At 35.6% G+C, this 56,335-nt stretch carries 40 protein-coding genes, 1 tRNA gene and 2 pseudogenes; 27 read left to right on the top strand and 16 right to left on the bottom strand.

Going from position 1 to position 56,335, the window contains the following annotated elements; all coding sequences use genetic code 11:
- Positions 1-301 precede the first annotated feature (301 nt).
- Positions 302-481, bottom strand: a complete 180-nt coding sequence (locus VKJ25_RS11190; protein WP_324236715.1) for a hypothetical protein — start codon at positions 479-481, stop codon at positions 302-304.
- A gap of 963 nt (positions 482-1,444) precedes the next feature.
- Between VKJ25_RS11190 and VKJ25_RS11195 the strand changes: the two genes are divergently transcribed.
- From VKJ25_RS11195 to VKJ25_RS11225, 7 genes are all read left to right on the top strand, one after another.
- A complete protein-coding gene (locus VKJ25_RS11195) occupies positions 1,445-4,741 on the top strand; it encodes a tetratricopeptide repeat protein (protein WP_324236716.1) in 3,297 nt (1,098 codons plus the stop codon).
- A 59-nt stretch (positions 4,742-4,800) separates the two neighbouring features.
- Positions 4,801-5,565: a sulfotransferase family 2 domain-containing protein gene (locus tag VKJ25_RS11200; RefSeq protein ID WP_324236717.1), complete on the top strand. Its 765-nt coding sequence runs from the start codon at positions 4,801-4,803 to the stop codon at positions 5,563-5,565.
- Between the two features lie 23 nt (positions 5,566-5,588).
- A complete protein-coding gene (locus VKJ25_RS11205) occupies positions 5,589-7,463 on the top strand; it encodes a tetratricopeptide repeat-containing sulfotransferase family protein (RefSeq protein WP_324236718.1) in 1,875 nt (624 codons plus the stop codon).
- A 57-nt stretch (positions 7,464-7,520) separates the two neighbouring features.
- Entirely contained in the window at positions 7,521-8,306 is a 786-nt protein-coding gene (locus VKJ25_RS11210) for a class I SAM-dependent methyltransferase (RefSeq protein WP_324236719.1), read from the top strand.
- A 162-nt stretch (positions 8,307-8,468) separates the two neighbouring features.
- Positions 8,469-10,850: a tetratricopeptide repeat protein gene (locus VKJ25_RS11215; RefSeq protein ID WP_324236720.1), complete on the top strand. Its 2,382-nt coding sequence runs from the start codon at positions 8,469-8,471 to the stop codon at positions 10,848-10,850.
- A 179-nt stretch (positions 10,851-11,029) separates the two neighbouring features.
- On the top strand, positions 11,030-12,166 hold the full coding sequence (rffA, locus tag VKJ25_RS11220) for a dTDP-4-amino-4,6-dideoxygalactose transaminase (protein ID WP_324236721.1): 1,137 nt from the start codon (positions 11,030-11,032) through the stop codon (positions 12,164-12,166).
- Positions 12,167-12,217: 51 nt separating this feature from the next.
- The gene (locus tag VKJ25_RS11225; RefSeq protein WP_324236722.1) at positions 12,218-12,787 is read left to right on the top strand and encodes an acyltransferase; all 570 of its coding nucleotides are present in this window, start codon (positions 12,218-12,220) and stop codon (positions 12,785-12,787) included.
- Between the two features lie 42 nt (positions 12,788-12,829).
- On the opposite strand, the gene VKJ25_RS11230 is transcribed toward VKJ25_RS11225, so the two are convergent.
- The 7 genes from VKJ25_RS11230 to ebsA all read right to left on the bottom strand — a co-directional run bounded on the left by VKJ25_RS11230 (position 12,830) and on the right by ebsA (position 21,223).
- Entirely contained in the window at positions 12,830-14,614 is a 1,785-nt protein-coding gene (locus VKJ25_RS11230) for a tetratricopeptide repeat protein (protein ID WP_324236723.1), read from the bottom strand.
- A gap of 645 nt (positions 14,615-15,259) precedes the next feature.
- Complete coding sequence (locus VKJ25_RS11235) at positions 15,260-15,751, bottom strand: YajQ family cyclic di-GMP-binding protein (RefSeq protein ID WP_324236724.1); 492 nt, start codon at positions 15,749-15,751, stop codon at positions 15,260-15,262.
- Positions 15,752-15,972: 221 nt separating this feature from the next.
- The gene (locus VKJ25_RS11240) at positions 15,973-17,496 is read right to left on the bottom strand and encodes an RNA-guided endonuclease InsQ/TnpB family protein (RefSeq protein WP_324236725.1); all 1,524 of its coding nucleotides are present in this window, start codon (positions 17,494-17,496) and stop codon (positions 15,973-15,975) included.
- Positions 17,497-17,904: 408 nt separating this feature from the next.
- Positions 17,905-18,321, bottom strand: coding sequence for an MAPEG family protein (locus VKJ25_RS11245; protein ID WP_324236726.1), 417 nt, complete (start codon positions 18,319-18,321; stop codon positions 17,905-17,907).
- Positions 18,322-18,477: 156 nt separating this feature from the next.
- Complete coding sequence (locus tag VKJ25_RS11250; protein ID WP_324236727.1) at positions 18,478-18,981, bottom strand: DNA recombination-mediator protein A; 504 nt, start codon at positions 18,979-18,981, stop codon at positions 18,478-18,480.
- A gap of 427 nt (positions 18,982-19,408) precedes the next feature.
- Complete coding sequence (locus tag VKJ25_RS11255; RefSeq protein ID WP_324236728.1) at positions 19,409-20,476, bottom strand: phosphotransacetylase family protein; 1,068 nt, start codon at positions 20,474-20,476, stop codon at positions 19,409-19,411.
- A gap of 357 nt (positions 20,477-20,833) precedes the next feature.
- On the bottom strand, positions 20,834-21,223 hold the full coding sequence (ebsA, locus tag VKJ25_RS11260; protein WP_324236729.1) for a type IV pilus biogenesis protein EbsA: 390 nt from the start codon (positions 21,221-21,223) through the stop codon (positions 20,834-20,836).
- A 768-nt stretch (positions 21,224-21,991) separates the two neighbouring features.
- Between ebsA and VKJ25_RS11265 the strand changes: the two genes are divergently transcribed.
- The 3 genes from VKJ25_RS11265 to VKJ25_RS11275 all read left to right on the top strand — a co-directional run bounded on the left by VKJ25_RS11265 (position 21,992) and on the right by VKJ25_RS11275 (position 27,091).
- On the top strand, positions 21,992-23,512 hold the full coding sequence (locus VKJ25_RS11265; RefSeq protein WP_324236730.1) for a glycosyltransferase family 2 protein: 1,521 nt from the start codon (positions 21,992-21,994) through the stop codon (positions 23,510-23,512).
- Between the two features lie 917 nt (positions 23,513-24,429).
- Positions 24,430-25,683, top strand: coding sequence for a succinate--CoA ligase subunit beta (locus VKJ25_RS11270; protein ID WP_324236731.1), 1,254 nt, complete (start codon positions 24,430-24,432; stop codon positions 25,681-25,683).
- Positions 25,684-26,209: 526 nt separating this feature from the next.
- On the top strand, positions 26,210-27,091 hold the full coding sequence (locus VKJ25_RS11275; protein WP_324236732.1) for a succinate--CoA ligase subunit alpha: 882 nt from the start codon (positions 26,210-26,212) through the stop codon (positions 27,089-27,091).
- Positions 27,092-27,495: 404 nt separating this feature from the next.
- Here VKJ25_RS11275 and VKJ25_RS11280 read toward each other — a convergent pair whose 3' ends face one another.
- From VKJ25_RS11280 to VKJ25_RS11295, 4 genes are all read right to left on the bottom strand, one after another.
- On the bottom strand, positions 27,496-28,908 hold the full coding sequence (locus VKJ25_RS11280; RefSeq protein WP_375340325.1) for a cation:proton antiporter: 1,413 nt from the start codon (positions 28,906-28,908) through the stop codon (positions 27,496-27,498).
- Between the two features lie 177 nt (positions 28,909-29,085).
- On the bottom strand, positions 29,086-29,901 hold the full coding sequence (locus VKJ25_RS11285; RefSeq protein WP_324236733.1) for a carbon-nitrogen hydrolase family protein: 816 nt from the start codon (positions 29,899-29,901) through the stop codon (positions 29,086-29,088).
- Between the two features lie 298 nt (positions 29,902-30,199).
- On the bottom strand, positions 30,200-30,325 hold the full coding sequence (psaJ, locus tag VKJ25_RS11290; protein WP_324236734.1) for a photosystem I reaction center subunit IX: 126 nt from the start codon (positions 30,323-30,325) through the stop codon (positions 30,200-30,202).
- 323 nt (positions 30,326-30,648) lie between these two features.
- A complete protein-coding gene (locus VKJ25_RS11295) occupies positions 30,649-31,140 on the bottom strand; it encodes a Photosystem I reaction center subunit III (RefSeq protein ID WP_324236735.1) in 492 nt (163 codons plus the stop codon).
- Positions 31,141-31,487: 347 nt separating this feature from the next.
- On the opposite strand from VKJ25_RS11295, the pseudogene VKJ25_RS11300 reads away from it, so the two are divergent.
- The 3 genes and pseudogenes from VKJ25_RS11300 to VKJ25_RS11310 all read left to right on the top strand — a co-directional run.
- Positions 31,488-32,075, top strand: a pseudogene (locus tag VKJ25_RS11300) (tRNA (adenosine(37)-N6)-threonylcarbamoyltransferase complex transferase subunit TsaD); the annotation flags it as partial.
- Positions 32,076-32,991: 916 nt separating this feature from the next.
- A pseudogene (locus VKJ25_RS11305) lies at positions 32,992-33,486 on the top strand (Kae1-like domain-containing protein); the annotation flags it as partial.
- Positions 33,487-34,388: 902 nt separating this feature from the next.
- Entirely contained in the window at positions 34,389-34,883 is a 495-nt protein-coding gene (locus tag VKJ25_RS11310) for a GNAT family N-acetyltransferase (RefSeq protein WP_324236736.1), read from the top strand.
- A gap of 224 nt (positions 34,884-35,107) precedes the next feature.
- Here VKJ25_RS11310 and VKJ25_RS11315 read toward each other — a convergent pair whose 3' ends face one another.
- Together VKJ25_RS11315 and VKJ25_RS11320 are read right to left on the bottom strand one after the other, a co-directional pair.
- On the bottom strand, positions 35,108-35,953 hold the full coding sequence (locus tag VKJ25_RS11315; RefSeq protein WP_324236737.1) for an alpha/beta fold hydrolase: 846 nt from the start codon (positions 35,951-35,953) through the stop codon (positions 35,108-35,110).
- Between the two features lie 243 nt (positions 35,954-36,196).
- A complete protein-coding gene (locus VKJ25_RS11320; RefSeq protein WP_324236738.1) occupies positions 36,197-36,922 on the bottom strand; it encodes an ACT domain-containing protein in 726 nt (241 codons plus the stop codon).
- A 73-nt stretch (positions 36,923-36,995) separates the two neighbouring features.
- Between VKJ25_RS11320 and VKJ25_RS11325 the strand changes: the two genes are divergently transcribed.
- The 6 genes from VKJ25_RS11325 to VKJ25_RS11350 all read left to right on the top strand — a co-directional run bounded on the left by VKJ25_RS11325 (position 36,996) and on the right by VKJ25_RS11350 (position 42,995).
- Entirely contained in the window at positions 36,996-37,547 is a 552-nt protein-coding gene (locus VKJ25_RS11325; protein ID WP_324236739.1) for a GNAT family N-acetyltransferase, read from the top strand.
- Between the two features lie 507 nt (positions 37,548-38,054).
- Positions 38,055-38,128 (top strand) — tRNA-Pro (locus VKJ25_RS11330).
- A 455-nt stretch (positions 38,129-38,583) separates the two neighbouring features.
- Positions 38,584-39,357, top strand: coding sequence for a Tic22 family protein (locus VKJ25_RS11335; RefSeq protein WP_324236740.1), 774 nt, complete (start codon positions 38,584-38,586; stop codon positions 39,355-39,357).
- A 25-nt stretch (positions 39,358-39,382) separates the two neighbouring features.
- On the top strand, positions 39,383-40,288 hold the full coding sequence (gene prmC, locus VKJ25_RS11340; protein ID WP_324236741.1) for a peptide chain release factor N(5)-glutamine methyltransferase: 906 nt from the start codon (positions 39,383-39,385) through the stop codon (positions 40,286-40,288).
- Between the two features lie 1,148 nt (positions 40,289-41,436).
- Positions 41,437-42,030 carry an L-threonylcarbamoyladenylate synthase gene (locus VKJ25_RS11345; protein ID WP_324236754.1) on the top strand — a complete coding sequence of 198 codons (594 nt, stop codon included), beginning with the start codon at positions 41,437-41,439 and terminating at the stop codon, positions 42,028-42,030.
- A gap of 32 nt (positions 42,031-42,062) precedes the next feature.
- Positions 42,063-42,995, top strand: coding sequence for a sensor histidine kinase (locus VKJ25_RS11350; RefSeq protein ID WP_324236742.1), 933 nt, complete (start codon positions 42,063-42,065; stop codon positions 42,993-42,995).
- Positions 42,996-43,170: 175 nt separating this feature from the next.
- Here the strand turns inward: VKJ25_RS11350 and VKJ25_RS11355 are convergent, their stop codons facing one another.
- Positions 43,171-43,656, bottom strand: coding sequence for a GNAT family N-acetyltransferase (locus tag VKJ25_RS11355; protein ID WP_324236743.1), 486 nt, complete (start codon positions 43,654-43,656; stop codon positions 43,171-43,173).
- 1,075 nt (positions 43,657-44,731) lie between these two features.
- On the opposite strand from VKJ25_RS11355, the gene VKJ25_RS11360 reads away from it, so the two are divergent.
- Both VKJ25_RS11360 and ribD read left to right on the top strand, forming a co-directional pair.
- A complete protein-coding gene (locus VKJ25_RS11360; protein ID WP_324236744.1) occupies positions 44,732-45,790 on the top strand; it encodes a threonine aldolase family protein in 1,059 nt (352 codons plus the stop codon).
- A 285-nt stretch (positions 45,791-46,075) separates the two neighbouring features.
- A complete protein-coding gene (ribD, locus tag VKJ25_RS11365) occupies positions 46,076-47,185 on the top strand; it encodes a bifunctional diaminohydroxyphosphoribosylaminopyrimidine deaminase/5-amino-6-(5-phosphoribosylamino)uracil reductase RibD (RefSeq protein ID WP_324236745.1) in 1,110 nt (369 codons plus the stop codon).
- Between the two features lie 399 nt (positions 47,186-47,584).
- Here the strand turns inward: ribD and VKJ25_RS11370 are convergent, their stop codons facing one another.
- Positions 47,585-49,105 carry an ArnT family glycosyltransferase gene (locus VKJ25_RS11370; RefSeq protein WP_324236746.1) on the bottom strand — a complete coding sequence of 507 codons (1,521 nt, stop codon included), beginning with the start codon at positions 49,103-49,105 and terminating at the stop codon, positions 47,585-47,587.
- A gap of 154 nt (positions 49,106-49,259) precedes the next feature.
- Here VKJ25_RS11370 and VKJ25_RS11375 point away from each other — a divergent pair, with 154 nt between their 5' ends.
- From VKJ25_RS11375 to VKJ25_RS11400, 6 genes are all read left to right on the top strand, one after another.
- On the top strand, positions 49,260-49,409 hold the full coding sequence (locus VKJ25_RS11375; protein WP_324236747.1) for a hypothetical protein: 150 nt from the start codon (positions 49,260-49,262) through the stop codon (positions 49,407-49,409).
- An 853-nt stretch (positions 49,410-50,262) separates the two neighbouring features.
- Positions 50,263-51,042 carry a hypothetical protein gene (locus VKJ25_RS11380; RefSeq protein ID WP_324236748.1) on the top strand — a complete coding sequence of 260 codons (780 nt, stop codon included), beginning with the start codon at positions 50,263-50,265 and terminating at the stop codon, positions 51,040-51,042.
- 717 nt (positions 51,043-51,759) lie between these two features.
- Positions 51,760-51,990 carry a hypothetical protein gene (locus VKJ25_RS11385; protein WP_324236749.1) on the top strand — a complete coding sequence of 77 codons (231 nt, stop codon included), beginning with the start codon at positions 51,760-51,762 and terminating at the stop codon, positions 51,988-51,990.
- 451 nt (positions 51,991-52,441) lie between these two features.
- Positions 52,442-54,232, top strand: a complete 1,791-nt coding sequence (locus VKJ25_RS11390) for a S8 family serine peptidase (protein ID WP_324236750.1) — start codon at positions 52,442-52,444, stop codon at positions 54,230-54,232.
- Between the two features lie 353 nt (positions 54,233-54,585).
- Positions 54,586-55,209: a 7-carboxy-7-deazaguanine synthase QueE gene (locus tag VKJ25_RS11395; protein ID WP_324236751.1), complete on the top strand. Its 624-nt coding sequence runs from the start codon at positions 54,586-54,588 to the stop codon at positions 55,207-55,209.
- 624 nt (positions 55,210-55,833) lie between these two features.
- Positions 55,834-56,031 (top strand): hypothetical protein, encoded by a 198-nt coding sequence (locus tag VKJ25_RS11400; RefSeq protein WP_324236752.1) that lies wholly within the window; start codon positions 55,834-55,836, stop codon positions 56,029-56,031.
- Positions 56,032-56,335: the final 304 nt, after the last annotated feature.

Consider the following 56,335-nt stretch of genomic DNA (forward strand, 5'->3'; position numbering starts at 1 on the left):
CTACCGTTACAACTAATGGTAACTTATTAATAGTATCAATAGATAAAACCAAAACTGGTCTAGCACCAGATTATTTTTTACCCAAAATTTTGGGTCTAAAGCCTCCTCTTTGAAGAGGATAAAAAAAAGAAAACTCCATATTTCAAGCCTCTCTCTCAAGCAAGAAGTGCTGATAACTGATAACTGAAATGACCTTTTACCCGATTAAGATTTACAAAATAAATTTCTCCTCTCTGAATGGTCATAATTAATCAATTCCATCCATTTCAGTAATTCTAAATTCTTGGTCAATTAAAGCTATTTATCTTTGAATATCTGGAGCGCTTGCCATTAGTTCAATCTGATTTTCTATGTTAGATTCTGCAAGTATTTGATTTGACTTTTGCTTGACTTTTTCAGTTAAACGGTTAAGTAACCATTTTTGTTCATCTAAAGATAAAGAATTAATTACTTGTTCAATTTCCAATAGTTTATTAGACATAAATTTCTGCTGCGGATTAATTATCAATTATTATATTAATTATCAATAGCTATCTGCCCATTCTCTCACCCGATAGTGATTGACAAAAGTACCTTCATGAGAATAAGTTTCGAGAGCTAATTTACTTTGTAAAATCATTTCTTATTCTGTTAGAGAGCAAAAGTTTAATTCAGAGTCTATCTCGCCGTAATCTAATAATTATTCAGTTTTTTTACTTGATTTACTTTTCAGTAATTCCTCAAAATCTTCTAAATTACCAGATGAATTTAATAGCCATTTTTAAGAGCAAATTTTTTACTTTTTCGCCTGGTAATGGTTCTAAAAGACTAAACAATTTGACGATAATATTCTATTTTATCCATTGTAAAATTATCTCCTGAATCTGGTCATAAATAATTAGTTTAATCTGATATCTTATTCCACAGTGGTTCCTGAGCTATATCATTATCATCCAATACTATAACATCAAGAATATAAGCAGACTTATCCGAATCTATAGCTTTAATTAGTCCTTGTCGAGGGATAAAAAAAAGGCAAATTTAGACGTTGACAGCGCTTTGCTTTTCACTCTTGATGAACCATATCGTCGTAACCAAAATATTGTAAGGACGTTGCATGCAACTTCCCTACTGTGGTTTACTGAAATAAATAATCTTTATCTAATAGATTAATTCATCTGGAAGATAACTGAATTAATCAGCAATTACGCCAAACATAAAATTATACATTATCAAAAATGCTTTTGTATTATACTTATCGTCCGTAATGTGGGTTACTAAAAATTGGCAACTAATCCCTGATAACTGAATTGCATAAGTCCTATTAATATTTTACTAAAAACTGGCAACTAACCGCTGATAACTGATAACTGAAAAAGGGAACTTTCTCTAACTAATTTGTTACTTTTTAGTTTATAGTTATTAAGACTATTGTCGTATAAATAACTGATAACTAATAACTGGTATGGGTGTCACCACTTTTGCGAGAGGAAATCAACTTCTTCAAGAAGGAAAATTAGAAGAGGCCATTGCTGCTTATCAAAAGTCCATAGAAGAAAATCCCCAGTTTATTCACTCTTACCAAAATTTGGCCAAAGTGCTGGAACAGGTGGGACGCATAGATGAGGCGATCGCTGCCTTACGTCAAGCAGTGGCCATAAATCTTCAAACTCCCTTACTTTTATATAACTTGGGGAGACTGTTCAAGAGACAAGGCCAGTTTCAGGAAGCCGTAGATTATTTCCGGCAAGCGATCGCTCTCAAACAAGATGTACCGGATTTTTATTTGGGTTTGGCCAGTGTTTTAGTGAAATTGGGACAATGGTCTGAGGTAGAGGACTGTCTTAATCAGATGACTGTAGGGAAGTTGGATGCAACATCCCTACCCCCTACTCCCTACTCCCTACTCCCTACTCCCCATTTACCAGATATTTATTTTTATTTGGCAGAAGCTAAGTCTGGACAACAGCAATGGTCTGAGGCAGTGGAGTATTATCAGCGGAGTTGGGATATTGATTCCGGTAGGGTAGATTGTGGTATTGGTTTGGCCAAAGCTTTGGGTAAGTTGGGGCGATGGTCAGAAGCGGTAGAATTATATCGTGAGATAGTGTATTTGTCAAATAGTTCTGGTGAAGTATTGTGTAGTTTGGGTCAGGCATTGGCACAGTTGGGTAGATGGTCAGAGGCAGTTGGTGAATATCGAAAAGCTATTGATTTGGGTTGTGCGGGAGCTGAGGTGAGGCATCATTTGGGGTATGCTCATACGCAGTTGGGTAGATGGGAAGAGGCGGTGGTTGAGTATCGGTTGGTGCGGGAAGTTAATCCCAAGTCTGCGGTGGTGAGGCATCAGTTGGGGTATGCTTTGATGCGATTAGAACGTTGGCGGGAAGCGGAGATTGAGTTGCGGATATCGGCAGAGTTGTATCCTGGGTCTGCTGTGGTTTGGCAGCAGTTGGGAGACGTTTTGAGGGAGTTGGGGGAGAAGGAAAAGGCAGTTGAGGCTTATCAGCAGGCGATCGCCTGTAACCATGATTTTTATCAAGCTCACCACAATTTGGGAGAGAACTTGGAAGAGTTGGAACGTTGGGAAGAGGCGATCGCTGCTTATCAGCGCTCAGTGGAGTTGAAGCCGCAAGCAGCATCTCACCAGAAATTAAGTCGAGTCTTGCGAAAAGTTGGACGGGTTGAGGAGGCGGAAAATTCAGAAAATCAGGCTGTAACAATTGAGTCGAAATTGGCTGAGCTTACACAAAATGGGCATGGCATAAATGAGAACGTTTCAACGACGACTAATCAAACTACTCATAGTTCTCTTACACTCGATCCATCAGGTTCTCTAAAGCTTAATACATCAGAGTCTGAAAATATTTTAGTATCAATCATTATTCCAGTATATGAGCATCATTTATTCACTATTAATACCATTTTGAGTATTGTCGATCACACTGATTTAACTAATGTAGAATTAATCATTGCTGATGATGCTTCCCCTACTCCAGTAGAGAAAGTTTTGGCGGATCTTGATGGTTTAAAAATATTAAGGAATAAAAATAACTTGGGATTTCTTAAAAATAGCAATGAGGGGATGAAAGCAGCAAAAGGAGATTATTTAGTTATCCTCAATAATGATATTAAGGTAACTGCTGGATGGTTGCCAGCTTTATTAGATGTTTTTTTATCTCACAATGATGCAGGTTTAGTAGGTGCAAAGTTAGTTTATCCAGATGGAACACTACAAGAAGCAGGTAGTATAGTTTGGCGCGATGGCTCTGCTTGGAACTGGGGAAGAGGAAAAGATGCGCTCATACCTCATTTTAATTATGTGAGAAAAGTCGATTATTGTTCAGGAGCGTGTTTGATGATCCGCCGGCAAGATTGGTTGTTCCTGAATGGATTTGATGATGCTTTTAGCCCTGGTTACTATGAGGATACTGATTTAGCTTTTCGAGTTAGAAGTATGGGAAAACACGTTTACTATCAACCTCACTCTGTAATAGTTCATTATGAAGGTATTTCTCATGGTAAGGATGTAAACGCTGGCATCAAAAAACATCAAATTATCAACAAAAAGCGTTTTTATTCTCGATGGCAGGAAACCTTAAAAACGCACCAAGCAAATGGTATTGAACCTTTTAGAGAAGTAGATCGTTATGTTAGTGCCAGAGTTTTATTTATTGAAGCAGAAATGATTACCCCCGATAAAGACTCTGGGTCATTTCGCACTGAGAAAATGTTGAACATACTTGTTAATCTGAATTGTAAAGTTGTATTCGTACCAGATAACCTTTTAGGTAATCAACCTTACTTGTCAAAACTTCAGGCTGGTGGTATAGAAGTTTTACACACACCTTTTGTTACTAGCATTGAAGAATATATCAAATTAAATGGGGATTTGTTTGATGTTGTATTTTTATGTAGGCATTATATAGCAATCAAATATATAGATCATATACGAAAGTATGCTCCCAAGGCAAAAATAATTTTCGATACAGTTGACTTGCACTATTTGAGGGAAGAGCGTCATGCAAAATTAGAGAAATCAAACGATCTTATGAAAAAGGCAAGAATTACTCGAGACCAAGAGTTGAAAGTAATCCAAGGAGCAGACATGACATTAGTGGTGAGTCCGGTTGAAAAAAATGAGTTGAAAAAAATGATTCCAGATGCTAGGGTAGATATTTTATCAAATATCCATGACGTTTGTGGTGAAAATCCCCCAGACTTCTATGCAATGCGAGATATCTTATTTGTGGGTGGGTTTAGTCATCCACCAAATGTTGATGGGATTACTTGGTTTATTCAAGAAATTTTTCCATCGTTGCAAGCTCAAATTCCAGATATTAATTTGGATGTAGTGGGAAGTAATATGCCAGAAAAACTAAAAAAGATTAGTCAACCTGGGATAAATATGCATGGTTTTGTTGAAGATTTAAAACCTTTTTTCAACCAAGCTAAGATTGTAATTGCTCCCTTGAGATATGGTGCAGGTGTCAAGGGTAAGGTTAATCAAGCTCAGAGTTGGGGAATTCCAGTTGTGGGAACTTCCGTAGCTATTGAAGGTATGTATCTTAGTGATGAAGTCGATGTACTAATAGCTGATGAACCAGAAACTTTTGTTCGACAAATAGTTAGATTATATAACAATTCAGAACTGTGGAAATTAATTTCTGAAGGAGGACGAAAGAACGTTCAACAGCATTTCTCCCGTGCTAAAGCACAGGAAACATTGAAAGAAATTATTTTTGATAAAATAGACAAATAAATGTTATCCAAATTTATTAAAAATATATCAATTAAAATCTATAAATTCTTTGGCAAAGTATGGAAAGGAAAATTTTGATTCACCATCATATATTTAAAAATGCTGGTACATCCTTGCAATATGCACTCAAAAAGTTTTTTGGAGAATCTTATTACGAATGTGAACTACCACAAAGTCAAATGGTTACAAAAGATGATTTAGAAAAATTCATCTTAAATAATCCTAGTGCTTTGGCTATATCTGGTCATCATATATGTCTGCCTACCCCTCAAGGTCAACAATATCAAACTTTTTCTATTATATTATTAAGGAATCCTTTAGCAAGGGTGGAATCAATTTATAAGTTTGAGAAAAGACAAAAAGCTCAAACTCAAGGTGCAATTAAAGCTAAAGAACTAAATTTTCAGGAGTATGTAAAATGGAGATTAAATCAGACTCCGACAATGTTTTGTAATTATCAAACTTATTATTGTTCAAGACAGAATAAAAGTGAAGGGAGTAAAATTCCTAAAGATAGGGATTTAAAACTAGCAATTGAAAATCTTCAGTCTAGTGCTGTAGTAGGAATAGTTGAGAGGTACAAAGAAACTTTGGAACTGGCTAACCAAGTATTAAGTGAAAATTTCCCTGGTATACATTTAGAATATACTTATTTGAATGCAACATCTGCTCAAAATAGCATAAAAGAAGAAACTCAAATAAAAAACAAGCTCGAAGCAGATTTGGGTAGTGAAATTGTCAAGCAATTGGAAGAGGGAAATGCACTTGATAAAAAATTATGGAAAGTAGCCGATAAAATGATAACCGATAAATTGAAAAAATAATTAGAAGCATTACCGTCAAGCAAATGAAAGCACAAAATCAAAATGCAATTGAAACGACTTCTCATACAGCAAAGTATCACTATGAACAAGGTGAAAGTTTGGCTAAGATTGGACAGTTTAGAGAAGCAGAAATCCATTACCAAAAAGCGATTGAGTTGAATAGCAAGTGGTTTAAACCTTATTACAGCTTGGGTGTTGTTCTAGACAAACAAGGAAAAATAGAAGAATCCTGCACTTTTTACGAACGCTCTCTTGAAATTAATCCTAATTTTGCTTGGTCTTACTTTCATTTGGGAAACCTATATCGTCAGAAAAGACTCCTTGAAAAAGCTTCTGAGTCCTTTAAAAAGGCGATTGAAGTTCACCCGCCAGAAAAAAGCTATTGGTTTCATCTCGCATTGGGCGATCTTCTAATTGAACAAGGTGAGTATAATTTAGCGATTCAAAGTTATACTCAGGGAACTAAAATCGATCCTAAAAAAACACAAGGACAGTTCAAATTGGCCTTGGCACTAACCAAACAACAGGATTGGCAGGGTGCGATAGCGCTATTTCGTCAAGTGATTCATACTCAACCAAATTTTCACCAGGCTTATGTGGAACTGGGAGATGCTTTATGTCAGATTGACAAAGAGGAGCTAGCGATTCCTATATATCAAAAAGCTATGGAACTGAAACCAAATGATGCCAAGTCTTATCAGAGATTACAACAGTGTTTGGTGCGACGTTCGGGAGTAGAATATCCAGAACTACAAAATTGTTATTCAATCTTACAACAGGAAACGAACAAAGTTGACGTTTATTTTGAGGTTGCCAAAGTATTTGTCAAACGAGGTTTAATTGAAGAGGCTGTTAAAGTTTACTTGAAAATTTTGGCCATTCAGCCTACTTTCACTTCTGTATATGAAAATCTAAAGCACGCAACCCTTTATCTCAAAAATTTGGATGGTTTAGTTACGGCTTATCGGAAAGTTATTCAAGAGCATCCCAATTTGTTACCAGCTTGTATTGGTATGGGAAATGTATTGACAGAACAAGGCCGGACTCAGGAGGCTTCAGATTTCTATCAAAAAGCAGTTTATCAAAAGTGTCTTGCCAAAGCACCTGAATTTGTTCATAAATATTGGGATGATAAGCAACAACGTCGCCCTCACTTTATTATTATTGGTGCTGAAAAGTGTGGGACAACTTCCTTACATAATTACATTATTCAGCATCCATGGGTTTTGGAGCCAGTGGAAAAGGAGATTCATTTTTTCACTCAAAAGTTTGATAAGGGTTTTGCTTGGTATGAGGCTCACTTTCCGCCTATTTCTCAAGAGTCTGACTATATTACTGGAGAAGCAAGTACATCTTATATTGGTTGCCATAATAATGCACCGGAGCGACTATTTAATTTGTACCCTAATGTCAAATTGATAGCTGTGTTGAGATATCCAGTAGATCGGGCAATTTCTCATTACAATCAGTTGGTTAAGTTGGGGCGGGAAGGTCGTTCTTTGGAGGAGGTAGTAACGGCAGAGATAGAAGTGCTAGAAGGGGTTGAAGATATTTGGTCAGTGCGTCAGCAGTATTGGAGTGTAGGGAAAGGGTGTATTTGGCATGGTTTGTATGTTTATTTTCTTAAGCGATGGATGAGCGTGTTTCCCAAAGAGCAGCTTTTGATTCTCAAGAGTGAGGATTTGTTTGAGCAACCTGGGGAGATTATGAAGCAGGTGTTTGAGTTTTTGGAACTGCCAGATTATCAGCTTTCTAGTTATCCACAATACAATTCAGGAGGAACTTATAAACGTCCAGAAAAGTTAATAATTTACAAGAAAATGGCAGCTTTTTTTCACATCTTTAATCAGAAATTAGAAAATGTCTTGAGAGTTAAGGTGTGTTCAAACCAAGATTAATTTGAATAAAACTAACTTAATTTTAACAGTTTCAAATAACTAAAAAGGAGAATAAAAATGACATCCGATAAATCAACGAAACTTAAAGCAGAAGTAGACAGTACCACTATACCTAGTCAATACCCACACGCTTTAAATCTTACTACAAATTATACTAAAGCCGTTTTAACAGAACTACTAAAACAATATGAGCCATGGGGCCATAGAATAGAATTTTCAAATGGTCTGACTACAGCAGATTTTAAGCGTAGAGTACCTTTTTCTGATAATCCTATGAGTAAAATTATGTTGATCGATCAGAAAATTTGTTTAGATAGGATAAAAGGTGGTAAAGTTCTGGATGTTGGCTGTAATTCAGGATACAATTCAATATATTGTGCCACGAAATATTCTATGCGGGTAGTTGGTATTGATGTTAACCCAAGACATATCGAAGTATCTAAACTCTTAAGCGAGATTGCAAATATTGATGCTGAGTATTTATTAGGGAGTGCAGAAACATTCTGTCGCTCTGAAGAATTTGACCTTATATTACATTTAGGAACCCTATATCATCTTCCAAATCCATTACTGTCTCTTCAGACTAGCTATACCAATCTTAAGCCTGGTGGTTATTTAGCCTTAGAAACACAATGTTATGACGATCCTTCTGATGAAAATCACTGCTATTTCATGCACATGCATAATAACGATCCAACTAACTTTTGGGCTTTAAGCAGTAAAGTTTTACAAGATTATATCAGAATTCTAGGTTTTGTTGATTGTGAGTTAATTAAGAGGGTTGTTCCCAAAACCCTTGAAAATCAGTATATGAGTCGGGTTGTTTTAGTTGCAAAAAAATAATGTCTAGCTATTTCAGTATAAAGTCAAAATCAAAGAACTTGTGTTATTTTTATTTTAAAAATTTAGGTTTTGATAAAAACTTTTAAGGGTAGTAATATATTGTCATCTTTTACTCATATTGATATTTTCTATACAAAGCTCCTAAAATAGGAAGCAAACATAATGCAGATAAACGAAGAATCTCAAAAAACGAATGCTGAAGAGTATTTGCAGGCTGCTAATCAATTAAAGCAAGAAGGTAAGTTAGACAGAGCAATTAATGTTTATTGTCTAGCTGGAGATGCTTTTATTCAGGCAAATCAAATATCATATGCAATTAGTGCTTATAAAAGAGTTCTTGTAATTAACCCTAATTATGCTCGAATTTACATGAAAGTTGCCTATAGTTACTATTTAAAAAAACAAGTAAACCTAGCAATTAAAAACTATATAGCAGCTCTTCATCTCGACCCAGGTTTAGTTCCTGCTTTAAACCAGCTAGCGAATATTTATAGAAGTAATAAAAGAGTCAAACAAGGTGTTTTTAAGTTTCAAAGGCTAGTCGAACAACAACCTAATAATGGTGCTTTTCAGGCAATTCTAGGTACTTTTATGAAAGAGGTAGGGAACGATAAAGAAGCAATATTAGCATATCAGCAAGCAATTAGTAATCAACCAAATTTACCAGTTTACAATTCTTTGACAAGTATTCTTAAACAGAGTAATCAAATGAATGAAGCTACTGTAGCTTATCAAAAATTAGTTGAAACTCAACCAAAAAATGGCCTAGCCTATGTGGAGTTAGCAGAGTGCTTTAATCAACAGGGTAATATAAAGAGTGCAGTTAATATTTGTCAGCAATTTATTGACTCAAACTTTTTTGATAATAATAAGCAAAAAATAAATGTTGAACTATCGAATTTGAATCAACTAGAAAAGCTTATAATAACAATAGCAACAACCAAGATTGAAAACCTTTTATTCATAAATATAATGCGATTTGTGTTATCTTTGAAGGAAAATAAAGCTTTTTCCTGGGATTTAAGGTTGTTTATTGCTGAAGAAATTGTGCAAGACGATGGAATACTTTTTGACAAAAAGTTTTGTTTGCTAGCTGTGCTTTCTTGTTTTAATTCGGTTCTGGAAAATGCTTTTAAGTGTTGGTTGCAAGATTTTAGTAAGCATTCTTCTATAGATCAAAATATTGTTGTATTTGCAGCATTAAATCCATCGAATTTTTTGTCAGTTCGTCGCCTAGAATTTAAAAATATTCTCTCGCCAAAAATTCGCCAGTTTTTAGTAGAAAATATAAACAATGATATTACTAAAAAGCTAACATATATATTTAATAATGACCTAAATACTGAAAGCTATAAAATTTTGAATAGTCAAAACAGTGAGTTTAATAACTTTCTTTTTGTTTTTTCTTTTTTAGACTTTTATAAAACTTCATCTCATTTGAAAACAGTTATAGATTATGCTTATTTTTTAACGAAAGAAATGCCTTTTTCCAAAGTTAACATTTTGGTTACTGATGAATTTTCATTTAGTAATTGCATGATTGACTCACCTAAGCGTATCTTGAAAGACAAAGACCGCACTCAGTTTTATGAAATTTTACACAGCTTTTATCAAGATGCTTCTAAAGATAGAATTAAATTTATTATTCCAGAAGTAGCTTTATCACCTAGTAGTTTAGGTTCAGATTATACACTTCATATTCTCAGGAAGCTAATTTCTTGTATGCCAGACATAGTTATTTTTTTTGGAGGAGTTTTTGGCTCTCTAATTTTACCAGAGGTTGTTTACAAATACTATCCAACAATTTATGCACAGTTTAATACAGGAAATAATACAAAACATAGTTTTGATATATATATATCATGTAATCCTAGAGAGGTCAGTAATCAATTTGCCAATAGAATTAATTCGGATCGGTGGAGGTTTCACGAATACATTTATGCACCTTTTCCTTCTGAAGATAAGCATAGTATGGAAATGGTAAAGTCATCACCTGAATCTATTACAGTTGTTACAGTTGGTTTCAATTTGAATGGCAGAATAAGCGATCCTGAATACTTGGATTGTTTAGTTAATCTTTTGGAACTTTATCCTCAACTAGAATGGTATTTGATTGGGGTAAACAACGAAGAAGAGTTTTTGTCTAGAAATGTTAAGCTTCCATCTCTTTATACTCTTGGCAGACTGAAGTTAGTAAAATTCGAGGAAGATTTGTTATCATTTTATAGGTTCTGTGACATTTATACTTATCCAGCACATAGTGGAGGAGGGCGAGGGACTTTCCTTGCTGCTACCCAAGGACTACCAATTCTTTGCTTTAAAAATAATGATGCAGAAGGTTTTTTACCTACAGAATGTATCTTTAATAATAATGATGATTATTTTTCCTTTCTTGAGAAGTTAATTAGTAATCCATCTTTAAGAATTTCTCTGGGCAAAAAAAACCAGGAAAGGGTATCTGAAAATAGAACTCAAAAGTCACTAAAGGAGTTTCTTGGTTTTTGCCAAGAAGCTAGATTAAACTTTATGAAAAGGATAGGTTGATGTATCTGTTGAGGAAATAAAATTTCAGCAAAATTAACGTTAAATGTTAACCTCAAAAAATTCTTGAAATAACAGTTTCAATAATAGAGATATAAAAATAGTTTTGATCCCATTGTTCAGATAATTAAGCAAGTTATTATATTACCAAAATTGAAAATTTTTTTCATAAGTAGTTACAAATGTCTAACTTAATTCCCTATAATAAACCTTATATGACTGGCAAAGAGCTATGGTATGTCAGCCAAGCTCATCATTCAGGACAACTTGCAGGTGATGGTAAGTTTACTGAACGCTGTCGTTTGTGGCTAGAACAAACCATTGGTTGTAAGAAAGCTTTAATGACACATTCTTGTACTGCTGCTCTGGAAATGGCGGCCATTCTGCTTAATGCTCAACCTGGTGATGAAGTCATTATGCCATCTTATACCTTTGTTTCTACTGCAAATGCTTTTGTATTACAAGATTTAGTACCAGTTTTTGTGGATATTAGAGAAGACACCCTCAACCTAGATGAATCTCTAGTCGAAAAAGCCATCACTGACAAAACTCGCGCTATTGTCCCTGTACACTATGCTGGTATTGGCTGCGAAATGGATGCTTTAGTTAAAATTGCCAGCGCTCATAATCTAATGTTGATAGAAGATGCTGCTCAAGGAATTTTTTCTTCTTACCAAGGGAAGCCTCTAGGTAGTTTTGGTGGATTGGCAACCCTCAGTTTTCATGAGACAAAAAATGTTATTTCTGGTGAAGGTGGGGCTTTACTGATTAATGATGAAAGATTAATTGAACGTGCTGAAATTATTAGGGAAAAAGGAACAAATCGCAGTAAGTTCTTTCGAGGTCAAGTCGATAAATACACTTGGGTAGATGTTGGCTCTTCCTATTTATGTGGCGAACTTATCTGTGCATTTTTGTACGCACAGTTAGAGGAGTCGAAAAAAATTACAGAAGAACGCCTGAAGATATGGAAAACTTACCATTCTGCATTTGAGTCTCTAGAATCAGAAGGAAAGTTGAGGCGTCCAACTGTTCCCAATAATTGCTCTAATAATGGCCATATTTATTACCTGATTCTTAATTCTCTTGAAGAAAGAACAAAATTCATCAAGTTCTTATCTGAGCGCAATATCAAAGCTGTTTTTCATTATGTGCCACTCCATAACTCACCTGCGGGAAAGAAGTATACTAGAACTTATGGCAATTTGTCTAAGACTGAGCATCTTTCTGAGTGTCTGGTTAGGTTACCGATGTGGATGGGGCTAGAGTCTCAACCTGTAATCGAAGCCGTGTATAATTTTTTTGAAAAAAATGTCTGAGTTTAAGAACAAAGGCAATAAAACTTCTAGCTGTTTAAGGAGAGTATATTAATGGCTTTTATCCCGCAAGCACAACTGGCCAATTTGGGGTTTAAAAAACTTGGTAAAAATGTTCTAATTAGCGATAAAGCTTCAATTTACAATTGCGACCAAATTGAGATTGGAGATAATTCGCGTATAGATGATTTTTGTGTTGTGTCAGGAAAGGTAAGTATTGGTCGCAATGTTCATATTGCTGTTTTCTGCAATGTAGCAGGTGGTACGGAAGGTATTGTGTTAGAAGATTTTTCTGGTCTTGCCTACGGTTGTCATGTCTTTACTCAAAGCGATGATTATAGTGGTAGAACTTTAACTAACCCTACTGTACCGACGAAATTTAAAAATGAAGCAAAAAAGTCTGTGCGCGTTGGTCGCCATGCTATTGTAGGTACTAGCTCCCTCATTTTTCCCGGTGTTACTTTAGCAGAGGGAACTTCAGTTGGCGCCATCTCTTTGGTAACTAAATCTACTCAACCTTGGTCAATTTATTTTGGCATTCCAGCTAAACGAATAAAAGCCCGTAGCCAAGATCTTTTAGAGTTAGAAAAGCAATATTTAGCAGAAGAAAATCAAGATAATTGATTTTGGCTTTCAACTACACATTTTTCAGATTTAGAGTTTTTTTTAAGAAATCAAAATACTTCTTACTGCTAAAGCGAGAGGTCTTTGATCTATATTTTCCGAACTTTGGCTAGAATAATCAGGCATATCAAAGACAAAATTGAACTTGGTTTCCCCTGATATTAAATCAAGAGGAAGTTTAAGTTTTTTAGTCAGGAAATCATTTCCAGAAAAAAGTAATTCCCCAAGTTTTTTGTCGTTTAATTTGACATTTATAACAGTTTCGGTGTTATTATCTGGCAATTTAGCCTTTGCATTGATACTTAAAGTTAATTTTCGTTCTACCTGATTTTTTAAACTTAAACTTAACTTAGCTTGTGGCCTTAACGCCCAACAACCCCATTCTTCAGGGTAAGACCAACCTGAAACCAAATAAGGTTTTGCATTACCGCCCTTTGCTAAGTTTAATTCATTACCGATGTTGTATATGGATAGTCTTTTATTGTGGAGTAAAGAATCAGGATTTAATAAATCATCATTTCTATCTAAATAGAAAGAATCTAAAAAAATATCTTTAATATTATTAAAATTATTTGAGCATATTGCAATAAAGTAAACTGGTTCATAGAGAGGTAAAAATTGCTTTGAAATCAACTGACTATCACCTGAATAACAATTCAAATTTTTAAGATTAGATTCATCTAGTGAGTATAGAAAAGAGCTAATAGCCATTCTTTGTCCATAAATTTTAGTATGACTAAAATATTTATTCAGTAATTCAGTAAATTCCTCCTGATACAATTCTTTTATATGAAAAGGATTACAATAATTAGGCAAATCTGAATAAACGAAACGGTTTGGGGAAGAAATAATTAATACTCCATCATTTTTCAGAACTCTCTTAATTTCTGTCATCATTTCTTCATGTTTATCATGATGCTCTATTGTCTCAAATGAAACAACAATATCTATAGATTCACTAGGTAAAGGAATTGAATCACATCCACCAACTAAAAACTTTAAATTAGATTTATCTTGATACTTTTTTTTTGCAAATTCTATAGATGATATATCAATATCAACACCAACTACGGAACTTGCCGTTTGGGACAACATAGCTGAACCGTAACCTTCTCCAGAGGCTATATCTAAAACAGACTTGCCACGCACTATTTCTAGACACAACCCATACCTATGTAAATGTTCGTAGCTAATTTGACCTTGAATATTAGGCACATATCTTTCCCCGGTAAATTCCATCTCAGGACTATCTTTGAGAGGTGAAATGATGTGACTCGCTTTTTGATTTTGACTTGGTAGTTGTGGATTGAGAGCGATCGCTTTCTCGTAGTATTCTCTAGCTACAGATAACTTGTCTTGTTTCGACAAAACTTGGCTTAAATTATAATAACCCCAACAAGAATCAGGTTTTAATTCTATTGCTTTCTGGAAAAAGTCAATAGCTTCATCATATTTTTCTTTTCCAATCAAAGCTAAACCAAGACTGTTATAATACTTATGGAAATCTGGCTGAATTTTTACTGCACGTTCCAAATAATTAATAGCTTCATCAAATAACTTTTGTTTAACTAAAACTTCTCCCAGGTAAGCTTGGGAAACTACAGAATCTGGCTTCAGTTCAAGAGCTTTTTTTAACTCTAAGGTAGCTTCATCAAGTAACCCTTTTTTCACTAAAGCATCCCCTAGATTTTGATGCAAGATGAATGAATTAGGATTTAGCTTTATAGCATTGCGGTAGTTAGCGATCGCCTCATCCAACCTCCCTTGTCTCTTCAACTTATTAGCCTGCTTCAACAACTGGCCAGCACTCATACTCTGATTACCCATAGAAACTCAAATATCAATCTATTCAAAAGTTTAATTCTACTCTAAAAATGCCCCTTTCATCTCACCAAAAAAAACTCGCTGACTATTTTTAAACTCATCCCTTGGTTCCTCAATAACCTCAATAAACTGAGAATTTTCACTTCAATCAAAAGATTCCAAATCAATAATCTTGCACCGAGACAACAGCAGCAATACCTCGACCATTTAAAGTTAAAATAACCGTTTTTTCACTAAAATATTCTACATAATCTGCCAATATTATGTAGGCTTAGAAACCCGGTTTCTAGATAGTTCTTAGTCGATTGTATTTTTGAAGGAGGACTATGCTTTAGCAAAGTTGGAAAACTGGCTAGTTAATAATGGATAATTGATAATGAAATAGTTTTTTAAAGCGCTTTTAAAATTGATTAAACCCATTGCCATAACCAAAATTTTGTAGAGACTTTTTCAGCTAAGAAATGAAACGCATTTTTGTTATACAACGTCCCTACTATGGTCTATAGTTCAGGAAAACTGCTGTAAATTTCAGGAAAAGTTAATTGGAGAGAAGAATAGACAAATTAGTTTAACTAGAAATAAATATATATTCTTTCCAAATTTTTCCTAACCTTTCTGCCTTCTGCCTCCTGCCTTCTGCATTTCCGCTCAACGATAATTAGTAAATTGCAATGGCATGGGAAAATCTTCTGCTTTTAACCTTTGGATTACTTGTTGTAATTCATCTTTAGATTTAGCAGTAACTCTCACTGCATCACCTTGAATAGATGCTTGAATTTTTTTAAATTCTTCTTTAATCAATTTAGTAATTTTTTTGGCATTTTCTTGACTAATACCTTTTTGTAATTTAACTTCTTGTCTAACTCTACCACCACTAGCAGATTCGACTTTACCAAAATCAAATATTTTTAATGATAAATTTCTTTTAGCTGCTTTAGTTTGTAAAACGGTATGAACTGCATCTAAACTAAATTGACTACTTGTATTTATGGTAATTGTATCTGCCCCTAATTCTAATGTTGTGTTAGAATCTTTTAAGTCATAGCGAGCTTTAATTTCTCTTTCTGCTTGATCTATTGCATTAATTAATTCTTGTCTATCAAAGTCGCTGACTATATCAAATGATGATGTAGATGCCATAATTTTTTTTCAGATATTATTCTAGTTTTACTTAGGGTTGGCGCTGAAAAGTCTGATGGTAAAGTTAGGGATTAGGGAGTAGTTGAAGTTCAGGATAAATAAGAATTATAGAGGAGTTAATTGTAATAATTGCCTCTTAATTTTTCTACTCTTGTGTGAGCCTTCTGATGCTAACTTTTTCAACCTTTTTGTTGATGGAAAAGCTGACACTTTTTCCAGACTTAAAAAGTCGAAAAGCTTGATATGTCAATTTTCTCAGATATTATTCTAGCTACTTTTAATTTGACATACTCCCGACGCTCTCCCGTAGGGAGAGCGCGGGATTCTTCAGTCAGAGAAAAACTGACCGCAGTTTTAACAGAAGTGATGTCCTCCTCCTGTGTTGACAACAATCCTATTTTTTGTATTAGTAGTGCTGAGTTATAATCTCTATCTAATTCTTGTCCACATTCCGGACATGAATGCCAGCGCTGTGATAAACTTTTAGAGACTTTATTCAGACATTCCCAACAATGTTGAGATGTACCTTTGGGGTCTACTTTGATAATTCTTTTGCCAAGTTTCCAGGCTACATACTCCAAAACCTGAACAAACTGACCAAAAGCAGCATCTTGCAAAGACTTATTTAGTCCTGACTTAGCTGATTGACCATTGGGCAAAAACTGACCATTATCACCTAATTTAGCTTTGCAACGTCGGACTAGATTTGCTATTTGTAGGTCTTCTAAAAATATCACGCTCACATCACTGAACAAATGGTAAGCCAGTTTAAATTGCCAATCTAGTCGTTGTCTAGCTATCAACTGATGCAGTCTAGCGATTTTCCCCTTGAGAATTTTCCAAGGCTTAGAATGCTTTTGTTTCTTAGCTAATCTCACCTGAAGTTTAGATAATCTATTTTCAGAAAGCCTAAAAAACTTAGGAACTTCAATAAATTCTCCATCACTGGTAAAAGTATAGTGCAACAATCCTAAATCAATACCTTTTGAGTTTTTTAAAGTGGGTTGAATTTCTGCAACCTCTACAGGTACGGTTTTATCTTCTATCGTTAAGCTAATATACCATCCGTCTGCTTCGCGAATCACTGTACCTGTCTTAACCTTGAACCCCTTCGATATTTGCCGATTGAAGACAAAAGGGACTAAGCCAATTTTTGGTAAATTGACACAATACCGACCATTGGCATTTTTGACTATATTGGCATTTGATAACTGAGGATAACTGAAAGAATTATAATAATGCTTTCCCTTAAATTTAGGTCTACCAGTGGTTTTACCATTTTTATCAGGTTTGGTAAAATTATCCATTGTTGTTTGTACGCGCTGAATAACATCTTGCAACACCTGAGAGTGCATAGACTTATACTCAGGAAAAAGTTTTTTAGTCTGTGCTAAATCTGCTAGTTGCACAGTCTCCCAAGTAACATATCCATTAATTATGTTCGGATGTTTATCCCCTTTCCTAGTTATCGGATTACCATTATTATCTTTTTTTCTGCCATCTCGTGTTTGTACCCTAAATTCAGGGATGTTCTGATAAATCCGGTGTACGGACGTTGCATGCAACGTCCCTACCACTGAAACATTAAGTGGACAAGCATTTACTGGTGTGCGTGTTGCTTCAAACCAGTTTAACCTTTGAGCTAAACGATAATTATATTGCTTCCTAGCCATGGACAACCAGTTAGATATAATTACCGCTTGCCTTTTATGTGGTTTTAGCTTGTACTTATATTTCAATAGCATCCCAGAATCGACCTTTATATCTATTTGAGTTATTATATCAAAAATAACGACAAACCGCACAAATAAGGCCCGGCTTTCCAATTGCGTCGCTCCCCTACGGGAGAGCGCGGGACTTCCCGCCGGGGGAGTTAAAGTTAAATATCTATATTAATGAACAGTTCACTAAGTCTGAAAATTTCTATAAAAAAATTTCTAGCTTTTCTCAAACTTGTGAAGGATATTTATCTTTTTGTCTTTCTATTATCTATTCCCTGTTCCCTTAAACCTAGTAATTTTGTATTTTACAAATATGGGAATATAGCAACCGCAAAGGCGGTTAGAATATGGACTGATGATGAATCAAAGACCACGGAAACACTGTTTTAACTTTTCCCTATTCCCTCCATACCTGTTCTCTGCTATACTATTCTAAAAATTATTCACACTACTTAAACTGAGAATAAACAAAATAGCCGTACAAGAAGAACTAATAGCAAACATGAGCGATCGCCCTATAGGTACATCAAAAATATAAAATATTGAATAAAAAAATCGCCCAACCACAAAAGTTAATGCTGCTATTATTGCTAAAACAGAATCTTGTTCTGTTAAATATGCCATTATAGAAGCTGTGGCAAATAAAATAAAGGTTTCAAAAGAATTTTGATGTGCCCAACTTGCTCTCTTAGCATAATTGGGCAATTTTTCAAACAAAGCACGAGGCGCACCCAAATCATAGCCTACTTTAACACGACCGTAGGCTACTACTAAAAAAGGTGCGTAAACTAGCAGTGCTGCTAGAGCTATACAATCTAAAAAGATTGTAGATGGTGATAATTCCAACATATTTATTTTTCTAGTATACCGCTACACGTTAGGGAACAGGGAACAGGGAACAGGGAACAGTAGAATATCAACAGGTTTTTCGTAATAGGGAAATGTTCCGCAAACAGGATATAAAAATGTCCGCGCCCAATATTCATTCGACTGCTATAAAACTAACTAATCAAAATAGAACAGAGTTACTAATTTACGTTGTTCTTCTGCATCTTGACAAGTCTGCAACAAAGTATGACTATCGTGAAAAGCAAAACAAATTAATTGTTGACATCGAGAAACAATTTCTTGATTACAAATAGAACTCGCTTCTGCTAAAGATAATTGATCATTTTTCGGATTTTCTACTAAATGAATAACCTTTTCTAACTCTTCACGAGATTCTCTTGGTTGTCTTTTCAAACTTTGAGGTAAAATTACTGTAACCAAATTAGGGTCAGCCCTCATTGCACCTCGAACTGCTGCTAAGTTACTACCTGTTGCTCCTGATGTAATAATATGATTTGAACCTAACACCAAAGCATAACTTAATAACTCAATTAATTGTTGATGAGTAATAGGAACATGACGGGAACCCAACACAGCGATTCTTTTAGAACCTGTTTGTTGGATTGCTAAAAGTTCCTGTAAAAAATCATCTACCTTGGGTATATCAATTGATTGACTCAATGATTTTATCTACTATAATAAATTTGCCAAAAGGATTATAACAAGTAAATATGTTTTTGTACATTTTAGTTATGGAATAGGTATGGAGGGAGGAGTAATCACTTTTCTTCAAGGGAACAGAGAATAGGCAATAGGCAATAGGGAGGAGTAATCACTTTTCTTCAGTAGAAAATCTCAACAAAAATGTGCTTTTTGATAGAAAGTTGCACCAAAGATGGCTCAAAATTTCTCTTGGCCTTAACATCTTAAAACATTTTTTGCTCGACTTTTACGTCAAATATAAAAAACATACCCTTATTAAACCTCCCCATCACCTTATATACCAGTCAAAGCAAAGAGCGCAGACCCATCAAAAGCCTAAAACCCAGACCAAATCAAGATTTTTCCTTCTCCCTTTTGCTATACCTCCCAATCACCCATGAAAATTTTAATCAATTTTCAAATTTTCTTGCAAGCGTTCAAAATCAAAGTGTTGTGCCATTAGTTCTTTGACAAATCCTACTTTGGCAGGTTCATGTAAACGCACACTACCAAAAGTTTTTTCAATGATTTCTACTGTAGAAAGGGTATCATAGTCCACTGACAAAATGGGTACTTCTGCATCGTCTGCACGCCGTAATACTAACTCATCCGGTGGCAGTTGTCCAGTTAAAATCAGACAATGAGTCGAAGTTTCTAGAGCTGCTAGCTGAATATCTGTGCGATCGCCCCCTGTCACTACTGCCATATTTGTCGCCTTACGGAAATATTTTATAGCTGCACTAACATTCATTGCACCAATTGTCAAGCTTTCTACCATTAAATTTAAGCGATCGCCACGACAAAGTACCTGAGCTTTTAATTGTTTTACTAATTCTGCCACTGGAACTCCTCGTAGGAAACTGCTTCTAGGCAATATTCCGAATACTGGTATATCTCTAGATTGGAGGAAAGGTTTTACTAATGTAGTTACTGTTTCTTGTGCTGATACTGGGACATCGTTAATAACTACACCAAGAAGGGAGCTACCTAAACGTTGTTTAGCTGAAAGTAAAGAATCTATGTAATGTGAACTTGGACGAGTTACCAAAATCACACCTGCATTAAGGGTTTCTGCAACTTGTGGCAGTGATAGTTCAAATAGACTACCGTCATCTATGTTACTAGGTCCTTCTAATATTACTAAACCTTCTGACTCTACCTGTAGATATTGTGCTAGAGATTTTTGATAATCATTTTTCTCCTCTCCTAGCAAGCGCTTTTCTATGGTATTTTTGTCCAAGGTCAACAAAGTTGGTCGAACACTATTTTGTGAAAGTTGGAGAGTATCAGGTATGAACTGTACATCAGCATCTATGGAAGTAGATGTTGGAGTTAAACAGTTCCCCAAAGGTTTTCCATAGGCAATGCTTATACCTTTTGCTTGTAACTCATGGGCTATTCCTAAAATAATTGTAGATTTGCCACTGTAAGGTTCAGTCGATCCAATTAGCAAATAATTTGCAGATTTTGGCACATCCTAGCTCCTGCAATTAATAAACTTTTGGCAATTATCGCATTTTTAGGGCAAATATTCCTGGGATAATGGATAATAAATAATAAATAATTAGGGCTTGCTGATTAAATATGGACTTAGAAAAGAAACCTGGTTGTTTGAAGGTCAAGCAGTTGCTTGTTCCTCTACTCCCTAATTAATAAAGCTATTAATTAGGCTTAAGTTATTTGTATCGGGTTTCTAAATATGAACCTGGCTGATTAAATATAATATGAACCTAGAAACCCGGTTTCTTTGAAAAACCGGGTTTCTGTTTGAAGGTCAAGCAGTTGCTGTTCCCCTACTCGCTAATGAATAAAGCTATTGATTAGACTTAAGTTAGTTATAGCGAAGTAGCTTTTTGTAGAAAGCCTTAGAAAAATCTATTGTATCACTGATTCTATAATTCCGTAAGACATCTATTAAACAATCAACAAATTCATAAGTAGCCATTATAATTTCATAACTGAGTTCTGGATTATCATCAAACTGCATTCTGCAACGAGTTATGTCTGCGGGTAATATCGAAACATTCCAGGTAATAACAAAAGGAATATTTTCAACTCCTTTTATATTTTTTGATCCTTCTATATTCCTTGCTCCTTCTAAATGTTTTTGTTTGTACAAGCTAATAGCAAGACCTAAAAATTTACGTCTTTTTTCTGTGTAGTATGGATTATAAACAGCTATCTCTCCTTTTTCTGCTGGTTTTAATTGGTTAATTAACATTTTAAATATTCTCCGTAATCATCAATGATCTTCTAAAAGTCTAGTTTTTTCTGTTTATATAACTAGGAAATTTAGCATTTGTAATAATAATTGTATTTCAGATTTTATATCATGCCTGGTAGCATCGGTATGGTATAGAGAAGGTAAGGAATAATAAAGAAGTTGCCAAAGAAGGAAAAAACCTTACAAAAAATATTTTTCCAATTTTTTTACACAAACCTTCAAACAGAAACCCGGTTTCTTTAAGAAACCGGGTTTCTATATCCATATTTAAGAAACCGGGTTTCTATATCCATATTTAATCAGCTAGCTCTAATTATCAATTATCCCAGGAATATTTGCCCTAAAAAGCCATTTTTTAGCAATAAGAAATAGGCAATATTTTTAGAGTTTATTTCTAGTTTTTGAATTATTGCAACCTATATACGGCTGGCTGATTAAATCTCAAAATATTCTATAGATAAAAGTTTCGATCTTTTTAGAGTCCTATTTCTCAGGAACCGTAAAAGTTAAAGTTTTTAGGCAGGTCAGGTTTAGACATCCGAGCATTTTAGGTTAATTAGGACAGAAAAACTAAGGAACTATTTTAACAACTACTTCCTCTATAACCCTCCTAAATCTTTACTCTTAACTACTCCCTACTCCCTACTCCCTACTCCCTACCTCCACAAAAATACCATATTTATAGTTTTTTAAGACGAAATTAGGTTAGTCTCTTAAACATAAGAAAATTATTTAGTTGTTACATCTTTTAAGATTAGTTAAATTATGCCGGACAGTTCTTGGCCAAAAAACGATTACTATCAGGAAACCCAAATTAACCAAAACTATGCCTCAGATAATGAACAGCAAAATTATCAGGTATCAGAAAAACAGGAAAGTTCAGATGCTAACCAGATAGAGCCAAAAATAAAAGTCATGGAAACCAAAAAGTTCAGTAATCAGAATATCTACGATGGTCGTAGACTTAAAGCAGCTTTTGTGCTGTCCTTGATCTGGACTGTTACCATAATACTACATTTGCTGTCCTGGGGATATTGGACAATTCTGGGTTTAACCGGTTTACTCTCAGTTCAATTTTTGCGGATACTATTTGCTAAACCAAAACTAGCTCCTAAAAGTTTATCAGAAGAAAATTTAACAGACTGGCCTTATGTATCTCTTATAGTAGCAGCTAAAAATGAAGAAGCTGTCATTAGCCAATTGGTAAAAAATATTTGTGCTGTAGATTATCCTACCAATAATTATGAACTTTGGGTAATAGATGACAATAGCACAGATAAAACCCCTGTATTGCTAGAAAAGTTGGCTCAGGAATATCAACAACTAAAAGTGATTAGAAGAGGTCCAGATGCTAGGGGTGGTAAGTCTGGCGCTCTCAATGCTGCTGTACCTTTCGTTAGGGGAGAAATTTTAGGAGTATTTGATGCAGATGCACAGGTGACACCTGATTTACTCAGAAAAGTAGTACCACTTTTTACCAGGGAAGAAGTAGGAGCAGTACAAGTGAGAAAGGCGATCGCTAATGGGGGTCTAAATTTTTGGACAAAGGGACAATCAGCAGAAATGGTTGTGGACAGTTTTTTTCAGGAACAGCGCATTGCTATTGGTGGGATTGGAGAACTGAGAGGAAATGGCCAATTTGTGCGGTTGAATGCTCTAGAAGAATGTGGGGGGTGGAATGAAGAAACTATTACTGATGATTTAGATTTAACTGTTCGTCTACATCTGAATCAATGGGATATAGATTTTTTGGCTTCTCCAGCAGTAATGGAAGAAGGGGTGACTAACCCTGTAGCTTTGTGGCATCAACGCTCCCGATGGGCTGAAGGAGGGTATCAGCGCTATTTAGATTATTGGAAATTGATTTTCCGTAACCGAATGGGACTTGGTAAAACTTGGGATTTATGGCAATTTTGGGTGACACAATATGTAATATCTGTTGCTGCTGTACCTGACTTTTTGATGGCGATATTTTTACGTCGTTTACCAATAACGAGTCCTTTAACTGTGTTTACTGTGATGGTTTCTTTGTTAGGAATGTTTATTGGTTTACGTCGAACTCGGAAACGACAAAGGAGTTTAGTAGAAGAAAAAGAGATAATTGAATTTACTTCTCAGAAAGAACATTCATCGTCTTTATTTTTGACTTTTTGGGAAAGTGTGCGGGGAACTTTTTATATGTTGCATTGGTTTGTGGTTATGAGTATTACTATTGCTCGAATGTCTCTATTACCTAAGCGGTTGAAATGGGTAAAAACAGTTCATACGGGTGATGAGGAAAGTTAAAAGAAGAAGCTATTTCAGTTATCAGTTATCAGTAACAATCTCTGAAGTTAGAGACTGGAAATATTTATGATAATTGATACTCTCTTTGTAATAAATATTCACCTAAATTACTATTTGATTTGTGAATAAAATTTTGATAAGTAGGTCGGCGTGAATAAACGTCACTATGTAACAAAATTTTAAAGCATTTAAAACCCTTGAGATTGCTTCCTTCCACGGTGTTACGGCTCCCTGGGGATGTACTTGTAAATTTTTTCCTTACCTACTTCGTTAAAGTGATCACTGTAACAGTTTTTAAGATTTAGATTTGCTATAGTTAGGGTTTATTGAAAAAGTCTTTTGGTTAAGGTAGGGATTAGGGAGTAAACCCACCCCTAACCCTTCCCAGGAGTTAAGCTTAGGAGGAATGGGAGTTATAAAAGAGGTAGTTGGAAGAATTGTTTCTTAATTTTTTCGTCTAATCACTGTACAAAACTTATATCTAATAGACTGTAAATTTTTATATCTATAGGAAAAATAGGGGTGCATTTTAATCCATGAATAAAGCCAAAAACTTACCGCTTTTAGGGAACACTTAACAGTGAACAGGGAACAGGTATGGAAAAAATAGGTATGGAGGAAAAAAGTATTTTTGCAAATATATCAGATGCACCCAAAAAACTTGATAAACATAAAATTTTTATCACAAAAGATAAAGGGAAAAAATGAAAAAACTAGATGATTAAAGCAGCAATTTATTGCTAAAAAAATTATTCTAGTCTTTTAAGAGCATTAATTAAGTTTACACTTATTAAGTAGGTTTAATCTTACCAAATTTATGAAAATCTTGGGGATGCTCAAATAAAGTTTCCCAAACTATTATTGTAAACATTCAGTAGGAAATGCTTACACCAGAGCAAATTAAAAGTTAAGTTAATATGAATTTATTAGAATATCAGGCGAAGGCATTGTTTGGCGAAATAGGAATACCTGTTTTACCATCTCAAAAAATAGATTATCCTCAAGATTTAAAAAGGTTAAAAATACCCTATCCAATTGTACTAAAATCTCAAGTTCATCATGGGGAAAGAATTAGTTTAGGCGGAATTAAATTTGTTGAAAATACAATAGATGCGGTGGCAGCAGCTCAGACAATTTTTAATTTGCCAATTAAAGATGAATATCCAGAAGTTTTGTTAGCAGAGGTAAAATATAATCCTGACCAAGAATTATATTTAGCTGTTGTTTTAGACCCAATAGTACGTCGTCCTGTACTTATAGGTTCAGCGCAAAGGATTGTTGATACAGAAAAAACCATGAAAAATATACAAAAAGTGGTTGTGAATCAAGAATTTTCCCCTTTTTATGCACGTCGTTTAATGGTAAAAATTGGGCTGGAAGGAAAACTAATAACATCAGTAAGTCATATAGTTGAAAAAATGTATCAATTGTTTGTAGAAAAGGATTTAGATTTGATAGAAATTAATCCTCTTGGTATTAGTCCAAGAGGAGAAGTAATGGCTTTAGATGGTAGAGTTAGTGTTAATAATTATGCTTTAGGTCGTCATCCAGAGTTGGTGAGTTTAGTTAGCAAAAATGTTAGTAATAATTATGAACTTCAAGAGAAAAAGGTAAATGGAATATATAATAATTTGCAAGTATTGAATAAGAATAATAATGGTATTTGTAAGGAAAAATTTATTCCAGATTATCGACTGAAATTAACGGAGTTAAATGGAAATATCGGAATTTTATGTAATGGTGAAGGTTTGACAATGGCTACTCTTGATTGGGTAATGCAATGTCATGGTAAACCAGCTAATTTTTTGAATATTAATTTGGGTGATTATTTTGAGTTAAAAGATGGTTGGCGATCGCATATTTTTACTGCTTTGGATTTAGTTAGTCGGTCAAAAAATGTTGATGTGGTTTTGATAAATATTACAGGTATAGTTCAGACAAGTGATGAGTTGATTACTATAATATCTGAATATTTTAATCAGTTAAAAACTGTAGAACAAAAAACAATTCCTTTTGTACTGCGTTTATTAGGAGGTAACATTAAAAGAGTTAGAGAAAGTTTATCAGGTTTCTCAATAGAGGTTATAGAAAAATTGGAAGATGCAGTTAAAAAAGCTGTTTATCTATCTAAAGAAGGGAGAAGGGAGCAGGGAGCAGGGAGTAGGGAGTAGGGAGTAGGGAGTAGGGAGTAAAGCCACCCCTAACCCCTCCCTGGAGGGGAAGTAAAGAGTTGCAGGGATTTATATAGGAGGTATACGGTTCCGGAGGAATCAGAAAAATTATCCCCTGACTTGGGTGCCCCTATCTTAATCCAAATACATACTAACTTTTTGATTTTTCCGGAACTGTGCTTTAAGGAGAGAAAATCTCGTACTTTTTCTGAGCTAAAAAATGCTTTTATCTTTACCTGTCAATGCTTCTATATTTGATCGGCAAATCCTAACTACTTAATTAATTATTCCCTATTCCCTCAAACTTAAACTTGTTTAACTAACTGTTTAACTAACAGACAACAGAAAGCACTGTAAGAAATTTATTTTGCACTACTAATTATATAGCAATGCGTGCATAGGTTGTGAAAAATAAATAAAGTAAATTAAAAAACTGAAACTTCTACTTGTTCCCTCAAAGTAATGAAATTTTTTACACAACTCAAAGGGGATTGCTATATAATAAATAATTAGTGGCTAAAATATTATGAATTTAACTCGAAATAGTAAAGTTATAGTTCAGGGTGTGACAGAAAAAATATCTACCCAGATAGCCTTAATGATGAAATCTTCTGGCACAAATGTAGTAGCAATTATTAGTCCTGGAGAAGGGGGAAAAGAATGGGATGGCATTCCCGTTTTTAGTTTGGTAGAACAGGCAGTGGCAAAGGTGGGTATGATTGATGCTAGTGTGATAGTTATGCCTGCTTATCAGGTCTTAGATGCTGCTTTAGAGGCGATCGCTTCTGGCCTTAAACAAATTGTGATTGTGACAGAGGGTGTCCCTCCTCTGGATATGGTTAAGTTATTAAGAAAAGCTGAGGCCACAGAAACTCTGATTGTTGGGCCTAGTTGTGCAGGTATTATTGTACCAGACCAGTTTTTATTGGGTACTCATTCGCCTCAATTTTATACTCCAGGTAAAATTGGTATTCTTAGTAGAAGTAACACTCTGACTTATGAAGTTGCCTGGGAATTAACAAAGTCGAAGTTTGGCCAGTCTATTTGTGTGAGTTTGGGTTGCGATCCAATTGTTGGTTCTTCTTTTCTCCAATGGTTGCAAATATTAGATGAGGATGAGCGTACAGAGTTGATTGTCTTAGTGGGAGGAGTTAGTGGTGTAAGTGAGGAAGTAGCAGCTTCTTATATTTCAGAAACGATTGATAAACCTGTTATTGCTTATATTGCTGGTACTTATGCTCCTCTAAATCAAAATCATAGTCATGGTAGTTATTTAATTAGTGCTAGGGTTGCTGGTGAAATTGAGAGTAAAATTGCAGCTTTTGAGGCTGTTAAAATACCAGTAGCAAAATGTCCTTCTGATATTCCAAGTTTAGTTGGAAATTTACTGGAAAAGAAATGTTCTTAATTTCTATTTTAATAATATTGATTGATTCCAGAAATATTTGGAATTATTTAATTTTTCAACTGTAGGGGTTTGGTTACCAAACCTCTTTCCCCTTGGGTAATATCAAATCCGCTGGCTTTGGAGAAGAAAATTATACCATCAGAAAAGAAGGAAAAGTCCTAGTTTGTATAGGGTACGGTTCCCGAAAAATTGGATACCAAACCCCTACAATTTTTAATTTTACCGATACTACCGGATTTGATATAAGGTGAATTTTAGATATGGCTATAAGGAAAAAACTGTAGGGGTTTGGTTTCCAAATCCCTTTGCACTTCGGGAAAGGAGACCAAACCCCGCATTTATAAATCTTACAACTTAACCTATATTACTCATACATCATAACAAAATTCAGGAACCCCTCAAAACTAACCTGAAGTTTCTGGTACTTCCTCTGCTTCTGGTTCTCCTTCTCCAAATACTACTCGTAATAGGGGAGGCGCTAAGAATGTGGTAATAATCACCATCAAAATAATTGCTACATCCAAAGCAGGAGATAAAGCACCACTAGCGGAACCAACAGCAGCAAAGACTAAACCAACTTCACCCCGTGGTACCATACCAACACCAATAGCTAAACGATTAACATTACCTAAACCAAACACACTAAAACCACAAGCAACTTTACCGACAATAGCAACTACTATTAAGAAAATTGCAATTACCAAACCTTCTCGGTTAGCAGGAACAGCAGGGTTAAGAACACCCAAATTAGTTTTTGCTCCCACAGTAACAAAGAAAATCGGAACTAGCACATCAGAAATAGGCAGAATTAGTTTTTCTAATTCTCGTCCCACCTCTGTTTCGTGCAAGTTATCTAAAACTAATCCTGCAGCAAAAGCTCCCAATATTGCCTCCAAATGGATAGCAGCACCAACATAAGACATAAACAATGCTATTGTCAAAGCTGGAATCACTGCTCTACCTCTGGTTTTAAATTTTTCAGCAAAGAAAATAAAAGTATCGTTGAAGAAACGACCTAGCAATACTGCACCTACCAAAAATACACTCGCACTAACAATTAAATAGACAGCATTGATAATATCAACTTCACCAGTTTTCGCTAAACTTGCTACTACTGCTAGGATAATAATACCCATAACATCATCTATAACTGCGGCACCGAGAATAATTTGACCTTCTTTTGTGTTGAGACGGTTAATTTCTGTTAATACTCTGGAAGTGATACCAATACTCGTCGCTGTCAGTGCTGCTCCGGCAAAAATTGCTGGTACTGCTGAGACATGAAATATCCCCATCATTCCTGCTGTACCTGCAACAAATGGTAATGTTACCCCAACAGTTGCTACAACTAGAGACTGAACACCAACTTGCATTAAGTCTTTGATATTAGATTCTAGACCAATTTCAAACAACAAAATGATTACGCCTATTTCTGCTAGAACTTCTAGTACCTCACTTTGAGCTTGAAATGTAACCTCAGCAGCATCAGGAGCTAAACCTGCTGTTAGTTCTAACATTTTCACAATTATTGATGCAGAACTATCAACCCCATTTTCTGGAAAAATCACTAAATTGAGGGCGGAAATACCGATAACTACACCTCCTACCAATTCTCCTAACACTGGTGGGAAACCTAGCCAGTTAAAAAATTCGCCCCCTGCTTTACTAGCTATATAAATGGCCACTAAACTCAGAAGCACTCCTGCCAACACCATTGCTGGTTCAGCTTTGATTTCTGTGGCCATAGCCAGTATCGGTGCAATTTTCCCTGATAAAGGAAATAAGAAAATTTCACTCACAAAATTAGACCCTGCCATTAAACTAAACATTAAATCTTTCTAAATCATCTTGATTTAATGTAACAGGACTTTGGGTAGTGGTGGTCTATTAATTTAGAATTTAGAATTTAGAATTTAGAATTTAGAATTTAGAATTTAGAATTTAGAATTTAGAATTTATTCCTGCTTCTGGCTTTTGGCTTCTGGCTTCTTCCTTTATGAAGCAAAAACCCTATGTTGGAGGGACGGCATTTGCCTACGAACTTGTTGTAGACGAGTAGGGTTAATTTCTGCGATCGCTACTCCTGGTTTATCGCCAGTATCTGCCAAAATCAAACCCCAGGGGTCAATTATCATTGCATGGCCATGACTTTGTCTTCGACCGTAATGATTACCTGTTTGGGCTGGAGCGATAATATAACAGGTATTTTCTATGGCCCGTGCTTGCAGTAATACTTGCCAGTGGTCTTTTCCTGTAAATGCGGTGAAAGCTGCTGGTACAAATAAAACTTCAGCTCCTGCTTTGGAGAGATGTCGATATAGTTCTGGAAATCTTATATCATAGCATACTGATATACCAAAATTACCATAATCTTGAGATGAATAAACGGATGGTAGTTTAACACCTGCTTTGACTGTGTTGGATTCTCGGTAAGTATTACCATCAGGTATATTAACGTCAAATAAATGTGCTTTGGCATACCTGGCTACTTCTGTTCCATTAGGCTCAATTAAAGATGCAACATTGTAGACTTTACCATCTGTTGTTGGTACTGGATACCCACCTCCTAAAATGGTAATTTGGTATTTTTGAGCAATTGTTTTGAGAAATTTTTCAGTTGCTGTAGCGATCGCTTCTGCTTGAGATATTTTTTCTTCTTCTTCACCTAAAAAAGGAAAATTTTCTGGTAAGGTAACTAATTCTGCACCTTGACGAATAGCTAAGTCTATTAATTCTTCTGCCTGTGATAAATTTTTTGACAAGTCAGGCACACTTGTCATTGATATGGCAGCAGCGAGATAGGATTTCATTAAGTTAGTTTTTCAGTGGTCTTAAAAATAATTAATAATTAATAATGGATAATTAATAATTTAGAGATACTTTTCATTATCAATTATCCATTATCTATTTAGCTAGGATGGTGTCAGAAATCAAGTTTTCAACTTTAATTTAGTTAAGAATGTTGATTTCTGTATTCACCACATTTTTAACTTGGCAATTTGAGGTTGAATTTGATCTTAATCTTTTCTCATACTATTAAATTTAATCTGAATATTTCAGATAATTCAGAGAAATTTTGATTAATTCAAAATTCTGATTTTTTTGCTTTTACATAGGGTGGAAAAGCAGGTCTGGGAAAAAGCGATTAAACTCAATTAAAATTCCAGCTGTGATAGTCATCCAAGCTGCAGCCAAAACTGGAGCTGTAGATAGATACTTAAGTAAGTCTTGCATGAATATTTCTCCTGAAACTGATTTTTAAACCAGGTGTTGTTCAGACAATGTTAATTTGCTATCAGCTTTTAGCATTTCCATACCGAAAGGCTCTGCAAACAACTATCAGCTTTGACTGGGTTAAAGTCCATAAAAACTATATGTCTAAGATAGACTTAAATACCCTACTCGCACTTTCAAAAAAAATGCTCATGCTGATTGCTAGTTGCTGACCGCTGACTGCTCTTTGAAAAACATTGTTTTAAATAGATTGGTAATTATTAAGTTAGTATTTCTATACTGACTAAAATTACCTAATTTATGGTGTTCCGTTCGTCACTTTTCTAGCGAGGTGAAACAGTAATTTCGTTATCTTTAGCAAACATTTCGCCTGAAGCATATTCCTTGAATGCTAACAGAGGCCATAAAAAGCCACCTAGCATTTTTTGGATTGCTAAAGGTACATCAATAATAATCTCTTTTTCTTCTGAATTTTTATCAGATTTAATTGCTTGAAGATAGGAACGACCTACCCAACCAATCCAACCTGCAATATACAAGAATAAAATGCCAGGAATAGTAAAGTCCCCAGCGTGACTCCAACTTCCATCTACGATTAAATGAGGTAGTCCGTCGTCTTTTCCACAAAGTTGTTGGGAATAGCGTTCAAATCGTTTTGTGCCAGATTCTGGATCTGCTGTAGTCGGACGAGCATTTTCAGCTAATGCCTGAAAAGCAGGTGATTCTGAACAAGGTACTAAATTATATGCTGATGCTGTAGGTACAAAAGTTACCCAAAGACTAATGGCTAAAACTAAAGCCAACAATCGTCTCATGGAATTGTTTCCTTTTATTACAAAGTGTTGACAATTACCTATACTTCTGTTGCCAAATAATAGCTCCAAAAGAAAGGATTTTTTGATTAAGATTTTCCCAACTCCAAAAGCAACAGTTTGGAACTGGTATTCTTGACTTAATGATTGGGATTTTCTGCTGCCAAAGATGACTAACTAGGCCAATGTTTTTTGAGCCTATCTGTATCTTCTCCACAGAATATTTTTACCACGATGTGTTTCACCAGAGGTATTTCTTATTCGTCTGATTTTACAATACTTTATTTACCTCAACACTAAATTTATTTAGTGCTAATATTTTGATTATATTAATATCAATTTATGTAGCAATGACAAGGGTTTTAGCTATAGAAACAAGTTGTGATGAAACATCTGTGGCAATTGTTAAAAATTATCAAGTTTTAAGTAATATTGTAAAGTCACAAATTAATATTCATAGCTTTTATGGAGGTGTAGTTCCTGAAGTAGCCTCAAGACAACATTTAGAAATAATAAATCAGGCGATCGCTCAAGCTTTCAGAGAAGCAGATTTAGATTGGCCAGATATTGATGGTATTGGGGCTACTTGTGCCCCTGGTTTAGTGGGCGCTTTATTAGTGGGCCTAACAGCAGCAAAAACTCTAGCTATTGTTCATAACCAGCCATTTGTGGGAGTCCATCATTTAGAAGGTCATATTTATGCAGCCTATCTGACTAGACCAGAATTAAAACCACCTTTCCTCTGTTTGTTAGTTTCTGGAGGTCATACCAGTTTGATATATGTTAAAGACTGTGGAGAGTATGAAACTTTAGGAAAAACCAGAGATGATGCAGCAGGAGAAGCTTTTGATAAAGTAGCGAGATTATTAAAGCTTGGGTATCCAGGTGGACCAATAATTGATAAATTAGCAGTAGAAGGCAATGTGCGACTCGTTCCTACTAAGAGCCTTTAGAAACTAGAGGGGTATGAGTAGGGTCCAACGAGGCCACGGAGGAAGAGCCTGTAGAGCTATTCGCTATATAAGGCCACCAAAGAAGAGCCTTGTAGTGATAACTGAGTTACGGATGTGGGTGAAAGTCCCACCCGCTGAGGGAAAGCGGACTCCCGACCTGGCCACACCGAGCTAGACCTTTTCCGCTAGCAGAGTGAAGCTGGCATCAGGCCCCAACCAGAGCTAAGAGTGATAGGCGCACTGGGGGTAATGGGGAGACGGCATGGGTACATTACGGAATGTCCTGAAAAAGCGTCTTATCTACCGGATAGGAGTCACTCAAACCTCCTGACCGCACACGGGAAATTCCCGCGTCAAATATTGCCATTAGACGCATCCCTGGGGAACGTGTAGGCGAATTGGACAGCCCTAAACCGTCATAACAATCTGTAATTCGGAACGAGGAAAAACGGCAAGTAAGTCTGGTCATGTAGGTTTTGTGGCTAGTAGGAGGAAAGCTCGGAACTCTTGCTTGACGGGTAGGATGGGGGAACGAAATTACCCCCGGCAATCGAGAAACCTCAAAGGAAGGGTGATGAAGCTTAGACACCTGGTTTGACCAGAGTGAAGCACCCAACCTATACGTACAGGGTAAAACCTCTAGCCCGAAATTCACCAGGCGAAAGTCGAGTGCAAAACGACACAGAGGTAAGTAACTCCAAGGCGGTAGGCTAAAGGCACTCCCGATCTCGAGACGGTGGAAGATTAGGATAAGCTAAACCTTAACCCGGTTCAGCCCTAATCAATGGATTTTGTCTCTAACTGAGATGTTACCACAGATTGCTAGGAGCCGTGATGCGGTGAAAGTCGCACGTCCGGTTCTGAAGTAGAGGTGCGGAGGGTAATACCTCCCATCGACTATAACAAATTAGCCTTTAACCTTCCAGAAGGGAAAATTTCTTTGCCAGGAGGAGGTTATCATCCTTATGATTTTAGTTTTAGTGGACTAAAAACTGCTGTATTGCGATTAGTTCAGAAATTAGAATCAGAGGGTAATGAGTTATTACCTGATTCTTCATTAACAAAGGATATTGCAGCTAGCTTTCAAGAGACTGTAGCGAAAGGACTAACAAAACGAGCGATCGCTTGTGCCCTGGACTATGGATTAAATACAATTGTTATTGGTGGAGGTGTAGCAGCAAATAGTGGTTTGCGATGGCACTTGAGCAAAGCAGCAGAAAGTCATAATTTACAGGTATTATTTCCACCAATGAAATTTTGTACAGATAATGCAGCTATGATTGGTTGTGCTGCGGCAGACCATCTGAGTCGAGGCCATATTTCATCTTTGAATTTAGGAGCTAGTTCTCGAATGGCTATTCAAGATGTGATGAAATTATATAGCCCTACAGGCTAGGGAATAGGGAATAGGGAATAGGGAACAATTATAGTTAGGGTTTGCTGAAAAAGTCTTTTGGTAGGGGGAAGGAGCCAGAATCGGTGAATCGTTGAATCCAGAAGGAATAGGAATTGCATGAAGAGGTAGTGAGAAGAATTATCCCTTGATTTTCTGTAATAATTAGCTGATTTTTCGGGAACCGTAAATCCTAGATTTTTTAGCTTTCAAGATTTAAAAGGCGATACTTTTGACCTACCTAAAAATGCTAAAAGGTTTATACATCAAGGTTTTCATCTTTAATCAGCAAGTTCTAATTAGGAGTTACTGAAGGATTAGTAATTAAATAAAAATAATTAAATAATTAAATAATTAAATAATTAAATAATTGGTACTTTGAAGCCTAGCCTTTCAAGGGGAAAAAGCGGTCGTCAGCGGAGCTTCCCGAAGGGTGAAATGGATGGGTTCCCTAACCATATCTAATCTCCCCTTGAGAAATAAATTTTTTCCTTTTATTGAATGCTCTTCCTTTTAGGGAGAGGTAATTATCAATTATCAATTATCTATTATCTATTATCTATTATTGAAGCAGCAACCTTAGAAATAGTGCTTAAAACGCCATGGGCAATAGTTTTTTTGACTCTATAGATAGATGTTACTTTTGGGTAAGTCCTGATAATATCTAAATAGTTTTAGGATGTATCAAATATTATTCCTGATTCCTTATTGAAAAATCAAGGTATAAAGCCTTGCCATTCATAGAAAGAAGTAGTCGTTTTGTTGGCGCAAAGCTTTGCATAGGGAAAGAAAAAATTCCTTTTAGGGAATCTTCTTTATTTACCAGAAAATCATTAATAATTAATAATTAATAATTAATTATTTATTTAACCATACTTTTTTAAACTAGAACTGCTACATCAGTAATGAAAATTAGAAATGCTGAACTAAGAGACTTAAATGCCATTGTAGATATTTATAATGCCTCAATTCCTAGTCGTATTGCTGCTGCTGACTTAGAATTTATATCTGTCGAGAGTCGTATTTCTTGGTATCAAGAACACTCATCAGATAGTCGCCCTATTTTAGTTGTAGAACTAGATAATAAAGTTATCGGATGGCTAAGTATTCAGTCTTTTTCTGGCAGACCAGTCTACAAAGCTACAGCAGAAATAAGTATATATATTGCTCCTAAATATCAAGGTCAAGGAATAGGAAAAAAATTACTTTCCGAAGCAATTAATCTCAGCCCTAAATTAGGAATTAAGACTTTGCTTGGTTTTATTTTTGCTCATAATATTCCTAGCTTAAATTTGTTTAAGAAGTTTGGTTTTGAACGTTGGGGTTATTTACCTAAAGTGGGTGATTTAGATGGTAATACAGCAGATTTAGTAATTGTAGGAATTCATGTTGAGGAATAAGGAAGAAGGAAGAAGGAAGAAGGAAGAAGGAGTAAGTAAGAAGGAGTAAGTAAGAAGGAGTAAGTAAGAAAGAAAAATTGATTTAATGGTAATCAGGGCTTAGTGATTAAATCTAAAAGTATTCATATTTTCTAGAGTCTGAAAAAGTGCAAGTTTTTAGGATGCTAAAAACTATCAAAATATGTACTTTATAGCGTGGGGAAATTTCTTTAATAATAAATTCATTAATTCAATAGACTTCGGATATGAGCTGCCAAAATATCTGGTTTTTCTAACATAGATAAATGACCACATTTAGGAATTTCCAGAATATTTTTGCCATCCTCTTCAAACATCCAGTGAAAACCAGCTAAGTGTCGTACATATTTAGGCTCCATAATTTTATCTTTAGCTCCAGTAATAAAATAAACTGGTTGTTTTAATTCTGATACTATTTCTGGTAATTTATGAACTTCTGATTCTGTAGTAGACTCCAATAAACTACCGAGAGCAGCTTCATAAGAAGCTGCCACAAAATCAAATAATAATTGTTGTCCCCATTTACGAGAAAGAGGAGTAACTACCTGAGTCCGGGTATATATTTGTCCAAGGAAAGGTAGATAAGGTAGCCAACTGGGACGAAATTTAATTATTTGTGCCCCTACAGAGCGAAATTGATGAAATTCTTCCTTAAGATAAATTCCGCCACCAGAATTAACACAAACTACTCCTTTGATAACGTTGAAGATTTTGTATGCTGCATGTAAAGCAATAGTGCCTCCCAGAGAATGGCCTATCAACCAAGCAGTAGAGATATTAAGTCTTGCTATTAGTGTTGCCAAATCTTCAGCATAAGCAGTGAGACTGTAGGTAGAAATTAATTTTCGTTGAGTTGAGTCAAGGTGAGAATCACCAAATCCCCGTAAGTCGTAAGATAAACATTGGTAATCTGCTGATAATCTTTGGATCAAAGGTTGCCAATAATGGCGACTTAATAGCCAACCATGTATAAAAATCAGTATATCTGGAGATTGAGTGGGATTAGTTAATTCATAAGTGTGTGGAACCGCGCGAATATCTATAGTTGCCATATTTTGATTTTAAGTAGAACTTACTGAAGAAAGGAGAGTATGGGAGGAGTGGGAAGTGTGGGAAGACAGATACAGTAGGAGGAATAATTGTTGATTGATTTTTCTATCCTTGGCCTACCTAAAATCCCAATTCTTGGGTATTTATGTTTGTAAAAGTTGCACTTTTGGAGTATGGAAAAAGGCTATAACCTTTAACTCTAAAGACTTTTATATTTAATCGCCCAGCTCTGATTATTAATTAATTTAATATCTTTCTCCCATTAATCTCTGTCTGACACCTTCAGCGATTTTGTAGCCTAAATATTCTGGAATCAAGCTTTCATTTGGCCCCAAAAGATAAAGAATCAGACGAGTGCGGCCACGCCAAACTAATAAATTGGCATTAACAACTAATAAATCTTCCTGCCAGATAGCATACATAACCTTATAGAATAAACCTGGTTGATTGTCAGCTTCAATTAATAGTGCTGGTAGATGAAATACAGGGTCAACATAAAATTCTGTTGCTACTTCTTCTAAACCACTATGTAGATTAAATTCTACTGCCAACATTTCTTCCACTTCAAAGTGGCCAGCCAGTGATTCTCTAATGGCCCGACGAACATTTTCTGAGGTTTTCTCTGTTAGTGCTTTGCCCCCACGAGATATTACTAACTTAATAAAGACCAACATTGGTGCTTCAATCTGTCCATAAAGACTAAGACTATGAATAGTTAATCCATAAGCAGCCAATACCCCAAAAATGTCACTAAGTAAAAATGATTGATTTCGATAGGTAAAGTGCAGGGCACTTTTGCCACTTTCTGGTTTTAGCTCTATTACAGCTTGTTTACTTTTATACAACTGATATGCTAATTTAAGATTTTGCAGTTGAATATCACTGCTGACAAATTGTTCATAGAACTGTGGAAACGCTCGATTGAAGCGCTTTAGCAATTCTAGTGTTGATGATTTTAAACCCGGAGCCATAATCGAAGAGAGGGAACGGGATATATACTATCTAATAATGTCATCTAATTTCTACTAACTTAACCACGCCTGCATGGGTTTCTGGAAAAATTTGTTTACTGGTTCTGAGTCAATATCTCAGTCTCAAAATTTAGATTATAATAAATCCCCAATTATTGGGGAAAAAGATGCTGCTTCTCAAGCTGTTAGTTTACCCGATAGAAGTAATGGGCGTATCTTTTTTAGCACTGATCGAGATATAGATATCTATGAACTCGAAGAGCTTTGTAATGCTGTTGGTTGGTCTCGTCGCCCATTGCGCAAAGTCAAAAAGGCCATTCAATATAGTTTTCTTGTGGTCTCTATGTGGCAAATGCGAGGTAGTCAGAAAAGACTGATTGGTTTTGCTAGAGCTACATCTGACCATGCTTTTAATGCTACTCTTTGGGATGTGGTTGTCCATCCTGACTTTCAAAGTAAGGGCTTGGGGAAAGCATTGATGAATTATATGATTAAAAAACTTCGTAGTGAGGACATAAGTAACATTACTTTATTTGCGGATCCTCATGTTGTTGATTTTTACCGAAATTTAGGTTTTCTTGCTGACCCAGAGGGAATTAAAGGAATGTTCTGGTATCCAGATTAGCTGTTTGTGAATTGATTGGACATGGCCAAATAAGTCAGTTATATTGTCACAAGCAATCTAGAATTTAGATTCTAAATCCCAAATCTGGTTATTAAAAGGAGGTTTGGGAAATTCCTCTGTTACCTTTCTGCCTTAGATTCATAGTTAATTTCTCTCTAAACTAGATTTAGTATGAGTAGAAATATCTGGCCTGCTTAATTTCTGGTCGATGATTTTGTCAAATGGACTAATAGTTGACTTGATAAGGTTGATTAAAAGTTATTGATTTGTTGAAAAAAAATAATTAATACTAATGATTAGTTCCTAAAATTTTTAAGAAAGAGTGGGATTTAGGTTTTAATCTAGGCCATTGATTAGTATTTATTAGATAATTTACAAGATTTTTACTGGTAAAAATTTGCTGGATATATTTACTGGTTTGATTTTGGCAATTTTTTCTAATTTTTTTTTTCATAAGGCTTGCATAAATGTAGAAAATTAAGCTATAATCTTCTCAGATAGATTAAACGGGATATAGCGCAGCTTGGTAGCGCGCCTGCTTTGGGAGCAGGATGTCGCAGGTTCAAATCCTGCTATCCCGATATATTAATACTTATAATTAACCTTAGCTGCTAGGGTTGTCTAGGTTAATCGTTGGCCTACTCCTGTAATAACAGTCTTGAGTAAGTGACGGAAACTTATAAATGTTTTGATTTTTCTGGACTACAGAGCTTTATATAGAATGTCTCTAATGTGTTTTGGTTGTTTTTCTGCTTAAGTTTGGTTTTGTCTTTTTGGGGCTGGCTGATTAAATCTCAAATTCTTTATATATAAAGGTTTTAGATTTTTTAGGTGGGGGAAAAGTACCTGGTTTTGACTTGCTTAATGCATGTTTCTCGAAAAATCAAAAAGTTACGATTTTGGGCGCGTAGATAGATAGCTGGGCCAAAAAAATTACTTCCTCGCTTCCCTATCCCAATAAAAAGACTTTCCCAAAGCAAACCCTACTTTATTTTTGATTGCAATACAATATTTTATTAGGAGAATTGGAAAATTTATGAAATCATTAACTCGCTTAAGTGCAGTATTAGGAATAGTAGCTAGCAGTTTAATTGGGCCTTCCCTGAAAAATATGTCTGCATTAGCACTACCGGATCAAGAAGTATTACAGAAGTTAACGCCTGTACCAGTTTTTACAGTTACAGATAAAAATGGCTCTCCTCTTGTAGCTTCGATTAAAGGAAAAGATGATAAAGGTAATGCTTCTGTGGCTTCTGTGGCTGGAGTTTTTATTAGCAAGAGTGATGCAGATGCTTTTGTAAATAAATTAAAAGGAGAAAATTCCGATCTGGCAGCTACAGTTAAGGTTGTTCCTGTTTCTTTGGGTGAAGTTTATGAAATGAGCAAATCTGCACAACAGAATGGTAATAAACTACAGTTTGCTTATGTTCCTATCAAAAAACAGGTTGAATCTGCTAAGGCTGTACTTAAGCAGAATGGTAAAGATGCTAACCAGTTTAATGGAGTACCTTTATTTATGGCCAAAGGGGGAGCTGATGATGGATATTTGACGATTCAGCGGGGGGAACAGCAAGTTATTCCTATGTTTTTTAATAAGGAAGATTTGCAAGGAATGTTGGATCGTGCTAAAAGTAAACAACCTGATATTTTTTCTTCTGTCAAAATTGAAGTTGTGAATCTTGAGGGTGTGATTCAAGCTTTGAAGAATGATAACGATCCTTTTTTGGAAAAAATTATTTTTATTCCTCCACGGGAGTCTTTAGAGTTTGTACAAAAGTTAAGACAATCTGGTGGTTCTGGTAATCGATAAGTTGAATTTTTTGGCGACTGTATAGATGGACTTTGAGTCGAAGTGTTTAATTTCAGGTTTAGAACTTTGGCAATGGTATTGTCAAACTAAGGATGATGCTTTGAGGGGGGGGATATCGGTTGCTGAGGTTGATTTATTGTTACAGGAGTTTGCTGGACTAGATAGATTAACGTTGCGTTTGGAGTCTTTTAAGGATTGGCCTAATGTTTCAATGGGACTTTCTTTAATTGAGTTGAATAATCTCTGGCGCCGACGTTTGGAGGATAGGGTTCCGCTTCAATATCTAACTGGGGTTACTTATTGGCGGAATTTTTCTTTGGAGGTGGGTTCTGGGGTTTTGATTCCTAGACCGGAAACTGAGTGTTTGATTGATTTGGTTGTCGCTGCTACTAATTTTGTTCCGGAACTTGGACAAGGACATTGGGTGGATTTGGGTACTGGTAGTGGGGCGATCGCTTGTGGTTTGGCAGATGTATTGACAAATGCTTCTATTCATGCTGTTGATTGTAGTTCGGTAGCTTTGGCGATCGCTAGGCAAAATGCTATAAGTTTAGGGTTGGCTGATAGAATCAATTTTTATGATGGTTCTTGGTGGCAACCGTTGGAAAGTTTGCGGGGTCAGGTGAGTGGGATGGTGGCGAATCCTCCTTATATTCCTAGTGGTATGATTTCTAGCTTGCAAGTAGAGGTGAGGAACTATGAGCCTCGTTTGGCTCTTGATGGTGGTGTTGATGGTCTAGATTGTATTAGGTTTTTAATTGAAACGGCTCCATTGTATTTGGTTTCTGGTGGTGTTTGGTTGGTGGAAATGATGAGTGGACAAGGGGATATTGTGGTTGAAATGTTGCAAGATCATGGTTCTTATTGCGGAGTTGAGGTTTTTCCTGATTTGGAAGGGGTTGAACGGTTTGCGGTGGGTTATTTAAGGTAGGGAAAGTCATTTTCTTAAGCTCCCTGGGTTGGAGATTTTTTGTACTGGGGGTGCTAAAGTTGATGAAATTTTCAATAAATTAAAAAATGAAAAATGAATTAAATAATTCTAGTGTTAATTGAGGGAACAATATCTGCTGATTTAGTTGGCTTTTTTGGTAATACTGTAACAATATTGATGATGCCTCAACGATTTATATCAGGCTGATTTAATTTTTTTTGATAAAGGGTGGAGTTAAAATTAGCTTTTAATTTTAATCTAAAATCATTTTCTTAAGCTCCCTGGGTTGGAGATTTTTTTGTACTGGGGGTGCTAAAGTTGATGAAATTTTCAATAAATTAAAAAATGAAAAATGAATTAAATAATTCTAGTGTTAATTGAGGGAGCAATATCTGCTGATTTAGTTAGCTTTTTTAGTAATACTTTACCAATATTGATGATACCTTGAGGATCTATATGAAGCTGATTTAATTTTTTTTGATCAAGGGTTGGAGTTAAAATCGGCTTTGAATTTTAATCAGGTCAACTATTTGGATGGTTTGATTTGAAGTTAAAATCATTTTCTTAAGCTCCCTGGATTGGAGGTTTTTTGTACTGGGGGTGCTAAAGTTGATGAAATTTTTAATAAATTAAAAAATGAAAAATAAATTAAATAATTCTAGTGTTAATTGAGGGAACAATATCTGCTCATTTTGCTAGTTTTTCTACTAAAACTTTAACTAGGGTTTGCGCTTCTTCAGTCTTTTAGTAGTGGGGAGGAGGGAGAATCGGTGAATGTTGCAATCGGGGAGGAATGGGAATCATAGAAGAAGTAGCCAAAAGAATTTTCTCTTTATTTTCTTCTACCTCTGGAAATGCCCAAAGTCCTAGAATGCATGATTTTTCGGGATGCGTACTGGAACCACCCAAAAGCTGGTACTCTATTAGTACCTATAAAGGCTGAAATCTTTACCAGCAAACACTTTTATGTTTCTATACGCGAGCCCTAACTAGCATTGGTACTTCGGCCTATATCAAGTTGATTTAATTTTTCTGCTAATTTGAAGTTAAAATCATTTTCTTAAGCTCCCTGAGCTGGAGGTTTTTTGTGCTAGGAATGCTAAAATTGATGAAATTTTTCAAAAAAATCAAAAATCAAAAACAAGATGATGAATTTAGTATCTATTGAGATTCTAATTGAGGGGGCAATATCTGGAAATTTAGTCAGCTTTCCTACTGATACAGTACCAGCATTAGCAGCTCGCCCGGATCGAGCTGATTTAATTTTTGAAGCAAAGGGTCGTAGTCAAGAGAAACCTTTAATTCTAATGGGGGCAACTGCTGAATCTTTATGGCCTTATATTTGTGGAAGGGATGAAGAGTTAGAATTATGGCAAAGAGTGGCCAAACAGTATTGGCCAGGGCCGTTGACTTTAGTGTTACCTGCTTCGGTAATGGTGCCTAGAGTAATGAATCCGATTAATCGAACTACAATTGGACTGAGGATTCCTAATTGCGATGTTGCTAGAAAAATAATGGATCAAACTGGGCCTTTGGCTACGACAAGTGCTAATTTATCAGGCCAACCGGCTTTAGAGGGAATGGTGGAAATTAGTGAACAGTTTCCAAATGTTTTGGTTCTTGATTTGTCCCAGAATGAAGAGATGATGTTAGGTTCTGGAGTTCCTTCTACTGTGGCTAAATGGAATAGAATTGGTGGTTGGGAAATATTGCGTCAAGGAGCGGTAAAGTTAGAATTTTAAGGTACTGTTAAAAAATTTAGTATTTTAAAAAAATGGCTGGGCAGGATTTTATCTTTTTGGGATTAGGATTTGGATTTGGGCTAATAGCTAGTAGGTTATGGTCTAGGCAAAAAAGTCAGAATTTATCAACTTCTTCTGTGGAGTCATCTGCGGAAGAGCCTACTTTTGATTCTGAGTATTTAGAGAATATTTTAGAGCAACTGAAACATACTAAACTAGCATATTATATGGCTTCGGAAATGAGTAAGTTTAAGGCTGGTTTTTTGGCTAGAACTGCTCATGAGTTGCGATCGCCAATTAATAGTGTAATTGGTGGACTACAGTTAATCATTTCTGATTTAGCTGATGATCCGGAGGAGGAACGTGAGTTTGTCAACCAAGCTTATAATTCTGCTTTGAAAAGTTTGGGGTTATTGGATGAGATTATTCATGTGGCGAAAACGGAGCATGGGACTGAGAAACTAAATATAGAGTCGCTACAACTGAGTAAAGTTTTGGAGGAGGTAGAAGATTTAACTTATATGCAGGCTGCAAATTATGGTATTCGTTTGCAAATATTACTTCCTGAAGAGGATATCTATGTTTTGGCGGATGAGTCTCGTTTAAGACAGGTTTTGGTGAGTCTGATTGATGCTGCGATCGCTGGTATGAATGAAGGTAGTGTGAATGTTTCGGTTCATCCTGGGAAGGAATCTGGTTATGTTAATATTTGGATTGACGATCAACGTCCTATTAGTGGGTGGAGTGAGTCTTGGGATTTACTGAAATATAAATTTGAGGAGAATACTGAAAAACATAGGAGTGATGATTTTCAGCTTTCTCCTGGGATGAGGTTGTTTATGAATCAAACTTTGTTAGGGTTGATGAACGGACGTTTGGAGGTGCTGGCGACTCCTTCTGAGGGTGAAGAGTCTAGTTTTAATCGAACTCAATGCTCGATTCCTATGTCAATAATTAATAATTAACAACTGGAGAGTATGTATAAAGTTCTTTAGTTATTTCTAGAACTTGGCACTGTCTACTGAACAATTAATAATTAATAATTACCTCTTGTTGTAAAAAAGAGGATTGGCTAAGAGGAATTTTTTTTCTTTTTTCCACAGAGATGGAGAGGCTTTATACCTTTATTTCTGAGTAAGTTTATTTGGCAAGTAGTGGTGGTTGATTTCTAGTTGTTAATTCTATTTCTCCTTCTATGGGTTGATTGTATAATATCATGGTTGTGGTTTGATTGTATTCAAATCCGATTCGTTGATAGAAATTTTGTTGATGGGTTGTCATTAGGTAAACTCTTTCTACATGGCAGACTTGTGGATGACTTAAAATTGTTTGAACTAATTTTCGTCCTAGTCCTCCTCCTTGATAGTCTGGGTGAATGACAATATCCCAAATAGTAGCTCTGTATATGCAGTCTGATGTGGCACGACCAAAACCTATCATTGTTTGGTTATCCCAGACACTAACGACTGGGTTGCTATTGGTAATGGCTATTTCTATGTCTTTTGTTTTTCTATTTTTTGCCCAAATGGCTGCTGAGTTAAATAATGTTATAAGTTGAGGAATATGTACTTTTGCTTGACCTTCGTAGAATTGGATATGACGGTAATCTGTGGTAGTGTTTTTCATCTTTATTTATTAGTTCTTTACTAAGATAGTAGTTATACAGAATAATTTTTAAATGTTTTGTATCGTATCATTATTATTGATTATCATCAATAATATTTTTGAATATTTTTTTGTATGGGTTTGGTTTCTAAGTTCTGTTTGACCATTGAATTATTGGTAATTTAATCCGATGAAAATCTACTGATATTGAACCATCGAAAGTGTTTGCGAAGCATGGAGTAGGAAAACTATCATCTCTAACTTTATTTCTGTAATTTAGGTTGACCAGGTACTTTGGTGAAGCAATGTTTCCAAGCAAATGATTATTATACTTCATATACTTGAAATCTGCTGTAAATTTTGGGCTTGGTGTTCAGAAATAAAACTGTCATGGTAATCAAGAAATAATTGATAATTTGTGGGTATTCTTGGTTCTGTGTTCCCTGTGTCAACTATTAGCTTCCTGGTGGAAGATTTCTTGTAAGGTAGGTTGGGTTGTAGCTTTTTGACCCGTAGGGGTAGGAAGTAAAACCCAAGGTCTGTGTTGGGTTGAGGTAGGAAACCCAACCTACAGTCTTTTTGTGATAGTAATCAAGAAATAATTGAGAATTTCTGTCTATTCCTTGTTCTTTGTTCTTTCTCTCAACTACTTCCTTGCCGGTGGAAGATTTCTTGTCAGGTAGATTGGGTTGTAGCTTTTTGACCCGTGCGGTAGGAAGTAAAGCCCAAGGTCTGTGTTGGGTTTCGTACCTCAACCCAACCTACAGTCTTTTTGTGATAGTAATCAAGAAATAATTGAGAATTTCTGCCTATTCCCTGTTAAGTGTTCCCTGTTCTCTCTCTCAACTAGGAAATTAATTTTGCACAACTACTTATGAAAGTTATCCTTGTTATGGAACGCTATTTTTTTATGGAAAAATATCGGGACTTAGTGTTCAGAAGAAGAAACTGTCCTACTAGAAAAGACAAAGATATTGGGAATGTTTCATACTGTAAGCAGTCAGCAGTCAGCTATCAGCTATTAGCTATTTAGGGTTTGCTGAATAAATCTAAGTTTATCTGTAAGTTTTAATTATAATTTAAAAATATAAGTAATATGAATTTTTCTAGTGATAATGTAACTGAGGTTTGCCCAGAAATTATGGCTGCTCTGGTGGCTGCCAATGAAGGAACTATGATGCCTTATGGTGCTGATGAATACACTGAAAGGTTAGAAACTAAATTTTCATCAATTTTTGAGACTCCTGTAAAAGTTTTTCCGGTTGCTACTGGTTCTGCTGCTAATGCTCTAGCTTTATCAACCATTGCTCCTGGTTATGGAGCTATTTATTGTCATGCTGAGTCTGATATTAATGTGGATGAGTGTTGTGCCCCAGGATTTTATACGGGTGGTGCGAAGTTGGTGACAGTTAATGGTACGGATGCTCAAATCAATCCTTCTGAGTTGAGCAAAACCTTAGAAAAGGGAGGGAGGGGTATAGTACATTATGCTCAACCAGCGGGAGTTAGTCTTACCCAAGCGACAGAAGCGGGAACGGTATATTTGCCTGAAGACATAGATGAGATTGCTAAAATTACTCATGGTCATAATTTATGTTTGCATATAGATGGAGCGCGTTTTGCTAATGCTGTGGTGAGTTTAGATTGTGCGCCAGCGGATATAACTTGGCGACTAGGGGTAGATGTGATGTCTTTTGGGGCAACTAAAAATGGAGCGATGGCAGCAGAAGCGGTAATTTTTTTTAATCAAGATTTGGCAAAGACATTTGGTTATCGTTGCAAACGTGGGGGTCATTTATTATCGAAAATGCGATTTTTGTCTGCTCAGTTGGAGGCTTATATTACTGATGATTTATGGCTCAAGAATGCTGGTCATGCTAATCAAATGGCGAGTAGGTTAGCTCAAGGTTTGGTAGAGTTTCCTTGGGTGAGGTTGTGTCATCCTGTGGAAGCTAATGAAATTTTTGTAGAACTTCCTGAGTCTGTGGTTGATGGTTTGAGAGCTGATGGTTTTGAGTTTTTGGTTTGGCAGAAGGGAACTTTACCGATAATCAGACTTGTTACTGCTTTTAATACTAAAGAGGAGGATGTTGATGGTTTTTTGGCAAGTGTTAAACGTTATTCTGTGATTGATTTGATGGAAAAGAGGGAATAGGGAATAGGTATGGAGGGAATAGGGAGGAGTCATTGATTCTATTTTTTATAGGATTTACGCAAAGGTACTATATGTGGCGTATTGGTGCGTTTCCGCTCAGAGCGGAAACACACCCTACCAATAGGGTTCATGGGTAAGTCCTGTTTGATTTTGGTAAATGTCTAATAGACATCTCCAAAAAGAAAAATTAAAATCAATTATTCTTCCCTGTTCCCACCTTCTGTGTTCGCTGTTCCCTCTTTTCTGGAAATGTCTAATGTTTAATTTGAAACTAAAAATCTGAAGATGTTGAAATTTAATGAGAGTGAAAATCAAGAAGAGTGCGATCGCTTAATTATGGTTCGTTGTCTAGAACTTGCCCAATGTGCTTTAGGTAAAACTGCTCCTAATCCTTTGGTGGGTTGTGTGGTCGCTAAAAATGGCGAAATTATAGGTGAAGGATTTCATCCTGGTGCTGGTCATCCTCATGGGGAAGTTTTTGCTCTCAGAGAAGCGGGTGAAAAAGCTAGAGGTGCTACTGCTTATGTTAATTTAGAACCATGTAATCATTATGGAAGAACGCCACCTTGCACTGAAGCATTGATGGCAGCAGGTGTAGCTAGGGTTGTTATTGGCATGATAGATCCTAATCCTCTGGTTGCAGGTAGTGGTGTGGCGAAGTTGCGGAATGCTGGTATGGAAGTAGTGGTGGGAGTATTGGAGGGGGAATGTCGTAAACTGAATGAAGCTTTTATTTACCGAATACTTAACCATCGTCCGTTTGGAATCTTGAAATATGCGATGACTCTTGATGGTAAAATTGCTACTACTACTGGTCATAGTGCATGGGTGACATCTCCGTCCGCGCGGAGTGAAGTGCATAAATTACGGGTTGCTTGTGATGCTGTGATTATTGGTGGTAATACGGTGCGACGAGATAATCCTTTTTTGACGAGTCGCAGGAGTCGAGATGATAATCCTTTGCGGGTGGTGATGAGTCGCAGTTTAGATTTGCCAAGAGAGGCTAATTTATGGGATGTTAGGGAGGCTGAAACTTTGGTATTTACGGAAGTGGGTTGTAATCGAGAGTTTCAAGAATATTTGAGACAAAAAGGGGTGGAGGTGCTGGAAACTGAGAGTTTAACTCCAGGGGTGGTAATGGATAATTTGTATGAGCGTGGGTTTCTGTCTGTAGTTTGGGAATGTGGCGGAATTTTAGCTGCGGAGGCGATCGCTGCTGGTGCGGTACAGAAAATTTGGGCTTTTATTGCTCCGAAGATTATTGGGGGGGAAACAGCACCTGCACCTGTAGGGGATTTAGGGTTAGCTAAAATGACGGATGCTTTGGAGTTAGAAAATGTTAGTATGCGTGCTGTTGGTTGTGATTATTTATTGGAAGGTTATTTTAATAATTAATAATTAATAATTCAAGACTAAAGCCATGCACACCCAGAAACCCGGTTTCTCCTAGAAACCGGGTTTCTTTGCGTGAGTCCTGGTCATATTAAACATCTCCAAAAATACAAAATTAAATCCACACAAGCATCCTGGTTGTTAGAGCCTCGAAGGCTGTGTTAGAAATAATTTATTATAATTAATAATGCTTACAAATAGTGTACCATACATACGAGTTAGAGAAAGTATATAACCATTAAATTTATCAACTTATAATTGACTACAACCTGAAAATTCGGCATTCCATACATAAATAAATGCCCTTGGGATTTTAATAGTTTTGTCTTTGGGGGTGTCTTCCTTGTTCCCTTATATTTTTGGACGGACAGGATGCCCATCCCACTTATTTATATTCATCTCTTAATTTTGCAAATAGTAATAAAAATCCTGATTTTGGTCTTGTAAAATATAACGATTATCTAATAGATTAACATTGCCATAAACTTGCAAATTTTCTTGAAATATTGGGTCATAATCTTTCAACTCTATTAAGTCTATACTTACTTTTTTCTCAACTTCTCGTAGTTCCTGTAATGTTTGGGGTAATTGCCAAATTACTTGAGTTGGATAATTAGCGATCGCTAAGTAAAAGTTTTTCTCAGATATAACTACTTGTGGTTGAACTGACAGTTTTGATATAACTTTTTCGACTCGCGAACTATAATTATATAAACGTTGAGACTGTCGCTGTTGGAGATTTTTTAGTTTATGAAAAGTGATAAAGCTTGAGTAACTTAAACATAAACAAATTCCTAATCCGATAGCTACTATTTTTTTTGTTCCTAACTGATAATTTAACTGCCATAAACCTGCTACTGATAAGATTGCTATTAAAGGGGAAAAAACTGCTAACCCTCTAATTCCCATATCAATATATTGATAAAGTAAAAAAACTGCTAATAAAGCTGGCATAAAACTAATTAGGCTAAAAATAGATAAATTTATGTAAGCTGACAATTGTTGAATTTTAGATTGATAAATTGCCATAACTAATACAGCTAAAATAATACTCCATAAAACCAGCATGGAAATAGTAATTGTTCCATAGACTGGAAATTTTTTCACATTAATTATGAGAGTACAATTAAATAGAAAATTTTCCCACATCATTCTTAGGATATCAGCAAAATTAGATTGGGATAAAATTCTGGTGGCTGCATAAGGATAAATTTCTTGATTTTCAGCTAGGGGAATTAAAACAGTGACAAATAATAATGCCAAAGTAAAGAGTAAACTGAGGAAAGTTTTTTTGTAATCTTGATTTTTCTGAATCCATAAAATAGCAATACTGGCAGGAAATAATGTTAATAAAAATGGTTTAATTAAATATGCTAAAGCTATTGCTAAACTTAAAAATATGCCTTTGCTAAAACTTTCTGTTTGTAAAAATAAAAGAGCAACTACTACCATAATTACAGCACTAGCTGATATTTCTGTCATTACTGAATGAGTCAAAATTAAAGTATAAGGAAAAATCAAATAAATAAAACTAGCTCCATAACCAACCCATTGATTAAGCAGATTTTTGCCTACTGTAAAAATTAAAAATATTGTCAAAATCAGGAGGAAATAATTAACAAAAAAAGGTGTTGCCTCATTAATTCCTCCTATCAAAAAACCAAGAGCCAAAATTAAAGGATAACCAGGGAGATGAGTATCTTTAGTTGGATAACCTTTTTGAATAATACTACTAGCTAAATAATGGTTACTATTAAAATCAAAATTACGGACAATATTTTGAGCAACAGTATAGTAAAGTGTTTCATCATTCCAGCGAATTTGGAGAGAAATTGGTTTAGTAATGTAGAGAGTGGTCGCTGTTATTATGAACAGTATTAAATAGGGAAATAGATAAGTAAATAAATTTCTACGAAAAGTCACTTCAGTTATCAGTTATCAGTTATCATTTATCAGTTATCAGTTATCGCTACTTCTGGCTGTTTGCGCAGCATGACCTAAGAAAGGCAGAGGCTTGAAATACTGAATTGAATTTTTTTCATCCTCTCTTGAAAGGGGAGGCTTGAGACCTTATTTTTTGGTTATTTTTCAAGAAGAAAGAAGGAAGAAGGAAGAAGGAAGAAGGAAGAAGGAAGAAGGAAGAAGAAAGAAGGAAGAAGAAAGAAGAAAGAAGAAAGAAGGAAGAAGGAAGAAGAAAGAAGGAAAAAGAAAGAAGGAAAAAGTTTAAATATGGTGGCTATTGATCTAGTTCTTCTGTAAACTATAGAATATAATTTTAAAAAAAAGTATTTATAGCAATCCTAAATTGATTGTGACAAATCAAAAAGTAAATAAAAACTCATGAAATTTTAGACACAACTCCAATAGAATTAATATATATATAGCAGTTCTTTAATTTATAAGGTAGAGTTTTATATATCCCCTGCCCCCCTTGGAAAGGGGGACTTTGAAGGCTCCCTTTCCAAGGGGGATTTAGGGGGATTGCAAATTTACCTCTTTGTTACAGTCGCTGGGGACGTATTTGTAAGTGTTTTCACTTAATTTACTTAGTTATAATTAGTACAAATTTTTTAGCTAAGGAACAATTATTCCTCTTACTTTCTCTTTATTAAAAATACCCTATAAAGTCATAAGAAATATTTTAATTTAGTCTTAGGCAGAAGTTAGAAGTTAAATTCTGCCTAATATTAACTTGAATTTCGTCTGTACTTAATCTTATCTATTTCCTTTAATTACTATTAAAAAAAATCCGGAGTTTGACTTTGAAGTTGAGAATGTTGATGATAAGGAACAATAAATCTATAAATAATAATCTTTTTTGTTCCATTTTCTTTGTGGAACTGTTCGCTAAAATTCCTAAGAAAATAAATTAATTGCTAACAGCTAGGAGCTGAATGTTTACTATGGCTGTAGTCATATAGCAGTATAAAATGATTTGTGATAAAAAAATGTAGTGGTTTGGTCTCCTTTCCCCAAGCACAAGGAAATTTCGAGACCAAAAGCTGTTAGATAAAATCTTACAAACTATTTAGGATTGCTATAACTAAATCAAATCTGAATTAATTTTGATGGAGAAAAATATGAAAAGTACACTATTAGAACCAAGATATATTTTTGATGATGAATATCCACTAAATAAAACTATTAATTTTACTGGTAACTATGAGCAAATTTATCAGGAATTTACTGAAAATAATCAAGATTCTCTAGATAGAATTGGTAGTTATTCGTATAAAAAATTCTTAGATGATAATCTGCAACATTGGGAAGTAATTAGATTAATTAAACAAACGAGAATTGAGATTGCTGAACACGCAGAATCAACTATTATTGGTTCCGATCATAAATATGATAAAATTAAAGCAGAATTAGGAATGAATATTATTATCCCCAGAGGTAAAATTGAACAACTGAGGTTTGAAGTTTCTTTCCTAGAAAATAGTAGTGAAGAACCAATAATAGCTGTAGATGGATTGCCATCTGATTTATTTGATGAACAATATTTAGTTAAAGGTAAAATTAATGTCGCTGTTGATAAATTACTAAACTTTATTCCTGTAAATTTTGATTTTGCAAATATTTTACCTGCTGATATTGAACTAGAACCTTGGGAATTTAATCTGGGACGAATGAGAGATGTTAAAATTGATTTTTCTGGAGGATTAACTTCTGAACCAGCTTGGTTTTTTCAAGGTAATGGGATTAAAAATGATGTTAGAGTAGGTCTAACAATTAAAAAACCCAAAAATGTGGATAAAATCACTGCAAATGTGCGAGCAGCATGGGTATATAAACCTGGTTTATTTAGTTCACAAAAAGTTGGAAGTGATGTAAAAAATATCCTGATTTATGAAAAGTAGGTAGTATTGTTATAGATTAGGACTTACGCAGGGACCGCAGAAACCCGGTTTATCCTAGACATCTATTGCTCAAAACAAGGGTTTCTCGTAGAAACGGGGTTTCGCATGGGTAAGTCCTATAGATGTAATGTAGTGGGAGCATCTTGTTCCCATTTCCAGAGTCTGATAACCTTGAGCTTGAGATTAGGACTTACGCAAAGACACCATATATAGCGTATCGGTGCGTTACGAAGTGCGCTTTTCATGTTGGCTCAAGCGCCGAAAACATAACCTACTAATAGGGTTCATGGCTTTAGTCCTGTTTATATCAAATCCGCTGGCTTTGGAGAATAAGGTTCTACCATAAAAAAAGATCGAAAATTCCTAATTTGTAGAGGGTACGGTTCCCGAAAAATTGGAGAGCCAACCCCTACAGGGAATGAATTTTACTGATATTACCGGATTTGATATTAACCACTCCAAAATATCATTATCAATGCTTAAGGTGACTTCAGTTTTTTCCTGAAAATTAGGTAAACCTCGGCTAACAACTGCCTTGTTGAACATTTATGGCGTAATTTCTGGACAATCAGAAAAATCAATTTCTTCATCAGTCATCACATATAGTTTTTCCCAGTCAGTTTGAGAGTTGCTCGAAATAAATTTGTTGTTCATGTTTAGTGGCTTTTCTTGCCCTTAACAAGCTACAATAACAATAGATTTATCTTATATAAACTCATGTCAACTTACGATGAAATAGTGCATCAGGCTCAAAGTTTAAGCCTAGATGAACAAGAACATCTTTTAAAATATCTAGCCTATCTCATTGAGCAAAGGACAAAAATTCCAGCACAAAATAATAGCCTTACTTCATCGCCACTAAAATTAAAGCGATGGCGGGGTTTTGTCCCCAAGCGGGTCGATGCTGTAGAATTTCAGGTAAAAATCAAACAAAAATGGGATGAATAATCAATATATTTTAGATACTAATATTCTGATTTATTACTTTAATGGTGAGCCAAAAGTTCAAGATATATTCGATATAAGGAACAGGCAATATGCCTCTATACACAAAATTATTAAAATCATTCCACATTTATGCAATGTCATAATTTACAGCAGTTTCAGAGTTAGTGAGGTACAAAATTTTATTATTTGTTAAAAGTTGAAAGTCTGTTAGTAATGATTGGTAACACAACCTTCGGTAGTTGTTACAGCAAACGAAGGCTGAAGTGCAAATAACTGTAGCTTACCATCTTTAAAAGTGCTGTAAAGTATTTTCTGTTCCCAGTTAAGTGTTTTTTTTATTCTCTACCTCTACCCTAAATTACTATATCTACAGGACTGCCCAAAAAGTTAATGTAGCAATATTTTTTGCAACTGATATAATTTCTTTCTTTCTTCTTTCTGAGTAAAAAATATGAAACCAGAAAAAATTGCTCCTGGATTAATAAACGCCGTAGAATACTATCAACAACAAGGGGAAAAAGGTCTCAACCTGTACCTGCGCTCGATGGGTATTATTAACGACCCCAAAAATGCAAAACCTGCTTTAGCATCAGTATTTATCCGTTGTGCAGAAAATGCTAATTTCAATCACCTGAAAGAATATGGAGTACAAGTCAAACAGTCTAGAGGTAAAATTCGTACAGCATTTGTTCCTCTAAAAAGCTTAGAGCGTTTATCCGGAGAATCAGCGATCGCTCGTATTACTCCCTCCCGTCACTTGAAACCTCTATTAAACATAGGTAAAACTACTATTAATTTACCTAATTTTCAGGCAAAAACTAAATTAACTGGCAAAGGAGTTATCATCGGGATTATAGATAGCGGTATCGACACTACTCACCCTGCTTTTACGAATAGAATTTTGCGGATATGGGATCATACCCTTTCTAATGATGGTAACACCGAATATCCGGAAGGTTTAGAACTAACTAACGACTTACCAAAAAAAATATTAAGAATGTCTCGCGACCAAACTGGTCATGGTACTCATGTTGCTGGTATTGCGGCAGGTAACTATCATGGTTGTACAGGTGTTGCTCCCCAAGCAGATTTAGTCATAGTTAAAGCAGGTTTGAATACAGATATTGCAGATGGGATAGACTACATATTTCGGATAGCAGATGAACTGGAACGACCAGCAGTAGTGAATCTGAGTTTAGGAAACCACGATAATGCGCATGATGGTAGCGATCCGTTATGTAATTTCATTGACCAAGAATCTGGTCCTGGCAAAATTGTCTGTTGTGCGGCAGGTAATGAGGGAAACGTTGATATTCATGCAGAAACTATTCTCGAAAACAATCAAGAAGTTTCCATTCGTTTCCTTATACCTGCTTCCATCTGTGCCAATCATACCAGATGGCAAGCAGAATTAAATGGTTGGTATGCTAGTCAAGATAATATTGAAGTGGCAATACAGTCTCCAGAGGGAAATCGCACTCATTTTCAGAATATTGGTGAGAATGGCTACTCCCAAAAACATCACCATTTATCAGGAGCGCAGGTACAAATTACTATGTACGGTCCAGAAAATACAGACAATGGCGAACATTGGTTTCATATTAAAATTAGTGACGATCCTGGTTCGGTGTCGATCGCTTCTGGAAATATAGGAACTTGGCGACTTTTGTTGAAAGGGGTTACGGTGAATCATGGTAGGGTTAATATCTGGAGTGGAGAGAATAAAAAAGGATTTGATGTCGTGTTTACAGGAGGTAAGGTACAAGATTTGATCAAAATTGGTTCTCCTGGTGCGGCAGCAAAGGCAATCACAGTTGGTTCTTACACAGCGCGACTTTCTTGGGAAGATGTGGAGAACAACTGGCAAAAGGTGGGATTAGATTTACATACAATTTCCGAGTTTAGTAGTCCAGGTCCTTTGCGTAATGGTATTCAGAAACCAGATGTTGTTGCACCGGGAGAAATGATAATTTCTGCTTTGTCTTCTACTTCTAATTGTCCGCCGATGATGCAAGTTGACGAGTTTCATCGAGTGATGCGGGGTACAAGTATGGCGACACCTTTTATTACTGGGTTGGTGGCTTTACTGTTGGAGAGGGAACCGCAGTTAACGCCTGAAGAAATTAAGGAACGTTTGCATTCTGCTAGTTTGATTCCGGGAAAACCTTCTGGCAGTTTTGACCCGAAATGGGGTTTTGGTTTGATTGATGCTGAGAAATTATTATATAGCGCTAGGGAATAGGGAATAGGTATGGAGGGAATAGCGGTCCTTTTTACTGGCACAAAAAGGACCGTTTAGGTCTTGGACTGACGCGGGGTCTAACCAGTTACAACTGACATCATTGTGGGGTGAAACCACTATCTCATAGGGACAAATAGCCATTTGTCCCTACAGATAGTGCATAATTTCATGTTTTCGGTAAGTCCTGTTTATGTATAATGTATGTCCAACTTTTGACAGCAGTTTTCATTTGAGTAGATCGCAGTAGGGACGTTGCATACAACGTCCCTACAAAATTTTGGTTATGGCTCCGGTGGTTTATGAAGAGTGAAAAGTGCTGTAACTTTTGTCGTTAGCTCCTTATTTCCTTAAAAATGACAGAAAATTTGATCATTTCCATCCATGAAACATTCCAAAGAACTATTCAAGGAGAAGGCTATTGGGCAGGGACACCAGTAGATTTTATTCGTCTTGCTGGTTGTCCAGTAGGTTGTCATTATTGTGATACTGGCTATGCTGATGGAGGTATTAGTTTACCACGAGAATTGAAAACTTTTGATGAATTAATTAATGAATTATTTTCTCCAAGAATTGTTATTTCTGGTGGTGAACCTTTTATTCATAAACAACTACCTGCTTTAGTAAACAAAATAGAAGCTACTGGTAAAAAAGTTTCTATAGAAACTTCTGGTTGTTATTGGCAAGATATTTCTCCTAATACTTGGATAACTCTTAGTCCCAAACAACATATTAATCCTAAGTACGAGATTATACCACAAATGTGGAAACGCGCTTCAGAAATAAAATTAGTGATAGAAACTGGTAAAGAATTGGAGTTTTATAGTAAAATGTTATTAGAAAATAATAATATTCCTGTTTTTCTACAACCAGAATGGTATAGTCGAAATTTCACTTTACCATTGGTCTTAGAATTGCTTCAGAAATATCCCCATTACCGACTATCTGTACAGTTACATAAATATTTAGGGGTGCAATAATTTCGAGTATTAAAGTTAGAAATTAGAGTCCTTTAAAAGCTTTTGAGGGAATAGGAAACAGGGAATAGGGAATAGCAAAAAAAAAGACAAATAATTGTACTTTATCAGTAAGTATTCAGCCGTTAGCTGAAGGCTGAATACTTACCTTGATAACGAAAGGAAATTACCATAATATTTTTCCTTCTTTTGAGGAAACAGGGAATAGAAAATCAGAAAAATAACTGTACTTCCTTCTTCCTTCCTCTCCCAATCAAAAAAAGCTGCCTATTGGTAAAAATAGACAGCGAGTTCAGAACTGCAGATGGAGATACACCCTGATAGTTAAAAAAAATGTAGTAGATCCCCCTGATGGATAACTCCTAGATGGACTAATAACCTGATGGTTTAACTCCCTAATGGCTTAGTCTCCACATCCCAAATAGCAAGATTCGGGAGATAATAGTATAAGACTACTAACGCCTTACTTCCGGCTTTTGTAATCCATCAGGCTGTGCCTATGCTTCTTTTATAATTACAGACTGATTCTTGGAAATACAAGAGGTCTTTTGCAAAAACCCAGTTTTTGCAGATTGTAAGAGTATTAATAGTCGATTTGAAATAACTAGACAGGGTTCATCTACTACAATGAAACAGAATATTATTGCTTTAGGGTTAATCGCCTCCGCAGGCTTAACATTTTCTCAAGCACCTAAGGCCAATGCCTGGAATTTTGGGCTGTCCAATCAGACTACTATTGAAAAGAGTCAGATATTAGCTCAAGATGCTGAACCTTACACAGGGAATGGTGAAGATGAGAGAGAAGAAGTAAACACAGACAAATAAAAAAAATCAGGAAAGCCGAAATAGCTTCTTTGATTGAGAATAGAAAGGTTAGACTAGATTTAACATTGGGTAGGACTCTAGATTAATGATTGGAGTCCTACCTTAAATTATTCTAGTCAGATTTTCTAATCAGTATTATCGTTATTGACCAAAATGATGGACACAACAACTACTACTACACGCCGAAAAAGGCTGATTACGAGAACTGCAGAAAGAAGACAAGCTACTCCCAAAGAAAGACAGTTAATCCATCTTTTAGCTAATCTTGGCTGTAGTTGTGCCAGATATGCCTTTGAACACTCTA

The organism is Okeania sp. (assembly GCF_035285525.1).
Classification (GTDB): Bacteria; Cyanobacteriota; Cyanobacteriia; order Cyanobacteriales; family Microcoleaceae; genus Trichodesmium.

Bases quoted from the DNA above. Each gene is read 5' to 3' on its own strand.
- VKJ25_RS11355 (WP_324236743.1), bottom strand. From the start codon at position 43,656: ATGAAAAACACTACCACAGATTACCGTCATATCCAATTCTACGAAGGT.
- VKJ25_RS11195 (WP_324236716.1), top strand. From the start codon at position 1,445: ATGGGTGTCACCACTTTTGCGAGAGGAAATCAACTTCTTCAAGAAGGA.
- prmC (WP_324236741.1), top strand. From the start codon at position 39,383: ATGGACTTTGAGTCGAAGTGTTTAATTTCAGGTTTAGAACTTTGGCAA.
- VKJ25_RS11245 (WP_324236726.1), bottom strand. From the start codon at position 18,321: ATGTTGGAATTATCACCATCTACAATCTTTTTAGATTGTATAGCTCTA.
- VKJ25_RS11345 (WP_324236754.1), top strand. From the start codon at position 41,437: ATGAATTTAGTATCTATTGAGATTCTAATTGAGGGGGCAATATCTGGA.
- VKJ25_RS11265 (WP_324236730.1), top strand. From the start codon at position 21,992: ATGCCGGACAGTTCTTGGCCAAAAAACGATTACTATCAGGAAACCCAA.
- VKJ25_RS11205 (WP_324236718.1), top strand. From the start codon at position 5,589: ATGAAAGCACAAAATCAAAATGCAATTGAAACGACTTCTCATACAGCA.
- VKJ25_RS11350 (WP_324236742.1), top strand. From the start codon at position 42,063: ATGGCTGGGCAGGATTTTATCTTTTTGGGATTAGGATTTGGATTTGGG.
- VKJ25_RS11295 (WP_324236735.1), bottom strand. From the start codon at position 31,140: ATGAGACGATTGTTGGCTTTAGTTTTAGCCATTAGTCTTTGGGTAACT.
- VKJ25_RS11325 (WP_324236739.1), top strand. From the start codon at position 36,996: ATGGGTTTCTGGAAAAATTTGTTTACTGGTTCTGAGTCAATATCTCAG.
- VKJ25_RS11360 (WP_324236744.1), top strand. From the start codon at position 44,732: ATGAATTTTTCTAGTGATAATGTAACTGAGGTTTGCCCAGAAATTATG.
- VKJ25_RS11400 (WP_324236752.1), top strand. From the start codon at position 55,834: ATGAAACAGAATATTATTGCTTTAGGGTTAATCGCCTCCGCAGGCTTA.
- VKJ25_RS11335 (WP_324236740.1), top strand. From the start codon at position 38,584: ATGAAATCATTAACTCGCTTAAGTGCAGTATTAGGAATAGTAGCTAGC.
- VKJ25_RS11380 (WP_324236748.1), top strand. From the start codon at position 50,263: ATGAAAAGTACACTATTAGAACCAAGATATATTTTTGATGATGAATAT.
- ribD (WP_324236745.1), top strand. From the start codon at position 46,076: ATGTTGAAATTTAATGAGAGTGAAAATCAAGAAGAGTGCGATCGCTTA.
- VKJ25_RS11230 (WP_324236723.1), bottom strand. From the start codon at position 14,614: ATGGGTAATCAGAGTATGAGTGCTGGCCAGTTGTTGAAGCAGGCTAAT.
- VKJ25_RS11390 (WP_324236750.1), top strand. From the start codon at position 52,442: ATGAAACCAGAAAAAATTGCTCCTGGATTAATAAACGCCGTAGAATAC.
- VKJ25_RS11225 (WP_324236722.1), top strand. From the start codon at position 12,218: ATGGCTTTTATCCCGCAAGCACAACTGGCCAATTTGGGGTTTAAAAAA.
- rffA (WP_324236721.1), top strand. From the start codon at position 11,030: ATGTCTAACTTAATTCCCTATAATAAACCTTATATGACTGGCAAAGAG.
- ebsA (WP_324236729.1), bottom strand. From the start codon at position 21,223: ATGTTAATTAACCAATTAAAACCAGCAGAAAAAGGAGAGATAGCTGTT.
- VKJ25_RS11280 (WP_375340325.1), bottom strand. From the start codon at position 28,908: ATGGCAGGGTCTAATTTTGTGAGTGAAATTTTCTTATTTCCTTTATCA.
- VKJ25_RS11200 (WP_324236717.1), top strand. From the start codon at position 4,801: ATGGAAAGGAAAATTTTGATTCACCATCATATATTTAAAAATGCTGGT.
- VKJ25_RS11310 (WP_324236736.1), top strand. From the start codon at position 34,389: ATGAAAATTAGAAATGCTGAACTAAGAGACTTAAATGCCATTGTAGAT.
- VKJ25_RS11270 (WP_324236731.1), top strand. From the start codon at position 24,430: ATGAATTTATTAGAATATCAGGCGAAGGCATTGTTTGGCGAAATAGGA.
- VKJ25_RS11235 (WP_324236724.1), bottom strand. From the start codon at position 15,751: ATGGCATCTACATCATCATTTGATATAGTCAGCGACTTTGATAGACAA.
- psaJ (WP_324236734.1), bottom strand. From the start codon at position 30,325: ATGCAAGACTTACTTAAGTATCTATCTACAGCTCCAGTTTTGGCTGCA.
- VKJ25_RS11190 (WP_324236715.1), bottom strand. From the start codon at position 481: ATGTCTAATAAACTATTGGAAATTGAACAAGTAATTAATTCTTTATCT.
- VKJ25_RS11285 (WP_324236733.1), bottom strand. From the start codon at position 29,901: ATGAAATCCTATCTCGCTGCTGCCATATCAATGACAAGTGTGCCTGAC.
- VKJ25_RS11275 (WP_324236732.1), top strand. From the start codon at position 26,210: ATGAATTTAACTCGAAATAGTAAAGTTATAGTTCAGGGTGTGACAGAA.
- VKJ25_RS11240 (WP_324236725.1), bottom strand. From the start codon at position 17,496: ATGCTATTGAAATATAAGTACAAGCTAAAACCACATAAAAGGCAAGCG.
- VKJ25_RS11215 (WP_324236720.1), top strand. From the start codon at position 8,469: ATGCAGATAAACGAAGAATCTCAAAAAACGAATGCTGAAGAGTATTTG.
- VKJ25_RS11385 (WP_324236749.1), top strand. From the start codon at position 51,760: ATGTCAACTTACGATGAAATAGTGCATCAGGCTCAAAGTTTAAGCCTA.
- VKJ25_RS11315 (WP_324236737.1), bottom strand. From the start codon at position 35,953: ATGGCAACTATAGATATTCGCGCGGTTCCACACACTTATGAATTAACT.
- VKJ25_RS11320 (WP_324236738.1), bottom strand. From the start codon at position 36,922: ATGGCTCCGGGTTTAAAATCATCAACACTAGAATTGCTAAAGCGCTTC.
- VKJ25_RS11395 (WP_324236751.1), top strand. From the start codon at position 54,586: ATGACAGAAAATTTGATCATTTCCATCCATGAAACATTCCAAAGAACT.
- VKJ25_RS11210 (WP_324236719.1), top strand. From the start codon at position 7,521: ATGACATCCGATAAATCAACGAAACTTAAAGCAGAAGTAGACAGTACC.